Source organism: Paraburkholderia sp. EG287B, assembly GCF_040965595.1.
Lineage (GTDB): Bacteria > Pseudomonadota > Gammaproteobacteria > Burkholderiales > Burkholderiaceae > Paraburkholderia.
Map to the genome: position 1 here is coordinate 1 of NZ_JBFRCG010000019.1, position 56,728 is coordinate 56,728.

At 61.8% G+C, this 56,728-nt stretch carries 50 protein-coding genes and 2 pseudogenes (1 of these 52 cut by a window edge); 30 read left to right on the forward strand and 22 right to left on the reverse strand.

The annotated features are described in order from the left end of the window. Positions 1 to 196: 196 nt before the first annotated feature. Together AB4Y40_RS31355 and AB4Y40_RS31360 are read left to right on the forward strand one after the other, a co-directional pair. Positions 197 to 1,396 carry an amidohydrolase family protein gene (locus tag AB4Y40_RS31355; RefSeq protein ID WP_368691179.1) on the forward strand — a complete coding sequence of 400 codons (1,200 nt, stop codon included), beginning with the start codon at positions 197 to 199 and terminating at the stop codon, positions 1,394 to 1,396. A 377-nt stretch (positions 1,397 to 1,773) separates the two neighbouring features. Beyond that, positions 1,774 to 2,718 carry a cupin gene (locus AB4Y40_RS31360; RefSeq protein WP_368691180.1) on the forward strand — a complete coding sequence of 315 codons (945 nt, stop codon included), beginning with the start codon at positions 1,774 to 1,776 and terminating at the stop codon, positions 2,716 to 2,718. Here the strand turns inward: AB4Y40_RS31360 and AB4Y40_RS31365 are convergent. The 3 genes from AB4Y40_RS31365 to AB4Y40_RS31375 all read right to left on the reverse strand — a co-directional run bounded on the left by AB4Y40_RS31365 (position 2,715) and on the right by AB4Y40_RS31375 (position 6,314). After that, on the reverse strand, positions 2,715 to 3,680 hold the full coding sequence (locus AB4Y40_RS31365; RefSeq protein WP_368691181.1) for a LysR substrate-binding domain-containing protein: 966 nt from the start codon (positions 3,678 to 3,680) through the stop codon (positions 2,715 to 2,717). The two genes, AB4Y40_RS31360 and AB4Y40_RS31365, sit on opposite strands and share 4 nt — an antisense overlap. 216 nt (positions 3,681 to 3,896) lie before the next feature. After that, the gene (locus tag AB4Y40_RS31370; protein WP_368691182.1) at positions 3,897 to 5,321 is read right to left on the reverse strand and encodes a phosphatidylserine/phosphatidylglycerophosphate/cardiolipin synthase family protein; all 1,425 of its coding nucleotides are present in this window, start codon (positions 5,319 to 5,321) and stop codon (positions 3,897 to 3,899) included. Between the two features lie 135 nt (positions 5,322 to 5,456). Beyond that, the gene (locus AB4Y40_RS31375; RefSeq protein ID WP_368691183.1) at positions 5,457 to 6,314 is read right to left on the reverse strand and encodes an MBL fold metallo-hydrolase; all 858 of its coding nucleotides are present in this window, start codon (positions 6,312 to 6,314) and stop codon (positions 5,457 to 5,459) included. 365 nt (positions 6,315 to 6,679) lie between these two features. On the opposite strand from AB4Y40_RS31375, the gene AB4Y40_RS31380 reads away from it, so the two are divergent. Both AB4Y40_RS31380 and AB4Y40_RS31385 read left to right on the forward strand, forming a co-directional pair. After that, positions 6,680 to 6,931, forward strand: coding sequence for a pentapeptide MXKDX repeat protein (locus tag AB4Y40_RS31380; RefSeq protein WP_368691184.1), 252 nt, complete (start codon positions 6,680 to 6,682; stop codon positions 6,929 to 6,931). A 310-nt stretch (positions 6,932 to 7,241) separates the two neighbouring features. Beyond that, positions 7,242 to 7,523, forward strand: coding sequence for a hypothetical protein (locus AB4Y40_RS31385; protein ID WP_368691185.1), 282 nt, complete (start codon positions 7,242 to 7,244; stop codon positions 7,521 to 7,523). A gap of 130 nt (positions 7,524 to 7,653) precedes the next feature. Here the strand turns inward: AB4Y40_RS31385 and AB4Y40_RS31390 are convergent, their stop codons facing one another. The 4 genes from AB4Y40_RS31390 to AB4Y40_RS31405 all read right to left on the reverse strand — a co-directional run bounded on the left by AB4Y40_RS31390 (position 7,654) and on the right by AB4Y40_RS31405 (position 10,644). Next, the gene (locus tag AB4Y40_RS31390) at positions 7,654 to 8,064 is read right to left on the reverse strand and encodes a hypothetical protein (RefSeq protein ID WP_368691186.1); all 411 of its coding nucleotides are present in this window, start codon (positions 8,062 to 8,064) and stop codon (positions 7,654 to 7,656) included. 155 nt (positions 8,065 to 8,219) lie between these two features. Continuing rightward, positions 8,220 to 8,993 (reverse strand): MBL fold metallo-hydrolase, encoded by a 774-nt coding sequence (locus AB4Y40_RS31395; protein ID WP_321931940.1) that lies wholly within the window; start codon positions 8,991 to 8,993, stop codon positions 8,220 to 8,222. Between the two features lie 172 nt (positions 8,994 to 9,165). Then, positions 9,166 to 9,792 carry a tyrosine-type recombinase/integrase gene (locus AB4Y40_RS31400; protein WP_368691187.1) on the reverse strand — a complete coding sequence of 209 codons (627 nt, stop codon included), beginning with the start codon at positions 9,790 to 9,792 and terminating at the stop codon, positions 9,166 to 9,168. A 165-nt stretch (positions 9,793 to 9,957) separates the two neighbouring features. Then, complete coding sequence (locus AB4Y40_RS31405; protein WP_368691188.1) at positions 9,958 to 10,644, reverse strand: hypothetical protein; 687 nt, start codon at positions 10,642 to 10,644, stop codon at positions 9,958 to 9,960. Positions 10,645 to 10,951: 307 nt separating this feature from the next. On the opposite strand from AB4Y40_RS31405, the gene AB4Y40_RS31410 reads away from it, so the two are divergent. Continuing rightward, positions 10,952 to 11,578, forward strand: a complete 627-nt coding sequence (locus AB4Y40_RS31410) for a LysE family translocator (RefSeq protein ID WP_368691189.1) — start codon at positions 10,952 to 10,954, stop codon at positions 11,576 to 11,578. Between the two features lie 139 nt (positions 11,579 to 11,717). Continuing rightward, entirely contained in the window at positions 11,718 to 12,113 is a 396-nt protein-coding gene (locus tag AB4Y40_RS31415; RefSeq protein WP_368691297.1) for a GFA family protein, read from the forward strand. A gap of 41 nt (positions 12,114 to 12,154) precedes the next feature. Here AB4Y40_RS31415 and AB4Y40_RS31420 read toward each other — a convergent pair whose 3' ends face one another. The 6 genes from AB4Y40_RS31420 to AB4Y40_RS31445 form a co-directional block, all read right to left on the reverse strand. Continuing rightward, the gene (locus tag AB4Y40_RS31420) at positions 12,155 to 12,844 is read right to left on the reverse strand and encodes an alpha/beta fold hydrolase (protein WP_368691190.1); all 690 of its coding nucleotides are present in this window, start codon (positions 12,842 to 12,844) and stop codon (positions 12,155 to 12,157) included. Between the two features lie 363 nt (positions 12,845 to 13,207). After that, positions 13,208 to 13,678, reverse strand: coding sequence for a cupin domain-containing protein (locus AB4Y40_RS31425; RefSeq protein WP_368691191.1), 471 nt, complete (start codon positions 13,676 to 13,678; stop codon positions 13,208 to 13,210). 78 nt (positions 13,679 to 13,756) lie between these two features. Continuing rightward, entirely contained in the window at positions 13,757 to 14,338 is a 582-nt protein-coding gene (locus AB4Y40_RS31430) for an SRPBCC family protein (RefSeq protein ID WP_368691192.1), read from the reverse strand. 200 nt (positions 14,339 to 14,538) lie between these two features. Next, on the reverse strand, positions 14,539 to 15,258 hold the full coding sequence (locus tag AB4Y40_RS31435) for an Imm49 family immunity protein (protein ID WP_368691193.1): 720 nt from the start codon (positions 15,256 to 15,258) through the stop codon (positions 14,539 to 14,541). Positions 15,259 to 15,613: 355 nt separating this feature from the next. After that, positions 15,614 to 16,015 carry a hypothetical protein gene (locus AB4Y40_RS31440; protein ID WP_368691194.1) on the reverse strand — a complete coding sequence of 134 codons (402 nt, stop codon included), beginning with the start codon at positions 16,013 to 16,015 and terminating at the stop codon, positions 15,614 to 15,616. A gap of 1,167 nt (positions 16,016 to 17,182) precedes the next feature. After that, positions 17,183 to 17,875 carry an alpha/beta family hydrolase gene (locus AB4Y40_RS31445; protein WP_368691195.1) on the reverse strand — a complete coding sequence of 231 codons (693 nt, stop codon included), beginning with the start codon at positions 17,873 to 17,875 and terminating at the stop codon, positions 17,183 to 17,185. Between the two features lie 1,044 nt (positions 17,876 to 18,919). Here AB4Y40_RS31445 and AB4Y40_RS31450 point away from each other — a divergent pair. Beyond that, the gene (locus AB4Y40_RS31450) at positions 18,920 to 20,515 is read left to right on the forward strand and encodes an APC family permease (protein WP_368691196.1); all 1,596 of its coding nucleotides are present in this window, start codon (positions 18,920 to 18,922) and stop codon (positions 20,513 to 20,515) included. A gap of 441 nt (positions 20,516 to 20,956) precedes the next feature. On the opposite strand, the gene AB4Y40_RS31455 is transcribed toward AB4Y40_RS31450, so the two are convergent. From AB4Y40_RS31455 to AB4Y40_RS31470, 4 genes are read right to left on the reverse strand one after another with little or no spacing between them, the layout of a single operon-like run. Beyond that, positions 20,957 to 21,676 (reverse strand): amino acid ABC transporter ATP-binding protein, encoded by a 720-nt coding sequence (locus AB4Y40_RS31455; protein ID WP_368691197.1) that lies wholly within the window; start codon positions 21,674 to 21,676, stop codon positions 20,957 to 20,959. Further along, positions 21,663 to 22,313: an amino acid ABC transporter permease gene (locus AB4Y40_RS31460; RefSeq protein WP_069267338.1), complete on the reverse strand. Its 651-nt coding sequence runs from the start codon at positions 22,311 to 22,313 to the stop codon at positions 21,663 to 21,665. The genes AB4Y40_RS31455 and AB4Y40_RS31460 overlap by 14 nt, the downstream gene beginning before the upstream one ends. Continuing rightward, a complete protein-coding gene (locus AB4Y40_RS31465) occupies positions 22,310 to 22,987 on the reverse strand; it encodes an amino acid ABC transporter permease (protein WP_368691198.1) in 678 nt (225 codons plus the stop codon). The genes AB4Y40_RS31460 and AB4Y40_RS31465 overlap by 4 nt, the downstream gene beginning before the upstream one ends. Positions 22,988 to 23,045: 58 nt before the next feature. Beyond that, positions 23,046 to 23,852 (reverse strand): transporter substrate-binding domain-containing protein, encoded by an 807-nt coding sequence (locus AB4Y40_RS31470; protein ID WP_368691298.1) that lies wholly within the window; start codon positions 23,850 to 23,852, stop codon positions 23,046 to 23,048. Between the two features lie 395 nt (positions 23,853 to 24,247). Between AB4Y40_RS31470 and AB4Y40_RS31475 the strand changes: the two genes are divergently transcribed. From AB4Y40_RS31475 to AB4Y40_RS31490, 4 genes are all read left to right on the forward strand, one after another. Next, positions 24,248 to 25,858 carry a methyl-accepting chemotaxis protein gene (locus tag AB4Y40_RS31475; RefSeq protein WP_368691199.1) on the forward strand — a complete coding sequence of 537 codons (1,611 nt, stop codon included), beginning with the start codon at positions 24,248 to 24,250 and terminating at the stop codon, positions 25,856 to 25,858. 284 nt (positions 25,859 to 26,142) lie between these two features. Next, complete coding sequence (locus AB4Y40_RS31480) at positions 26,143 to 26,490, forward strand: hypothetical protein (protein WP_368691200.1); 348 nt, start codon at positions 26,143 to 26,145, stop codon at positions 26,488 to 26,490. Positions 26,491 to 26,523: 33 nt separating this feature from the next. Then, a complete protein-coding gene (locus tag AB4Y40_RS31485) occupies positions 26,524 to 26,982 on the forward strand; it encodes a hypothetical protein (RefSeq protein WP_368691201.1) in 459 nt (152 codons plus the stop codon). Positions 26,983 to 27,051: 69 nt separating this feature from the next. After that, entirely contained in the window at positions 27,052 to 27,381 is a 330-nt protein-coding gene (locus AB4Y40_RS31490; protein ID WP_368691202.1) for a hypothetical protein, read from the forward strand. A 348-nt stretch (positions 27,382 to 27,729) separates the two neighbouring features. Here AB4Y40_RS31490 and AB4Y40_RS31495 read toward each other — a convergent pair whose 3' ends face one another. Then, complete coding sequence (locus AB4Y40_RS31495) at positions 27,730 to 28,857, reverse strand: ATP-binding protein (protein WP_368691203.1); 1,128 nt, start codon at positions 28,855 to 28,857, stop codon at positions 27,730 to 27,732. A gap of 202 nt (positions 28,858 to 29,059) precedes the next feature. Between AB4Y40_RS31495 and AB4Y40_RS31500 the strand changes: the two genes are divergently transcribed. The 5 genes and pseudogenes from AB4Y40_RS31500 to AB4Y40_RS31520 all read left to right on the forward strand — a co-directional run bounded on the left by AB4Y40_RS31500 (position 29,060) and on the right by AB4Y40_RS31520 (position 34,923). Continuing rightward, on the forward strand, positions 29,060 to 29,404 hold the full coding sequence (locus tag AB4Y40_RS31500) for a response regulator (protein ID WP_368691204.1): 345 nt from the start codon (positions 29,060 to 29,062) through the stop codon (positions 29,402 to 29,404). Positions 29,405 to 29,859: 455 nt separating this feature from the next. Then, entirely contained in the window at positions 29,860 to 29,997 is a 138-nt protein-coding gene (locus AB4Y40_RS31505) for a hypothetical protein (protein WP_368691205.1), read from the forward strand. Between the two features lie 110 nt (positions 29,998 to 30,107). Further along, complete coding sequence (locus AB4Y40_RS31510) at positions 30,108 to 30,425, forward strand: hypothetical protein (RefSeq protein ID WP_069262045.1); 318 nt, start codon at positions 30,108 to 30,110, stop codon at positions 30,423 to 30,425. 675 nt (positions 30,426 to 31,100) lie between these two features. After that, positions 31,101 to 32,243, forward strand: a pseudogene (locus tag AB4Y40_RS31515) (nitrogen regulation protein NR(II)); the annotation flags it as partial. Positions 32,244 to 33,237: 994 nt separating this feature from the next. Next, positions 33,238 to 34,923: a sialidase family protein gene (locus AB4Y40_RS31520; RefSeq protein WP_368691206.1), complete on the forward strand. Its 1,686-nt coding sequence runs from the start codon at positions 33,238 to 33,240 to the stop codon at positions 34,921 to 34,923. A 284-nt stretch (positions 34,924 to 35,207) separates the two neighbouring features. Here AB4Y40_RS31520 and AB4Y40_RS31525 read toward each other — a convergent pair whose 3' ends face one another. After that, positions 35,208 to 36,032, reverse strand: coding sequence for an NAD-dependent epimerase/dehydratase family protein (locus AB4Y40_RS31525; protein ID WP_368691207.1), 825 nt, complete (start codon positions 36,030 to 36,032; stop codon positions 35,208 to 35,210). 69 nt (positions 36,033 to 36,101) lie between these two features. Continuing rightward, complete coding sequence (locus AB4Y40_RS31530; protein WP_368691299.1) at positions 36,102 to 37,358, reverse strand: MFS transporter; 1,257 nt, start codon at positions 37,356 to 37,358, stop codon at positions 36,102 to 36,104. A 565-nt stretch (positions 37,359 to 37,923) separates the two neighbouring features. On the opposite strand from AB4Y40_RS31530, the gene AB4Y40_RS31535 reads away from it, so the two are divergent. The 4 genes and pseudogenes from AB4Y40_RS31535 to AB4Y40_RS31550 all read left to right on the forward strand — a co-directional run bounded on the left by AB4Y40_RS31535 (position 37,924) and on the right by AB4Y40_RS31550 (position 40,941). Beyond that, the gene (locus AB4Y40_RS31535; protein WP_254355052.1) at positions 37,924 to 38,658 is read left to right on the forward strand and encodes a ribonuclease activity regulator RraA; all 735 of its coding nucleotides are present in this window, start codon (positions 37,924 to 37,926) and stop codon (positions 38,656 to 38,658) included. A 29-nt stretch (positions 38,659 to 38,687) separates the two neighbouring features. Continuing rightward, entirely contained in the window at positions 38,688 to 39,617 is a 930-nt protein-coding gene (locus AB4Y40_RS31540) for an SMP-30/gluconolactonase/LRE family protein (protein ID WP_368691300.1), read from the forward strand. Between the two features lie 21 nt (positions 39,618 to 39,638). Then, positions 39,639 to 40,073 (forward strand): annotated as a pseudogene (locus AB4Y40_RS31545) (aldose epimerase); the annotation flags it as partial. Between the two features lie 178 nt (positions 40,074 to 40,251). Next, positions 40,252 to 40,941, forward strand: coding sequence for a FadR/GntR family transcriptional regulator (locus AB4Y40_RS31550; RefSeq protein ID WP_368691208.1), 690 nt, complete (start codon positions 40,252 to 40,254; stop codon positions 40,939 to 40,941). Between the two features lie 214 nt (positions 40,942 to 41,155). On the opposite strand, the gene phaP is transcribed toward AB4Y40_RS31550, so the two are convergent. Next, positions 41,156 to 41,719: a TIGR01841 family phasin gene (gene phaP, locus AB4Y40_RS31555; RefSeq protein ID WP_368691209.1), complete on the reverse strand. Its 564-nt coding sequence runs from the start codon at positions 41,717 to 41,719 to the stop codon at positions 41,156 to 41,158. A 444-nt stretch (positions 41,720 to 42,163) separates the two neighbouring features. Between phaP and AB4Y40_RS31560 the strand changes: the two genes are divergently transcribed. The 3 genes from AB4Y40_RS31560 to AB4Y40_RS31570 all read left to right on the forward strand — a co-directional run bounded on the left by AB4Y40_RS31560 (position 42,164) and on the right by AB4Y40_RS31570 (position 46,009). Further along, positions 42,164 to 43,627 carry a catalase gene (locus AB4Y40_RS31560; RefSeq protein ID WP_368691210.1) on the forward strand — a complete coding sequence of 488 codons (1,464 nt, stop codon included), beginning with the start codon at positions 42,164 to 42,166 and terminating at the stop codon, positions 43,625 to 43,627. Positions 43,628 to 43,903: 276 nt separating this feature from the next. Next, positions 43,904 to 44,521 carry a cytochrome b gene (locus AB4Y40_RS31565; RefSeq protein WP_324160187.1) on the forward strand — a complete coding sequence of 206 codons (618 nt, stop codon included), beginning with the start codon at positions 43,904 to 43,906 and terminating at the stop codon, positions 44,519 to 44,521. A 21-nt stretch (positions 44,522 to 44,542) separates the two neighbouring features. After that, positions 44,543 to 46,009: a glycosyltransferase family 2 protein gene (locus AB4Y40_RS31570; protein WP_368691211.1), complete on the forward strand. Its 1,467-nt coding sequence runs from the start codon at positions 44,543 to 44,545 to the stop codon at positions 46,007 to 46,009. Positions 46,010 to 46,279: 270 nt separating this feature from the next. On the opposite strand, the gene AB4Y40_RS31575 is transcribed toward AB4Y40_RS31570, so the two are convergent. Continuing rightward, on the reverse strand, positions 46,280 to 47,014 hold the full coding sequence (locus tag AB4Y40_RS31575) for a DUF2459 domain-containing protein (protein ID WP_368691212.1): 735 nt from the start codon (positions 47,012 to 47,014) through the stop codon (positions 46,280 to 46,282). Between the two features lie 285 nt (positions 47,015 to 47,299). Here AB4Y40_RS31575 and AB4Y40_RS31580 point away from each other — a divergent pair, with 285 nt between their 5' ends. The 7 genes from AB4Y40_RS31580 to AB4Y40_RS31610 all read left to right on the forward strand — a co-directional run. After that, positions 47,300 to 48,706 (forward strand): circularly permuted type 2 ATP-grasp protein, encoded by a 1,407-nt coding sequence (locus tag AB4Y40_RS31580; protein ID WP_324160190.1) that lies wholly within the window; start codon positions 47,300 to 47,302, stop codon positions 48,704 to 48,706. 34 nt (positions 48,707 to 48,740) lie between these two features. Continuing rightward, on the forward strand, positions 48,741 to 49,694 hold the full coding sequence (locus AB4Y40_RS31585; protein WP_368691213.1) for an alpha-E domain-containing protein: 954 nt from the start codon (positions 48,741 to 48,743) through the stop codon (positions 49,692 to 49,694). Between the two features lie 52 nt (positions 49,695 to 49,746). Beyond that, the gene (locus AB4Y40_RS31590) at positions 49,747 to 50,547 is read left to right on the forward strand and encodes a transglutaminase domain-containing protein (protein ID WP_368691214.1); all 801 of its coding nucleotides are present in this window, start codon (positions 49,747 to 49,749) and stop codon (positions 50,545 to 50,547) included. Positions 50,548 to 50,600: 53 nt separating this feature from the next. Beyond that, the gene (locus AB4Y40_RS31595) at positions 50,601 to 51,482 is read left to right on the forward strand and encodes a peptidase (RefSeq protein WP_368691215.1); all 882 of its coding nucleotides are present in this window, start codon (positions 50,601 to 50,603) and stop codon (positions 51,480 to 51,482) included. A gap of 130 nt (positions 51,483 to 51,612) precedes the next feature. Next, complete coding sequence (locus tag AB4Y40_RS31600) at positions 51,613 to 53,310, forward strand: acid phosphatase (RefSeq protein ID WP_368691216.1); 1,698 nt, start codon at positions 51,613 to 51,615, stop codon at positions 53,308 to 53,310. Positions 53,311 to 53,897: 587 nt separating this feature from the next. Next, positions 53,898 to 56,108, forward strand: a complete 2,211-nt coding sequence (locus AB4Y40_RS31605) for a type VI secretion system Vgr family protein (protein WP_368691217.1) — start codon at positions 53,898 to 53,900, stop codon at positions 56,106 to 56,108. Beyond that, a protein-coding gene (locus AB4Y40_RS31610; protein WP_368691218.1) for a hypothetical protein crosses the window boundary here: on the forward strand, positions 56,105 to 56,728 show its 5' portion. Its footprint extends 12 nt past the window's final position; only the first 624 of its 636 coding nucleotides appear in the window; its start codon is at positions 56,105 to 56,107; its stop codon lies off the right edge, out of view. Before AB4Y40_RS31605 ends, AB4Y40_RS31610 begins: the two co-directional genes overlap by 4 nt.

Here is a 56,728-nt window from a genome sequence, read left to right on the forward strand (position 1 = left end):
GGCAAGGCCGGCCCTCCTGCCTCCACCTCCTGATTGCCGGGTAGGCCCAGACAGAACCTGCCCACGCTCGCCGAGCATGCCTCATTTACGCACGTGACGTCGAGAGCGGCCCACGCGAGCCGCTTACGTAGAACATCTAATCTTTGAATATCCGGCCGAATCGATAAGATCCTGCGATGCTTCAAGGAGAATCGGCATGACATTCACGACTTCCGCGCTTCATCTCTCCAACGTCAGGCTGGCCGACGGCCAGCGCGTTGGCGTCGCGCTCGCCGATGGCCGCATCGAGGCAATCGGACCCCACGTCGCGGCACAGCCGGGCGTACCGGTCGTCGACGGCGGCGCCGGGCTGCTGCTGCCCGGTTTCGTCGAGGGCCACACGCACCTCGACAAGAGCAACTGGGGCCGCCCGTGGTATCGCAACGAGGTTGGGCCGCTGCTTACCGACCGCATCGCCAACGAGCGCGAATGGCGCAGGACCTCGGGTCACGATGCCGGCGCCCAGTCGCTCGCGCTGGCGCGCGCATTCGTGCAGGCCGGTACGACGCGCCTGCGGACCCATGTCGACATCGATACCGACGCGCGACTGCGTTACCTCGAAGGCGTGCTGGCCACGCGGCAGACGCTGCGCGATGTCCTCGACCTGCAGATCGTCGCGTTTCCGCAGTCGGGCATGCTGATCCGGCCGGGGACGGTCGAACTGCTCGACAGCGCGCTGGCGGCCGGCGCCGACGTGCTCGGTGCGCTCGACCCGGCGCTGATCGACGGCGATCCCGTGGCCTCGCTCGATGCCACGTTCGCACTGGCGGAGCGCCATCGCAAGCCGATCGATATTCATCTGCACGAACCCGGCGAGGTCGGGGCGTTCACGCTGAAACTGCTGCTCGATCGCGTGCAGGCGCTCGGCATGCAAGGTCAGGTTGTCGTGAGTCACGCGTTTTGTCTGGGCGCGTTGCCGGAGCGGGCGCGCGACGCGTTGATCGACCGGATTGCGCAACTGCGCGTGGCGCTGCTGACGAGCGCACCGCCTTCGTGCCCGGTTCCGCCGCTCAAGGTCTGCCGCGACAGGGGCGTGACGGTGTTTGGCGGCAACGACGGCATTCGCGACACGTGGTCGCCGTATGGCGTGCCCGACATGCTCGAGCGTGCCATGCTGATCGGCTTGCGCTACGACTTGCGGCGCGACGACGATATCGCAATCGCATTCGACTGCGTGAGCGATGCCGCCGCGCGAGGCTGCGGGTTCACCGACTATGGTCTGCAGGTTGGGGCGCGGGCGGAGCTTGTCGTCGTGGACGCGGAGAGCGTCGCGCAGGCCGTCGTCGCGCGGCCGAAGCGCAAGCTGGTTGTTGCGAACGGACGCGTTGTTGTGCGTGATGGGGAGTGGATCGTGTGAGCGATCGGCGGGACATGCAGCACGCCGGCGCGTTCGGTCCGCCAAAAAGCTTGACTGAGTGACTCAGGGCGTGAAGCGGTCGATCAACATACGCAACCAAATGTCCGCCGTCGCATCGACTTCGGCTCTTCAACGCGATGTCGTTGAACGCCGCTTCATAGCCACGCTGCCGATATTGACGGGCATGCAGGCCGGTCGGGGCAATCCGCCTGGCCGCGACCGGACGCATCATGTACCTTTTTGCGCAAAAGTGATTTCGACGTTCGGTGCTTCTGGCGCCAAGGCTCCACCCCTACAGTCAGGTCAGCCTTCGGACGCGGCGCTCTCCACCAGAATGGACCCCGCACGAAGCTTCTTGGCACTCGAAAGGAGCAAACATGCTGACCAGAACATCTCCCGCACTTCTCGCCGAACCCGACGTGGCGACCGAGGACGCGCAGTACTTCGAATACACGTCGTCCGCCAATCCGATCGGCGCAAAACTCATCTCGCGCGTGCCGTTCCGCAACTTCCCGCCTTCGCTCTATGCCGACGGCGCAACCCGGGTCGTGCCGCTCGACCTGTCCGCCGAACTGGAGTGTCCCGGTCCTGCGACCGGCCCGGGTTTGAGCGCAAGCTTCCTGCGTATCGAGGCGGGCGAAGTGTTGACGCTCGATCCGAACGCGACCTCGCAGGTCTGCTACGTGATCAGCGGAACGGGCAGCGTGAAGCAGGGCACAACGCGCTTTCCGTTTGCGCAAGGCGACTTCTTTACGCTTCCGGGCGGCGTCGCCGCTGTGCTCTCCTCGGATGCGACCGCCACGCTGTACTACGTCAATGATGCGCCGCTGCTGACCTATCTTGGCACAACCCAGGTACAGGCGCGCTTTGCGCCCACACGCTATCCGGCCGCCGACGCGCAGGCAGCGTTGCGCGAAGTCGCGGAACAAAGCAACGCGGGCCGCCGCAACCGCATCAGCGTGCTAATGGGCAACGTCAACTTTCCGCAGACGCGCACGGTCACGCACGTGCTGTGGGCAATGTTCGGCATCGTGCCGCCGCATTCGGTGCAGAAGCCGCATCGACACCAGTCGATTGCTCTCGACTTTATCGCCGGCGGCGGGCCTGGCGTCTATACGCTGGTCGGCACCGAACTCGACGCGGAGGGCAATATCGCGAATCCGACTCGCGTCGATTGGGAAGCGGGTATGGCGTTCGTTACGCCCCCAGGATACTGGCACGCGCATTTCAATGAAACGACCGACAACGCGTATGTGATTCCGATCCAGGACGCGGGCTTGCAGACGTATCTGCGCACGCTGGACATCCGCTTCGCGCGTTAAGGCGTACGTATCGGCGCGAGTCCGTCGTCCCAGTACGGCGGCTCGCCGAACGCTTCGGCGTAGAAGTCCACGAAGACGCGCACTTTCGACGAAACGACCTTCTTGGGCGGATAAGCCGCCCAGACCGCGGGGTCGGCTCGTCCGGTACGCGCCTCCCATTCCGGCAGCACCTGCTGCAAGCGTCTGGCGCGCAGGTCCGCGGCAGCGAGCCAGGTCGGCAGGAGCGCCACGCCGCAACCGGCCACGGCGAGCGCGAGCACGGCTTCCTGGTCGCTAGCACGCAGGCGTCCCTTCAGTTCGACCACCGTCAATTGCGGTGCCTCCTGCGCCGACTGCAAGTTCGCGGGGCTTCGTACGAAGGACCATTTGTCATCCGGTATAAGCGACAGGCGAAGTGCGTCGTGCGCGGACAGATCGTCAGGCGTGCGCGGTATACCACTACGCTCAAGATAGGCGGGGCTGCCGCAGACAATACGACGATGCGGCGCGAGGCGTCTCGCCATCAATGATGAATCGGGCATTACGCCGGTACGGATAGCCACGTCAATGCCTGCGTCGATCATGTTGAGCGTTTCGTCCGTCGAGACGATGTCGAGGTCGATGTCGGGATAGCGCGACATGAAGGCCGGCAGATGCGGAACTATGTGTAGCCGTCCGAATGCAGGCGGTATCGTCACGCGCAGCACGCCTTGCGGCGTGCGATTCAGCGATGAGGTGACTTCCCGTGCGTCGTCGAGGGCTCGCAACGCAAACGCGGCGTGTTCGCGAAAGAGGCGGCCGCCTTCTGTCAGGACTAGTCCGCGTGTCGATCGGTTGAATAGCGCGATGCCGAGGTCTTTTTCCAGCTCGCTTATGTAGCGCGAGACAGTCGAGGTTTTTACGGACAGTTCGTTGGCGGTCTTGCTAAAACTCTGTAGTTCCGCTGCGCGAACGAAAGCCCGTACTGCGGCGAAGTAGTCCATGGGGGCGAGTTTGATGGTCGGGCTTTTGGCTTCCCTGAGAGTGTACCGGGTCGGTGCAGTCGGCGTGGAGATGGGGTGATGGTAAGGTCGAACGTGGCCCGTTAGCAGCCGCTCAAATTTTATCTTTCAATGACGAATCATGGCCGACTACTGCGCGACACAGTGCGGACGGCGACCCGAACTGGCCACGTAGTTTAGCGACAGGGCACGCCGCGCTCAGAGGAAGTTCCTGATTAGCATCGTCACCCACCACCAGGCACCGCCGCAGCCGGCGGCCCGGCAGCGCGCATCGGGATCCGCCAGAAGGCGGCCATTGGCGTCGCTCACCGAACTTGAGTTGGTCAGGAAGTACGCCACGCTGTCTTGCAAGGGATCGAGCCCGTCCTCAGGGATCTCTATCCACAGGCCGTTTTCGGTATTCAAGCGGGCCGACAGCGAATCGAAATTGAAACTGCCAAGATAATATCGATGGCCGTCGATGAGGACCAGCTTGGCGTGCATCATGCGGTTCTCTCGGTCGGAGTATTCGCGCACCTCGATCCCGGCATTCACCAAGCCGGGCAGATCGTCGGCATAGGCGCGTCCGACTGCGGGGAATTCCTGCGTGATGCTCGCCAGCGAGGCGCTCACCAGGATCACGTGGACACCTTCGCGCCGCTTGCGCTCAAGCGCCTCGCGCAGCTCCGGCACCAGGATCAGGTAGGGGTTGATGATCAGGATTTCGTGCTGCGCCGTATCGAATGCTTCTAGCATGTCCTGCAACGTGCCTGGCGAGCGCTTGTCGGGCCAGTCGTGGACATAGTGCAGGCGCTCGCAGGCGATCGGCATCCAGGCGGGATCAAAAGACGCCCCGGGAGCGGGCGGAGTGGCGGGATCATTGGGCGTATCGGAGGCAGTGGGCGTATCGGTAGCGGCCGGGTCTGTCGCCTGGGTAGCGGCATCGAGCGGAGCCTGCAGCCATTCGCGCCAGTAGTGGATGCGCGCCGGGTCCAGCGTCGGATAACCCTGCGAGTCTCGATAAGGACTTTCGACTTTGAGGAATCTTTCCGGCTCGGGGCGAACCACTTCCGGGCTATTCCAGAACAAGGCGAAATGCTGGTACATGGCGTGCAGGGAGGAAGCCTCCTGGCCGGCGTCGCCCGACACCATCAGATCGCGCTCGCTGAGCCAGTTGCGGAAGCTTTCATCCCAGATCGAGGTGCTGCCGATCACGGCCGTGTCGCCAACCAGGAACAGTTTGTCGTGCATGCGATGCGAAATCTCGACGAGATCGGATCGTGGATGGAAGATTCGGAGTTCAATGCCGGGCGCCACCTCGTGCAGGGCGACGATGAGCTCGTCCTCGAACGGGTAGTGCGGCTCGGGGCCGATGCCGTCGATCAGCAGCTTGACCGGCACGCCTCGGCGCGCAGCCTCGACCAGATGACGCAAAAGCAGGCCGCCGGTCTGATCGATTTCGAAGATGTAGGCGAGGATGCGGATCTGTTCGGTAGGCGTGGCACGGTCGACCAGCGCAATCCGCGACTGCATCAACTGACCGTCGTCAAGACTGGCGACCAGGTCGACACATTGCGCGTGACCTTGCTGAGAAGAGGCAAACACGCATGCCAGAACGAGCGCCAGGCTTCTTGTTGCGGTCATGATGTGGCGAACGGGTTCGATGTGTCTCCGGCCCTATGTCTTTGAAGGTCTGGAAGCTTTGTCGCGTAAGCGCGGTCAAGTCGCTCGCTGTTACTTCGGGAAGGTGAACAGAACGGCGAGCCCGATCCGGCGACTTCAACCATTTCGCATGCGTGCAACTAATGCGACCAAGCGAGCACTCATTTCCTTGGCCGGCAAGTGCGCGAGCCAGCCGTGACCAGGAAGCAGCCATTCGAAACGATACACGGCCAGCTTGCTGAGCGATTCGGTGAGCTCGGTCCATGAGTACCAGCACGCGTCCCTGAATGCCACGAGGTCCTGCTCGCGTGGGCTCCAGGCAAGCGAATCACCCGAGCAGAGAATGCGATCGTCGAGGAGATACACGACGCTACCCCGAGTGTGACCGGGCACGGGGACTGCCTGTAAGCCGGCCGCAATGGTCGGCGCCGACACGTCGTCGAGAAGATCCGTTGCATAGGGGGCAGCCGAGCGGTCCTCCCGGTGAATCCAGACGCGCGCGCCGAATCGACGCGCGTATTTGTCGGCGTCTGCGACGTCGTCACGATGCGACAAAAGAATGTGTGCGATGCCACCGGCGTCGTCGAACCATTTGACGAGCTCTGCCACATAGCGCGGTGAGTCGATCAGCAGATTGCCGTCCGCACGCGAGGCAAAATAAGAATGTGCGCCAAACGATGAGCGTGAGTTGAATCCGCAGCGCCACACGCCCGATGTGATCTGCTGTGGAAAGATCACCGCGTTCGGACGAAGCTGCTTCGTTTCGCTGCGTACCGATGCTGTCGGGCATACGAACACCGCACGCCAGGCAGCAAGCTGCTCTTCCGGCGTGCCGGGCTGCCGAACGAAGATGCTTTTGTCGTTTCGCTCGACGATCAGCCCGGGCGCGACATGACGCGATGCACCGCAATTGATGCACGCTGTGTCGATATACCACTCTCCAGGCGCGGAGTCGGTATTGCGTGGTGGCTTCATTCGATGCTCGGGTCCTGACAACGCATGGCAACCTCACAGTCCCATCATAGACCTTTCAACCACGAAGAGACGACCGGAGCAACGGGAGGAAGTCGGAGCCACCAGCTTCGTAGCGCTTCACCTCTTGACTAACCGTCATTGCACGGAATTTGGGCCGCCACATATCGGGTCTTTACCCATGCCCTTTGGAGTGGTTGCCGACTTCCTGTCGTATCCATTCGCGCAAGAATGACATGACCGTCGCCGACGGGGATACCGGGAAGTGCCATGCCCATCACTGATTCACGGCAAGACCGGGCCCCCACCATCGGGCTACTGTCCTATCGATATTCCGACTCACTGTCCGTTCGCTGAGGGATCACATCATGAACAAGCTCACTGCCACCATTCTCGCCAGCTGCTTCTCGTTCGCGACCGCGGGCGCCTTCGCTGATGATAGTGTACCAACCGACGCGACTGCCAACGACGCGCCGAGTCAGGAGATAACCGCAAAGAGCGCAACAGAATCAGACGCGATGAGCGCCGACAGCGCGGCCAAAGACGGGATGAAAGAAGATGCGATGAACCACGACGGCATGGCCGGAGATGAAACAAAGAGTGCCGAGGTGAAGGAGTAGTGTCGATGCGAAGTGATCCGCTGATGCCAGACCAGAAGACGCTCCCCGGAAGCGCTCCACGGATCACCCTCACCAAGCACCCGCGCAGTAGTCAGGCCCTTTAAAGCCTTGACGGTTTCGGAACGTCCGTTGCCTGCTGGAGAGCCGACGTATGAATGTCAGGGTGAGAACGGTGGCCAGCGTCGGCAATTGTCCGACTGCTAGCTGATGCGGGTGACAGTAGTCGACCCGTTGCCGACCTTCGAGCTTGCCGAAAGCAGTCATCGGGCGTGGTATTGTTGGTTCTCCACACTTCGAGACCACCTGCACCATGGCCAAGTCTGACCTCATAGGGGCTGCGATTGAGTTCGTGGATTGGGAAAAGCCATGGACGTTCTATTCGGCTGTGTTGAACCACCTCTCACTAGAATCCGATAACAGGGCCGCTTTAGAGCATGTCTGGGCCGAAGCGTGCCGCCCCGAATACTGGCGGGACGCCGACATTTCCAAGTGCTGCGATGCGTGCGATCACGGACTTAGGAACGGATTTTCATGGTTGCCTGACGATGCGCGCGCGCAGTTCGTGCGAGCAGCATCCTTCCAGTGGAAATGACGCCGGCGACAGCCGGGTAGCTCGACCTCCTTGTTGGCAATTCCAGTCTCGGGCTCGAATGCCCGTAGCAGGTCGTCCGACGGGTAAGCCGGACCGGGCCAACGAGAACCTTCGCCGAGAAGGCAAATCGTCAAAGGATCCCCCAAGCTTCCATCCCGTCGAACGCATACCCTTCCCGTTCGTTCGTCGCGTCTAGAATTGAGGGCCATTCGATGCGGGGATGATAGATGTATCGCGGCAAAACCAAGTATCTCGAATGTCTCACGTCGATAACTGTCGTCAGCCTTTCGAATTTCTTTTCCATCCAACTGAAGGCAATGAAGTTCGAGCATTCTGACATTGCAAACATGCAGCCCCATGCATACCCGGGAAACCGGTGCCCGGCAATATCAACGACGTGATATGAATCGCCGTGCGGAGGTTCACCTTCATATCGCAGTGTCATCTCATAGCTGCGATCGGGCGGAATCAGCACATAGTCGCCCATGCCCGCCCAATGGCAAAGGTTATCCACCGTAAATTGGATCTCGCAAGGTTCCATCCGGCTGCTTTCCGTCGCTAATGAAGGTTTTCACCGGATTGTCGACGATTGGCGCCGGTATGTCGAACAACCGGTTGTGGCCGGCGTACGTCGACCGTTTTCCTGGTACCCGAAGTCCAGCCGGCAAATCTTCGAACCGCCGACCCGGTGAGTGATCAGGTACGTTTAGCTAGATAGGCATCGACCAATTCGACTAGTCGTTCTCGCCCGAAGCTCCCATCATGTCCGGCGTGGACCACTTGCACGGGCAGTTCACGCAAACGTTTCATCGTTCGCACATAGGCCGGAATATCAGCGCCGTCTATCTCATCCAGTAGCGGGCCGTCGTAGATCGCATCGCCGGAGAACAGAGTGCCGGAAGCTGCTTCCCACAGGCCAATGCTGCCCGGTGAGTGGCCGGGAAGATGGAGGACTTCAAAATGCCGGTTACCGAGATCTACGACGTTCCCTTCTTTGACGATTTCCGTGACCGTCGCGGCCCGCACGCGATAGTCAGACATCGAGTAATCAGCGTCAGGAAGGGCCGTGATCAGATCACCGTCGAACGCATACCCTGCTTCGCGATACCGGCGAATTGCTTTGTCGCCCAATACCGACGCCAGAAGGGTGCCTGGCTTACGCGGAGAGCGCAGGTTCTCTGCCTCTAATTCGTGAACCAGTGTGTGTTCGAACTCATGATGTCCGCCGACATGATCCGAATGCGTATGCGTCGCCACGGCGGTTACGTCGTTCTGCAGCAGGTGCCTGGCCGCATCGCGCAGGCTGGCGATACCCATTCCGGTGTCGATCATCAGGTCTCGGTCGCGGCCGCGCACATGCCAGATATTGCAGCGCATTAGCGGCACGACATGGGGTTCCCAAAGCAGGGTGATGTCATCGCTGACGCGTTTGAGTTCAAACCATCGCTGGGCAATTGGTAACGTGATCATGTAGGGGCACTCACGAGTATGAGTTGTTACTTTGACACACTTCGAATCCCACCTCGAAATCGTTGTCATTGAAGCGCCGTAGGAGGTCGCAAAGTGTCGACGATTTAGGCATGCAGGTCGAGTGACCGGTTGTGGCCGGACAGCGCCCGAGTGCCGTCCGGCCGCCTGTCGTTCAAACCTCTGTCTGTTCCGCCATCTCGAGAGCGTCGTCGACCTCAATGCCAAGGTATCGAACGGTACTCTCGAGCTTTGCGTGACCGAGCAGCAACTGTATCGCGCGCAGGTTCTTTGTGCGCCGATAAATCAGCGACGCTTTCGTTCGACGCATTGAATGCGTTCCGTAAGCTGTGTCGTCAAGCCCGATCGACCGTATCCAGCGATGGACAAGGCGGGCGTACTGGCGCGTCGAAAGATGGGCGGAGCCGTGAATGCGGCTTGGGAAGAGATAGTCGCTCGACGACAGTCCCGCCTCTCGAATCCACGCAGCGGCGCTCTCCCGGGTCGGTTCAGTGATTTCAAACTGGACCGGCCGCTGGGTCTTCTGCTGCATTACAGTCGCCCTCGGTGCCACACGCGAGCCAAGACAGATATCCCTCACTCGCAATTTCGTTAGATCGCACGCTCTCAACTTGCTGTCGATCGCGAGGTTGAACAGCGCGAGCTCGCGCGCTCTTCCAGCAAGCTGCAGGCGGATACGGATTCCCCAAATCTCCCTCAGCTTCAGCGGCGGCTTCTGCCCCGTCAGCTTGTCCTTGTTCCACGGTACACGGCCGACGCCCGGGTTGATGGTGGCTTCCATGACGATTCTCCTTTCGAAGGACGGGAGAATCAGTTTGCACCCGGCGCCGCCGGGCAATACCCGACCCTAAGGGACAGTCGCTCCACCCGTAAGCGGACATTCAAAGCGTGTTCATCGGCGCAGTCGATCCCCGTTGCGCGGGAAACATTTCTATCACGCCCGCGATCATGCTTCGGAGGCGGCTTTAATCAGCAATTCGCCGAGGCGTATTGAAACAGGGTCTTCTGGCGAACGCCGTACTAGAAAGCGGTCCAGTTCTCGACGTGCGCCAACTGCGTCGCCTGTCCTCGCGAGCACAAACGCGAGCGCGATCGGATGCTGAACATAGTTGTAGAAACCCAGGCCTCCACTCGATAGATAGCCTCGCAGCCATTCGAACGCCGCGACGACGTCCTCTACCGAATTGACCCGTCGCCAAAATTCGTCTGCTCGCACGAGCGCGGCTTTCACAACCGGTGCCGATTTTTGAGCGACCATCTGCTCACCGCGAAGAAGGCTTAGATCTAAGTCCCTGTCGCGTGCATCGACAGTGAGATCAAACTTTGCAGATTTATTGGTTCGGTGCCATCGAACAGAACTGCCCGATACGTGCGGAACAAAGTCAAAGGACAGCCCCCAGCTAGGCGCTATTACACCGCCTTTCCATGCCGGAAATGCAAATATTTGCCGAATGGGCGACCCATCGAATCGTACCCACTTTAGCGGCGCTACTGTCTCGAATCCTCGCTCCTCCAATTCGGCATCGACATCAGGAGAGATAATGCGATGCGCAGCCTCCAAGGTCACCATGTCGAACGCTTCGTCCTTTTGAGTATGTTTCCGGATGTGCGTGATCCACTTACTGATGCTCATCTTCACAACACTATGTCAGGAGAGGAAAACCATCGCCATCGGCCTGAGTTGACAGGGCGTGGCCGTCGTTTGGTGGTTACAATTGTCGACGATCCAGACCGCGCTGTCGAACGGTCGCTTGTGGCCGACCAGAGCCCGACCACCGACCGCGGCGATCATCTCGAGCACGCTCGTTATGCAAAAGGCATCAATCTAGCCTTCTATGACGTTCTTTGCTCCGGACTGCGAGTGTTTATGGCGACTAGCTTCTGAACGCGTTTATGGCAAGCTATGTGCCAAACTTAACCGGGATTGAACCAGAAAGACCATGAGCTTACACACATATATGCTGTTCGTCGGCGCCAGTCTCCTTTTGTGCCTCGTTCCTGGTCCCGATATGCTGTTCTTGCTTGGGCGAACAATTGCACAGGGACGTGCGGCAGGTCTATGCGCCGCCTTCGGAATTAACCTCGGCGCTTACGTGCACTTGCTCGCTGCAGTAACCGGTCTTTCTGCACTTGTCCTGGCTTCGGCGACGGCGTTCACTGCGGTGAAGTGGGTAGGTGCAGCTTACCTGCTCTATCTCGGGTGGGGAGCATTGCGCTCGAAGGGAAGCGTTGCGTTTCCGGTCGGCGACGTCAGGACGAAAGCTTTGCGGCTCATCTTTTGGCAGGGTTTTCTCAGCGACGTGTTAAACCCAAAGGTCGCGCTGTTTTACCTCGCACTGCTGCCCCAGTTCATGAGCGCACACGACCCAAGTCCTGTGAAGCATCTCATCGCATTGGGCGTGTTGGGCAACATGGTTGGAATCGCAACGAGCATTACCTACGTGTTTCTCGCAGCGCGAATGACAATTGCGCTTCGACGCAACCATGCCATCTCCACCTTGTTGATCAAGGCGATGGGTGTTCTGTTTGTTGGACTAGGCCTGAAGTTGGCAACAGAGAAAATCTGATATGGCTCTCGCTGAGATTGACGACGACCTACGTCCGCCCGGCTTCGGTGCAATCAGGTTGCGCTACATTTGATGAATGCTCTGACGTGTAATCTCAATTCTAGTTGACTTCAGGGGGAAGGTGATGCAAAGACAGGTGATGACGGGCGGTTGCTTTTGCGGAAGGATTCGCTATGAGGTCACTGGCCAGCCATTTAACTCGACCATCTGTCACTGTGAAGATTGCCGACGGGCGGCTGCTGCGCCGCTTGTCGCGTGCTTCTCGGTGAGCAGGCGAGAATTTCGGCTCACGCGCGGCACGCCTAAAGGCTTTGCATCGAGCGCTTGGGGAACACGGAGTTTCTGTCCAGACTGCGGCACGCACCTCACATTCGTCCACTCCGAATTGCCTGACGAGATCGACGTGACTACCTGTAGCCTGGATAGTCCAGAATTGGTTCCTCCTACGGACCATGTGCGCACGGCGAAAAGTTTGCCGTGGATTCATATGGCCGATGACTTACCTAAGCACCCCGGCCGACGCCAACCGGTCTAAGTGATCTAGTCCACGGAGTCTTCTCGCGCTGACGAGGAGATTCAGATGAGGACTGACTCGATCAGCCACTGTCGTGCGAGTTCAGTGCAAAGCGCTGGCCGCTCCAAGGTTGGGAAATGGCCGCATCCTTCCAGTAACTCGAATCGAGCATGTGGCATGAGCGCGGCGATGCGAAGACCGACCTCGGCAGGAACGAAGCGATCTGCGTTGCCCCAAATGAGAAGCGTCGGAATCCTGCTCGTTGCAAGCGTCGACCAGCGATCCGAGCGGGTCAACGTCGCGTCGGATTGTCGTGCAAACACGTCAGCTCCGGTATCACGTGCCATTTGAACGAATGCCGCTCTCGAGTCGGCATCTTCAGCGGGAATAGCATTCTCGGCGAATTCCGCGATAACTCGCTCATGCTCGCCCGTCCGAATTCTCCGGCTGGTGGTGCGCACAGCATCCGGATAAGGGTGCGCACCCGGCTGACAATTCATCAACCAGAGTCCGCGGACACGTTCAGGGGCGCGCGCCAGCACCTCCATCGCAAGACAACCTCCGTAGGCTGTGCCTGCAAGGAGGAAGGCGCCGTCTACGGAGGCGAGCAGGTTCTCGGCACTTTCAGCGAAAGTTGCATGGGCTAGCACCCGAGAAGACGTTGCGACTAGATCATTTAACCCTTCAAGCTGGTCCGTATACATACGTCCGTCACACGGCATAGCGGGCAGAAAGATGAGCGGAAGCGGCATGGCGGCAAAGCGAGTGAAGGTTACATGACGACGGAAACGGGTTCGCGGTCGCGAGTGGCGATGCAGCAACCGAAGATTGTCGACGATTTAAAACGGATCGTCGACTGACCGTTTGTGGCCGCACTGCGTCCCACGACCGGGCACGCCGCTCGCCCCCGGCCCACGTCTCATGGAACAGGCATAACCGACCCGTTACGGACGCTCGGACTTGCTGGAAGCGGCCGTTCGGCCGCGCCCCGGGGGCCGCAAATCGTCGGCGATCTTCGAGCCAGGTCGAATCAGACAATTGGCGGGAGTCGCTCGTCTTGCACGAATGGTGCTGTAAACAGTGCAGAACGTCGGCGCGACTTCGATGGACGATATTTATTCTGTGCCGTCGTGGCCAAAGCCAACGAGTACCTCATTGGGGCCGGCCACGTATAGCCTCTTGCGTTTGCGCGGGTAATCGCAAACGTCGTGCTCCAACCTCTGACCGGCGATGATTAATACCAGAGGGATGCCGCCAGTGTTCGAAAGATTGTGGGCGGCGCCTTCCCGTGCGAACCCCAAGAAATCTCCCGCTCCGATTTCATACACCTGGCCGTCGATGGCTGCCTCCCCGGCCCCTGAAAGGACGTAGACACATTCCTCTTCATAGAGATGCCGATGATATTCGGCGGATTCGCGCCCGGGCATGAGTGTCACCAAATGAAAGCCGAATTGCGTGATCCCCGTGATGTCTCCGAGCGACTTCTTGAGGCGTACGGCCTTTTCGTTTAATGGATGGACAGAACGCTGCGGCGTCATCGCCTCGATATCGGCAGCCTTAAGCAACTCGCACGGTTGTTTCGACATAATTGCCTCAACTTTTACAGGTAAATCGGTGGGAGTAAGGATTTTGTGCGGAGTCGCACGAGAAGCGGGCGCGGGCGCTCACGGCGTTTTAGATTCCGCGCGCTGCTTGACCGCGGCATTCATTGCCTGAAAGTTTCGCCGAGTTTCCTCGATCACGTCCTTTGTCAACCATCCAACAAGCAATCCAGAGAAAGACTCCGTTTGCTCAAGATGGGTCCCATCGGCTACGGCTGTCAGGTGAATGCAATGTGTACCGTCGAAGACACCGCGAATCCATACACTGCCACGCCAGCAAAGGTCTTGTTCCGGACGAACGCGCACGACAGTCGGTTTGAATACCATCGAATCCGGTCCAGTGCCTAGCACAATGCGGATTGTTGCTCCTTCCCTGAACTCGCCGTCAACCCGAGTAATGAAGGGATTCCAATCGGGATACGCGGCGCTGTTTGATACGACTTTCCAGACATCGGCAGGCGGCCGATCGATAAGAACGTCAGCACGTGCGCGACTATCTTCGTGCAGGATGCAAAGGGCTCCAATTACGCCGACAACACTAACGACGATGCCTTTCAGCAGCAATCTCCGAAAGCCCATATGCGCCCCGTAATCCGTTTTAGTGCTCTGCTGCAGCCTTGAATTTACAGATTGTCGATGATCCAAACACCGATGTCGACCGGCCGAAAATGGCCGACCAGCGCCTCACGGCCCAACTCAATAACGTCTCGGCTGCGCACACGACCCTGCTCCGACCTTCGGCGTTCTAAAGAGCGACCGTTACATGGGCCGGTATGTGGGGGGCGACTGGGATGGGGATACCAGCGCTGGAGTGATGAGCTCAGTCACAGAACGTTCACCGTCGGCTACGCCAAGAAATCGTAGTGATTGCGGTAGGAATCCAAGGGCGCAATTGGCAGCCATTGTTGTGGCAGAAAAGGCGAGTCGATCATGACGTGATATCCGTGTCGCCATGCAATCTTTGCGTAAATCACCGCGGGAGTTGAAATCAGATCCTCAGTAAATCCGCTTTCATCTTTCGCACGAGCTAAGCGCGCCCTTGGCGTAATAATCTGCCGAATAGCATCCTCCATGGCAGGAGTATCTCCCTCTGCGAGCGCAAGATAGAATTGGTGATCAAGAAGATACTTCTTCTCACCACTTGCTGTTGGCGGATCTGCAAGAACACGCACACACCGACTCTTCAACCGCTGCCAGTCACCCTGAATTGCAATGATCGCCTGATAAGCCCAGAAGTCGTGAGTCTTGTGATTCTCAACTCGGCGGAGATCATAGGCCGATTTGCGATCGACAAACCAATTCACCAGCACATCGTTATCGGACAACAAAGGTGGGAGGAGCGCCAGCATTTTCCCACCGGGTGAAAACGTGTCGTTGACCATTCGATAGACCGCCCTAGTCAGGTTACCGCCTAAATAAAACCATTGTTTCATCGCAATCAGGTCCTGATGGACAAACCACGCGACCATTGCTTTGGCAGTTGCATGAGAGCTGAGCGACGTCATACACGCCCGAGAGTCACCGGTGCCGGTCTCGATGAAGTGAATCGTCTTGGGTAGATTCATGGCCATATCGTCTATGTGCCGCCCGATGTGCGTCAACCTTTTAGACCTTGCATCGAAATCACTTGCTGCCACTCCGCCCTCCATTTCAATGACACATGTTCCGCTACGATGAATTGTCGGCAATCCAGATACTGTTGTCGAACGGCCGCTGCTGGCCCGCACTGCGTCCCACGACTGGGCGCGCGGCTCGCCCCCGGCCCGCATGTCATGCAACTGGCATAACCGACCCTGAGCGGACGGACAGGTTTCCCTAAAGCGGTCCTACAAGCCGACAACTGCGCCACCACGCCGCAACTGCTCGAGCTTCCCCTTTTCATCCGCGCGCAACTGGTGTTATACGGATCTTGTTCATCTTCTACCGAATGCCGTGACGACGTCGATACGCTTCAACGTCCGCCTCGTCCTTCAGACTAAGGAGATTCATCAAGATAGACATGCCAGACACCAGCTTTGGAAAATTGGTCCACAAGTCCCACGGCCCCTCTGGCGAGAAATAATGCCAATAGCCGACAAGTGCATCACTTGGCGCGGTGATTCTCCTCATCTTTATTGCGGCGATAATGGGCATGAGATGATCCTCATACAGGTGGCGTAGGTCTTCGTTGCGACCGCTGGCTTCGTCGAAAAGAGTCTCGACATTTTCAGCACTCTCAACCAGTGCTTTCGCAAATTCGCTCATAGTTACTTTGCCGATGATGCCGCCGAATATCGGCGTGGGCGGTGTGAAACTTCCCACATCAGGAACGATGCACTTCACGAGCCCCCGCCAACGCTATATTGACCTTATGTTATCGGTGCAATCGTCCTCTGGTGTTGAACTGCTTCGCGGCATCCATATATGCACCACGACCTACGATTGTCGCCAATCGACACTGCCACGTCGAACATCTCTTTGTGGCCGCAGTGACCCGAACAGGAGATTGGTGGTCGCTACTTCGCCGGGTCTATCCATCCCGGGCGAAGTCCGCGAACGTGTTCTTCCTGGACCTGCTCGATAGATTCCGCATTGCCTAGATCGGCCTCAATCTCGCCGACGCAACCCCAGCAGTCACCGCCGCAGTTCATCGACAAGGGGTCGTCGGGTTGATCGAGTGCTCGCCTACATATCCGGCATTTCAATCGCTCGGCTTCCAGGGGTGTGAATTCGCCAAATTGTCAGCGATTTACGCCGGTATGTCGAACGGCCGGTTGTGGCCGCACTGCGCCCCACTACAAGGCACGCTGTTCGCCCACGGCCCACGCCCTCATGCAACAGGCATAACTGACCCGACGAGTCGTTTGGAGTTCTCGAAAGCGGTCATTTCAGTTAGGCCGACGACACGAGCGCCAGCAGGACGTGTTAACGAGTCAATTCCCTTGACTGGAATTGGTGAGTTTCCCACGCTTCATCTCCCTGTGACATCGGAACGATGCGCGGAATCTGCCCTGGAGATATCCGAACAGACTGAAATCTAACGGGATAGGCGCATGCCGCACGTACTGAGTTTGAGTCCGTGCGGCTGCTTTTGGACGCTCCTCCGTCCGCGCGAAACCGGCCAGGACGCGACGTTAGAGCCAAAAACATAGTCGGCTGCTTCTCAAGCCTTAACGGACGTTCACGCACTCCCACAATCGCGCTTTACTCGATCTTCGGTTCAGTTGAAGTCTTTGTAGATTTATCGACTCGCGCCTGATTTCCTGGACTCATCCACCGACACAGTTCGATGCCACGAATTGCGTGAGATACGACTTAGGGTCTCTCCACCAACGAGCGCCAACTACAGCGCGAAGTTGCCGACACCATCCCTCTGACGCGACAGGCGTCGCTTATCGTGGCTATGCGACAGACCATCTGCGGATAGCGAAGGGATTGAGCGGGCGAGTGCAGCACGGCGAGTTCGCCGGCTCGCCGTCCCGACTCTGCTACCAGCATTCCTGCGCTTGCTCAGGTAACTGGCACGAACTCTCCTTCGGCGAAGAACCACGCCGACATCGTCCGTGCCAGTTCGAGCACGACCTCCGCGTCGGTCCGGCCGGAGGACGCGCGCACGTGGAACGAATGATCTGCGTCGTCCACCACGTGCAGCGTGGCGCGTGGCCCCAGCGTCTCGACGACCGACCTCAGCAGGTGAAGCTCGGCCAGCTTGTCGCGCGTGCCCTGCAGGAAGAGAATCGGCACCGTGACGTCCGCCAGGTGCCGTGCCCGCTCCACGCCGGGCGCGCCCGCCGGGTGCAGCGGGAATGCGACGAAAGCGAGGCCACGCACGCCGTCGAGCGGGGAGATGGCTTGGGCCTGGGACGTCATGCGGCCGCCGAACGACCTGCCGCCCGCGAAGAGCGGCAGGGCTGGCAGCCGCCGGCGGGCCTCTGCGACTGCTGCCTGCACGGCAGCATGTGCCACGGCCGGCGAGTCCACCCGCCTGGAGCCCCGCTCCATGTACGGAAACTGGTAGCGCAATGTGGCGACATCAGCCGCCGCAAGCGCGTCGGCCAATGACGACATGCCGGCATGCTGCATGCCGGCCCCGGCACCGTGCGCGAAGACATACAGGGCTCGCGCGTCCTCCGGCACCTGGAGGAGCGCAGAGACCTTAGTGCCGTCGGGCAGTGCCAGGGAAAGCGATTCTGGGTCGTCCATCGCATTCAGGTCGTGTCGTTGTGGCCATTGCGCCGATTCTGCATCAATGAGGCATCGGGGAGCGTTTGTGGCGGCGTCCGGCAAGGCATTGCGCAGGCGGAGTTTGCCGGCCGATCCATGGAGCGTGCGCCCGTCGTGAACGGCGCCGCAGTCGCGATATGTCTGTTGACGACCGCAAGCCCGACGGCGTAATTGCACGCCTGCATCATTGTCAGCGAACTGTTACGACACTGCAATCAGCGTCAAAGGAAGTTCTCGAAGGGCAGTTCATTTAGCTGACTCTCTGGAAGACCATGTCCGGCTGCAGAAAGTTCTGAGTCGGCCATAAGCGGTCGGTCGCCGTAGTAATGGATATGGACAAGGCTGGCGTGACAAAGACTTCGCTGACGCACGGGAGCCGCCTCTCGGCGCGGTGTCGTATCACTGCCTAACAACAATCGGGGATGCCATGAACTTACGGCAAGTTGGATGCAGCGTTGTGCTGTGTCTATCAGCAGCCCTCGCATCTGGCCCATGCGTGGCAGCCGTAACGGAATTCCAGGCGCACATTGAGGCCCCGCAAAACAGGTTCATTGACAAGCCCGAAATCAACCCTTCTCCTCAGCACGTTCTCGTCATTCGCGGCCGAAAACCTGCCGACCTGGAGATAGGGTTTGGAGTCGCGTACGGGACGACAAATCGGAAGTGCGAGTCTCAAACAATGGTCGGTCGCATCTTTGGCGCACCAGAAGTCGCGCAGGACATTGTTGACTGGGTGCGAGTGCCGATGGAGGATCGAGCCTTTTCAGTCCGCTTCTAGCCCCCTCCTTATGCAAAGTTTGCATATGTCCATGCCGACACAGCATTAGACGAGCACGTCGGGCCACTTCATCATCGCGTCTCCGCAGCAATTGCGGTTGCCTCTACATCCCAGTGGTCACAAGGCATTACAACAAGGACATGCGTTTTCAGGGCCGGCCAGCCGTGTAGACAGGCTCGGTACGGTACATGGATGCCGTACTCCCGGTATGGCTCGCTCGCGCTGTCCATCACGTAGGAGACAATGTGAAGCAATCGATACAACGGAACATCGGCCCGTTCGCGCTGATGTTCACCGGCCTCGGGTCGATCATCGGTTCGGGCTGGCTGTTCGGCGCGTGGAAGGCGGCGAAAATTGCAGGTCCGGCGGCGGTTTGCGCCTGGATCATCGGCGCCGTGGTCATTCTGGCCATCGCGCTCACCTACGCCGAGCTCGGTGCGATGTTCCCGGAGTCGGGCGGTATGGTCCGCTACGCCCGCTACTCGCACGGCGCACTGGTGGGTTTCATCAGCGCGTGGGCAAACTGGATCGCCATTGTCTCGGTGATCCCGATCGAAGCCGAAGCCTCGATCCAGTACATGAGCACCTGGCCCTATGAGTGGGCGCACGCGCTCTTCGTCGACGGGTCATTGACGCATTCAGGGCTCGGACTCTCCGCGATTCTCGTGATCATCTACTTCATGCTCAACTATTGGGGCGTGAAGCTGTTCGCGCGTGCCAACAGCGCGATCACGATCTTCAAGTTCATCATCCCGGGTCTGACGATCATCGGCCTGATGGCGGGTAGCTTCCACCAGGAAAACTTCGGCCAGACGACCTCGTTCGCGCCCTATGGCTGGTCGGCGGTGTTCACGGCGGTTGCCACGAGCGGCATCGTGTTCGCGTTCAACGGCTTCCAGAGCCCGATCAACCTCGCGGGTGAAGCGCGCAATCCGGCCAAGAGCGTGCCGTTCGCAGTCATCGGCTCGATCCTCTGCGCACTCGTGATCTACGTGCTGCTGCAGGTCGCCTATATCGGCGCGGTCAATCCGGCCGACGTCGCGAAGGGCTGGAACACGTTCAACTTCAAGTCGCCGTTTGCGGAACTCGCGATCGCGCTGAACCTGAACTGGCTCGCGATCCTGCTGTACGTCGACGCATTCGTGAGCCCGAGCGGCACCGGTACGACCTACATGGCGACGACCTCGCGCATGATCTACGCGATGGAGCGCAACAACACGATGCCGAAGATGTTCGGCAACGTGCACCCGTTCTACGGCGTGCCGCGCAACGCGATGTGGTTCAACCTGCTCGTCTCGTTCATCTTCATGTTCTTCTTCCGCGGCTGGAGTTCGCTCGCGGCGGTGATCTCGGTGGCGACGGTGATTTCGTACCTCACGGGTCCGATCAGCCTGATGGCGCTCAAGCGCGCCGCCACGGACATCGAGCGCCCGCTTTCCGTGCCGTTCATGAAGGTGATCGCGCCGTTCGCATTCGTCTGCGCATCGATGATCCTGTACTGGGCGAAGTGGCCGCTGACCGGCGAAATCATTCTGCTGATGGTCGTCGCGCTGCCGGTGTACTTCTACTTCCAGAGCAAGCAGGGTTTTGAAGGCTGGGGCCAGGATCTGAAGGCCGCATGGTGGCTGTGCGCGTACCTGCCGATCATGGCGCTCCTCTCGCTCGTCGGCAGCAAGCAGTTCGGCGGCGCCGGTCTGCTTCCGTACGGCTGGGACATGCTGGTCGTCGCGCTGGTCTCGCTGGTGTTCTATTACTGGGGCGTGAATTCGGGCTATCGCTCGCCGTACCTCGCGGAACGCCAGGAGCACGACGAAGTCCTCGAAGGCATCGCAGTCCATTGAACGTCGATCGCCTGTCATGCGCGCCGTGGTCATCGCCAGCAGAGATATCTCTGCTGGCGCTCGGAAATGCATGACAGGTTGCGAAGACGCGGGAGCATTGCAGGGGGCGGCGTCCATTGCATGGTCGAACGCTTTGAGGGCACAGTTCGAAGGTCGGAGGAGGAAAAGGCGCGTCACGCCGGTGGGCATGACGCGCGAAGAACTTCCCTGGGGCGTGTGTCAAGCGCGAGGAAATACCGATCTCGACCAGGCACGTAAGTCCGCATTCCAGACCTGACGAGCACTCTCGCGGCGTCGCTCGGTAGTCTCTCAAGCAAGCGAAGGACGGTTTGAATGAGAACCATCGCGGAAGGTAGTCGTGGCGATGGGTGCTCTGATCGTTGGATCAGGCCTGAAGTTGGCAACAGAAAAGATGTCGCGAAGTACGGCGGCGCCTGGGCATCACTGGATGAAACGTCGTAGCTCTACCGTGGACGGGCGGCCGAAGATGTCCTCGGGCGGTCCGCTTTCCCATACGCGGCCTTCGTGCATGAACACCACGTTGTCACTGACCGCGCGCGCGAAGCGCATTTCGTGGGTAACCATGATGAGAGTCATGTTCTCGCGCGCGAGGCTTTCCACGACGCCCAACACCTCGCCCACCAGTTCGGGGTCGAGCGCGGATGTGATTTCGTCGCAGAGGAGTACGCTCGGCTTCATGGCGAGTGCGCGCGCAATGGCGACGCGCTGCTGCTGTCCACCCGAGAGTTGATTGGGATATGCGTCGAATTTGTCGCCCAGACCAACGCGCTCCAGCATTTGATGCGCGATGGCGCGCGCTTCCTTGCGCGGCGCCTTCTTGACAACCGTCTGTGCAAGCATCACGTTTTCGCTGGCCGTGAGATGCGGAAACAGGTTGTATTGCTGGAAGACCATGCCGACCTTCAGCCGCAGTGCCCGCAGGTCCGCGTGCCGTGCATCGACGTGTTCGCCGTCGATTTCGATCGATCCCGCGTCGATACTTTCGAGCCCGTTCAGCGCCCGCAGCAATGTGCTCTTGCCGGAGCCGCTACGCCCGATGATGCTGACGACCTGGCCGCGTTCGACCGTAAGGTCGATTCCCTTCAGTACATGATGGGCGCCGAACTGCTTTTCGACGCCCTCGGTCTTAACAAGCGGCATGCCATTTCCTTTGCAGGGCCCGCGCATACCGCGTAAGCGGGTAGCACAGGGCGAAATAGACCAGCGCAACGAGTCCGTAGACGAGAAACGGGCGAAACGTCGCGTTCGAAATTTGGGTGCCAGCCTTCGTGAGTTCGGCAAAGCCGATAATCGACACGAGCGCCGTATCCTTGATGGCCTGCACACCGAAACCCACGGTGGGACCGATGGCGATACGCGCGGCTTGCGGCAGGATCACGTGACGTAACTGCTCGAAATAGTTCATGGCGAGACTGGCGGATGCTTCCCATTGACCTTTGGGCACCGCCTCCACGCAGCCGCGCCAGATTTCTGCCAGATAAGCACTGGTGAAGAAGGTAAGGCCAAGCGTGGCCGCCATCCAGGCTGAGACGTCGACACCTAGCAGCGGCAGGCCGAAGTACACGATAAACAGTTGCAGCAGCAACGGCGTGCCCTGGAACACTTCGATATAGACACGCACGAGAGCGCGCAGCACGCGCGAGCTCGATACGCGCATCACGAGCAGCAGCAAACCGACCATGCCACCGGTAACGAACGAAACGAGTGAGAGCAGGACAGTCCATCGCGCGGCCAGGAGCAGTCCTGCGACGATCTGCGCGAATGTGAACTCGATCATCGCGCACCTCGCATGTTGCGCGTGAACAGTCGTCGGCCGGCGGCGGTGAGCGCGGCGCGCAGGAGTAGCGCCATCGCAAGATAGATCCCGGCGATGAGGAAATACGTTTCGAAAGCACGGAAATTGCGCGACTGCACGTAGCTAGCCGCATACGTGAGATCCGCGACCGAGATCTGCGAGACGACGGCCGAGCCAAGCATCGTGATGACGATCTGGCTCGCCAGCGCCGGGAACACCTTCGCGAATGCTTGTGGAAGCAGCACGTGCACAAACGTTTCGCGGCGCGACATCGCGAGTGCCGCAGCGGCCTCGTGATGTCCGCGCGGCACCGCTTCAATGCCTGCGCGCAGGATTTCCACGGCGTACGCACCGAGGTTCAGCGTCATGGCGAGCACGGCCGCGGTGTATTCGCCGATGTGCACGCCAAGGGCGGGCAGACCGAAGAACACGAAGAAAAGCTGGACGAGAAATGGCGTGTTGCGAATCGCCTCCACGTAGGCGTGAATGACTGCGCGCGGCGTCGCGCGGGGGCTCTGATAGGCGGCGGCGCCCGCAACGCCGAGGCTGATGCCCAGCAGCGTTGAACTCGCCGTGAGCGCAAGCGTGACTGCGGCGCCGCTCGCGAACATAGTGGCATAGGCGGCGAGGTCGCCGAACTGAAGCTGATAGCTCATGAGGAAATGAGGGTTGCGTAGCGGAAATTGCCAGCCGCGCGTGGCGGCAACGCGTGCGTCACAGATTGGCGGGCAACGGTTGACCGAACCACTTTTTCGACATCGCCTGAAGTGAACCGTCTTTCTTCGCTTGCTCGATGGTTGTGTTGACCCTGGTGAGCAGTTGCGGCTCGTTCTTGTTGAGGCCCACGAAACACGGCGAGTCCTTGATGACGAACTTCATCTGCGGTTCGCGCGGCGGGTGTTTTGCGAGGATCGCCGCGGCGACGATGTTGCCCGCCGCGATCAACTGCACCTGGCCCGAGAGAAAGGCCTGGATGGTCGCGTTGTTGTCGTCGAAGCGTCGGATGGTGGCGTTGGGCGCCATGTTGGTGAGCGCGACTTCTTCGAGTGCACCGCGCGTAGCGCCAACCGTTTTGCCAGTGAGGTCCGCCGCTGTGTTGACCTTGATGTCGGCTGGCCCGAAAACGCCCTGGAAGTACGGAGCATAGGCCTGCGAAAAATCGATGACCTTCTCGCGCTCCGGCGTTCTGCCGAGCGAGGAGATCACGAGGTCGACCTTGTCGGTCTGCAGGTAGGGAATCCGGTTCGCGCTGTTGACGGGCACGAGTTGAAGCTTGACCTTCATCGATTTTGCGAGCAGTGCCGCCATGTCGATGTCATAGCCTTGCGGCTGCATGTCGGGACCGATAGCGCCAAACGGAGGATAGTCCTCCGGGACGGCTACGCGCAGCGTGCCGCGCTTGGCGATGGCGTCGAGCGCATCGGCGTTGGCGGCCTGTACCGTAACGAGGGCCAAGGCTGGCACTGCCAGCAGCGCAGCGAGCCAGCAGCGACGGTGAAATGATTTGGACTTGTGTTCCATGCTGGATTTCCGAGGAGATTTGCCGCTCGCCATGGGTATCAAGCGCGAGCCTGCCATGCTCCAAGCAAGGACCGCGCCAATGCCGGCGCGCCAAGCCCGTGATCCTCCAGGCAGATGAAATGACTGCGCCAGTTTTGGCTCGATGTCGGGGATTTTCACCAGATCGGTGCGTGCTGGCTTCTGCGGGGAATGCATCACGAGCACGCAGGTGCGTTTCGCGCGACGCCGCGCGGGTAGTCCCGATTTTCCTACCTCTAATTCAGGAAAACCTGACAGCTGCCCCGTTTCAGTCATTGCGGCGAAACACCGTAAACATGGTGGTACCACCGGCTACGAAACGAGTCGCAACGGCGAACCACGTGAGCGCCGGCCGCGCAAACTATCAGGAAGTCAGCATGCACAGCTTCACACAAAGCATCAAATTCAAGATCGTTCTTGCATTCAGTGTATGTCTGGTACTCATCGCCGCAATGGGTGTCTTTGGTCAGTTTGGGCTTTCGCGGCTGAATTCGAATGTAAGCGATTCCTATGAGGGGAACCTGCTTCCGATTCTTGATCTCGAGGACATGCGAGCCGCACTGCTCGAAATGCGCCTTCAGGTTCGTCGCGCCCAGTCTCTTCACGATGTAGCACAGACGAAAGCCAGCATCGGCAGGATTCGCGCGGCTCAGGATCGCCTCAGCAAGGGCTGGAGCGACTACTACCCAAACCGCGTCTCCAGTGACAAGGAGCGCGAAATCGCCGACACCATCAAGAATTTGTTGCCGCAGTTCGAGGCAGGCATAGATGCGGAGGTCTCGGCGCTGGAAGCTGGCAACTACGACGCCGTATCGACACTCGTTGACAAGTATGGCGAAGTGGCCAATGCGGCCAGCAAATCGCTCGACGACGACGTTGCCGAAAATCGGCGCCAGGCAAAGCAGTCTGTCGACGACAGCGAAGGCACTTTTGGCACGATTCGCTGGGTATCCATTGCGCTGATTGGCCTCGGTCTCGTAGGTGCCACGGGAGCCATGTTCTATCTTTCCCGGGCTGTTACGAAGCCGCTCGGCGAAGCGGTGGGCATCGCGAACCGGATCGCCATCGGCGAACTCGAAAACCGCATCACGGTGCGCACACGCGACGAATTTGGCCAACTGCTCGAAGCGTTGAATAAAATGGACCAGCAGTTGAGCGACACCGTGCGGGGCATCAAGTCGGGCGCCGAGTCGGTCACCGTGGCAGCGCAGGAAATTGCCGCCGGCAACACCGACCTGTCGGCCCGCACCGAAGAGCAGGCGGCGTCGCTCGAAGAAACAGCATCAAGCATGACTGAGTTGACCGAAACCGTGAAGCAGAACGCCGAGAACGCCCGGCAAGCCAATGCGCTTGCAACCCGAGCCACCGATATGGCCGATTCAGGCAACGAAGCCGTACAGGGTATGGTCGGCACGATCGAGCGGATCAGCGGCAGTTCGACGAAGATTTCGGAGATCACCGGCGTGATCGAGGGCATCGCGTTTCAGACCAACATTCTCGCGCTCAATGCCGCAGTGGAGGCAGCGCGGGCGGGTGAACAGGGTCGGGGATTCGCGGTGGTCGCCAGTGAGGTTCGCAGCCTGGCACAGCGCTCCGCGGCGGCTGCAAAGGAGATCAAGGAACTGATCGGTTCGTCTGTGGCGATGATTCGGGACGGGGCACAGCAGGCGGGCGACGTGGGTGCGACGATGGGTGAGGTCAAGCAGGCGATCAAGCAGGTGTCCGACATCGTGGGGGAAATTGCGGCGGCATCTGAAGAGCAGAGCCGCGGCATCGAGCAAGTCAATCAGGCCGTCATGCAGATGGACGACGTGACCCAGCAAAACGCCGCGCTCGTTGAAGAGGCCGCGGCAGCGGCGCATTCGCTCGAAGAGCAGGCAATGAGTCTTACGGGTACGGTTGCGGTGTTCAGGCTTGCCGACGCAGGTGCACCGAATTCGCGCGTACGTATGCCACAGGGTCAGAGCCCTGCAACTGGAACGTGTTGACGACGTCGCGCAGCATCTGCGCCTGTTCCTGCATAGACTGCGCGGCAGCGGCCGCCTGTTCGACCAGCGAGAGCTACATGAAGCCATCGCCGCGCTCAACCTGCCCTGGTGAATGCGTTTGGAATAAATTTGGCCGGGTTCGCCGTTTGGCTCTACAGACTCGTGCGCAGATGCCGATAAGGAAGGGTCGGGTGAGAGCGGGCAACGGATTTCGGAGATTTGCCAGTGGTACTTTTTGTATCGACCAACCGCGGAAAGAGGAAGAAAGCAAGGAGAAGACAGGAATGGATCGGGCGATTTTATCGCGGCTGCGTCAAACTATTGACGACCTGGAACGCTTATCAGTGACTCTTCCCCAAAAGAATGAGGGAGCCATATTCCTCGCTCGGATCATTCATCAGTTGCAGATCCTTCAGGACACGGTCATCGCGGGGGATGCCCGCGAAACCGTATTTGTGTGCTCAGAGCAGATTGCGTCGATCGGGCGCTCGCGTGAGACGTTCGTGCGTGTTGCTGGCCTCGTCCTGTATGCCCAGGCCGTTGAGATTTTGACGGCGCTACAGAAGGAGGCGCACGTCTTCGCCGCCATTCAGCCGCAACATCACGGACCTGGCAGGATGATTCACGGGTAATGAACGCGCTTTCAACGGACAACGAGAAGAAAGATGAAGGCATCGGTTGTTGGTGCGGTTGTGCTCGCCTCAGTCTTGGCTGCAGTTCCCGCGCTGGCTGAGCAACCGGTAGAGTCAGGGCAGAAACGATCGCACGAGGCAGCTTGGTGGTCTCGTGACGTGGTCCTCGAACGAAGGGCGACTGACGGCAGTTGGTCTGTTCGATGGTTTGACGATCTTACAGTGCGCGGGGCATCGAAGGCCTACGCGGGAAATGAGAAGGATGAGCCGCTCGTCGAGATTGCTGCGTTTCGCTCCGAGGATGACGCTATTGCCTCGCGTTCGATCACCATCAGCTGCTTGGGCAATTACGAAAAGCGGGTCATCGTAGCAGCCGATGTGGTTGATGGGGACGAGCTAAAGCAGGTCTGGACGCAGCAGTTCAGATGCGGCGATAGTGAATGGCGAGTGAGAACCGCCAATGCGACGAGATTGCCGTCGACAGACCACTGATAACGGAAAACAACGCAGGAAAGCGGCAGTGCCATCGAGCGGCCGCGTTCGAAGAACGTGAGAAATGGATTGAAGAGCATCGCCGTAGTGGCACTCCTAATCATCAGCATATCGTCGCTTTTGGTTGCCTGCGGAAAAAGGACTGGGGACGAGTTCGTCGGATCGTGGAAAGTTAAGGACGATATCGACTCGACAATTATCGCTCGCAGCGGCTACGATTTTGTTGTTACGAACACCGGCGATACGTCGAGCAGGATGTTTTTTCGCTACGAGCACGGAATTCTCGTAATGAAGGGTTCTGCCGGAATGCTGGAGATACGCTACGACAGGATCCACGACGCGATCGTCGCATTCACCCCCGGTTTTCCGGTGGAAATCGTATTGCCCCGGGTCAAATAGGCGGGTGAGCGTCGTCATTGCGTGCGCGAAACAAGGGAAAAGGGAGAGGGCATGAGGACGCTGCTCGCAGTGGGTTGCAAAGAAACACAGTCCGCGCAGCAGTTCAAATTCCGGACATTCGACCTGTAATGTCAATAAAGTAGCGAGACTACATCGCTGGAGGTGTGCGGAATGCCTGCAGCGTCGTAGACCAACGAGCGCGCGGATGGGAGTTCCTCCGTTCGATGCAAAAGCGAATGGGTCAAAGCGTCCCACAACCGCCGTCCGAACTCGTGTCACAACGATGGCTGCTTTCGCATGAGGAGCGGTCACCACCGAGCTGTTCCCGAGCGGCCAGCGATAAACAGGTCAACCGGAAACCGCTGGCGACCTCGGGATACAGACGGTGAAGCTTGTCCCGTGCTCGGTCGATTCAACACCGATAGTTCCGTTATGCGCTGTGGCAATGCGCCTGCAGATGTAGAGGCCAAGGCCCATGCCTGCAGCAGTCCCCTCCCGATTGTGAAGGCTCGCCCTTGTCATCGGATCAAACAGCGTAGGCAGGGCGCTTTCCGGTATCGGATTGCCTTCGTTCGAGACAACGACAGTCACGTGTCCATCGTGACCGGCAGCTTCGACGGCCACGTCGCCCGATCCATAGCGCACGCCGTTCACCAGCAGGTTGACGACCAGTTGCCCGATACGGGTTCCATCCCACGTGCCTCGCAGGTCGCCCGCGAAACGCGGCCGAATGACTGCGTTGGGGTAGGAGGCGCGCACCTCATCCACCGCATCGCTGCAGATGCGCCCCATATCCTGTGGAGAGAAACTGACCGGCAACATGCCACCCAGCCTGCCGCGTGTGAAAACGAGAAGGTCGTCAATCATCTCTTTCATGCGCATTGAGCTGCGTTGTACGTTCGCCGCAGCTCTCAGACTGGTTGGAGACAATTCGTTGTCATGCAGCAGAAGTTGCGCTGAGTTCAGGATCGCGCCAAGGGGTGAGCGCAGGTCGTGTGCAAGCACGCCGGCAAAAAGGTCCCCAATGCGCCTCGTCTGTTGCGCGTACCGCCGTACCGATTCGCTGAGCATCTGATCAATGGCCTCATTGAACCGGATCATTTCCTGAAAAGCCTCGGCGCCGCCGGGCGAATTTATCTGCCAGCGGCGCAGCACTGTGGCGCGCAGCGCACGGAACTCCGCCACCACGTCGTTGATCCCGAATCCGTGTGCAAGGCGCTCTTCCGCGTGCAGATAAGCCACCTGATCGAACCCGGATTCCGAGCCGCCTTCACTCCGACGCGACTTGGCTTTCTGCTGTGCAGCACTTTGCGTGCTGCGCATGTCGGCCGCAATGCCTGCAAGGATTTGGGCGGCTGAATCACGCAACTGGGTCTCGGACAGCTGAGCGCCCTCACGGCTAATCGCACGGGCGTATTGGACCCAGTCGTCTATTAACCCCTGCAGATCGGTTTCAATGAAGTCCGCCAGGCTCATTTGATCTCCCTTGGGTACGCACGTTGCTCGTTCTCTTTGTGGCATTACAGGTGACGCGGCCAGCTCAATGGTCACGTTGTCGGCCCTATTGAGATCAATGCATCAACCATGCCCGCTTTGAATGCCGTCGCAACTTGAAACCGCGCGCTGGACAGTGCGTAACCTCCCCCCCCCCGACGACTGCGTGCGTCGCGTTCTGGTCGTGGATGATTACGGTCCCGGTGCCGAGGCCGTTTCCGCCTCACTCACGGAGGCAGGATACGAGGTTCGATTTGTGCTTGATGGTCTGGCCGCACTGGAAACCGTCAGGTCGTGGATCCCCCAAATCGCGTTGTTGGACATCAACATGCCTGAGATGGACGGGTACGCGGTTGCGCGACGCCTGCGCGCGGAAGATTTGACGCAGCAAACGGTCATTGTAGCTTTTACTGCCTTGGACGAACCTACCGCGCGTCGGTCGGGCGTCGGTGCGGGCTTCGATGCATACTGCCAGAAAGGCGCCGCGCCAGGCCCTCTGTTGCGCCTGCTTGAGACGCTCGCTCACTAGACCGGTGTCGTGCTCGACCTCGTAATCGTCGGCCCCCGGCTATGTCAGGGAGAACTTCTGACACCTTTGTATAAAACCACGTTGACACCCTGTCAGCGACGTCCCGGCTGCCGTATGCTTAGCCGCGAACAGGAGAGGGCCATGACTCAAAAGGCGCGGGAGCTTTATCGGAGCGCGAACGGTGACCGTTGGTCGCTCGTCCACGAATACGATTCTGGCCGGGTTTTCGTCCGACATGAGCCCAACCTCTCGTCAGGTGGCCGGCCGTCAGACATCTCAATTGGCGACTTCCTTGTTCGAGATGGCGAAGGGCCGGAGCATAGCGAACTTCTGCGCCTGATCGGGACACTGGTTGCGTAGCGACACTCCACATCAGTTGATTTTCACGCCGGGACCAAGCTAGGCGCGTATGCTGGGAATGCCAACTTGTCATGTAACGCACCAGGAGCAATACCATGGCCAAGAGTCAATTACGCAGCACTCGCGAAGCGAAAGAGCCCAAGCAGCCCAAGAAGCCGTCAGTGCCGGCACAGCCGTTCAGCACGGTTCATTCGTGGGCTGCGAACGAAGTTGTCGCCAAGAAAAGGACGTAAATCGCTGGGCCGCGGACGGGTGGCACAGCGGACACACGCGACTTGTAACGTTCAGCGCAGGGAATTGACATCAGCGCGTTGAAAGCGCAAACCGCTTCAGGAGGCGCATCATGATCCATCACAACGCAGACCCCACTTTTCGCGGGCTTCCGCTCACGGCCGAGCAAGATTCGGAAATCCGTCACTACGTGAACAGGAAGGCCAAGCTGGGCAAGCCATGGAATACTCCCGAACTGCGCGGGATGCTTGAGGACATGCTGCTGCCGCCAAGTACCGACGACGACAGCCAGAGCGATATCTCGGGCGACGCGTCGACCGCCGCAGAGCGCGCAGCCGCGTTCGTCGATCAGGACATGGAACCGATCGAGGCGTATGAGGAATTGCATGCCGCGATGGAAGCCGAAAGCATGAAAGGCGATCGGCACTAGAGGGAGCGCTCCGCGCAGGTTGAGCGGTTCAATCGGTCCATCAAAGGCGTTGAGCGAAGGACGACACATGGCACTCAGCTTTTCCAACCGTAGCCGCAGCAATGATGGGGGCCGGCATGGCGTGTGGTTCTCGGGATACGAGGATGTGCAACGGCAGATCTTGCGGCTGTGGCGGCCAGGACCTTTTCAATTGTTTCCATAACGCGCCCCGTTGAGCAGATCGGTTACGGGACTCAGAAGCTGTCCCGGCCCTCGCCATTGCCTGCCGTTCGTGTCCCGCCGAAGCAAGCTTTCATCCTCGCGGTCAATGGCAGTTGTCGGACGCGAAGCTGACATCCACATGTCCGCCTAACAATGGTTGCGCATGACGCCTACTGGCCGGCTAGCCCCCGACGACCGAGCGCGCGATCGTCGGGGGCGGGCGCGAGATGCAAAAGGCATAACCCCCCTTACGGCCGTTCTACCTGACCTTGAGTCAACGGCAGCTTTGTGGGGCGAAACGGCGGTTAGCCGAACCTCCAAGAGACTAGCCCAACCGGGTTCCATCGCAAACCTTACTCGCCAGCAAGTCTCGTCCAGCTGCCGAGGGCATGGATTTCCCTCTCTTTGACCGCCGGGCGGCAAGCGTAAAATTTACTCTTCCCCTACATACGCGCTTGCAGAGGGTTATGAATAATGGACGAGAACTTGGAAGCGCACGATTCGGCACGCGAAACGGAGGAGCAGTTCCGCATCCTCGTTCAGGGCGTGACCGACTATGCGATCTTCATGTTGTCGCCGACAGGAGTGGTGACCAGCTGGAACGTTGGTGCGGAGCGGATCAAAGGGTATCGGCGCTCTGAAATCGTCGGCGAACATTTCTCTCGCTTCTACACGGACGAGGAAAAGGCTGCCGACTTGCCGGCGCGGATACTGAGGATAGCCGCTAAAGAAGGCCGGGCCGAACACGAAGGATGGCGAGTGCGCAAAGACGGCAGCCGGTTCTGGGCGCACATCGTAGTCGATGCCATCCGGGACGAGGCGGGCGTGCTCGTCGGATTCGCAAAAATCACGCGCGACATCACAGAGCGCAAGCAGGCGGCGGCCGCTCTCGAGAAAGCCAACGCGGCGCTCTTTCAATACCAGAAGTTGGAGGCGATCGGGCGCCTGACCGGCGGTGTTGCGCACGACTTCAACAACCTGCTGGCAGTGCTGTCCAACGGTCTGGAAGTGCTGGCAACCCAGTCGCGCACGGAAATCGACAGGAGGATGATCGAAAGCATGCGACGGGCGATCGACCGCGGCGCCTCGCTTACGCAGCAACTGCTCTCGTTCGCGCGACAGCAGCCGTTGCAGCCGCAGGTTCACGAGCTTAACGGACTTATCCGCGAGTTCGCGCCGATGCTTTCGCGCGCGGGCAACCGTAGCACGCATGTGGAGTTTGCCCTGTGCCCGTCGGATGCATTTGCCTTGATCGACGCCCCGCGTCTTGAGGCCGCGCTGCTTAACCTCGTTGTCAACGGAGTCGACGCCATGCCGACGGGTGGCACCGTCACGATCGCCACGGATACGGTTCAGTTGGACGCGGATACGATGCTGGCTGTCCCGGCAGGCCGCTACGTGCGCATTTCGGTGTCGGATACCGGTGTGGGTATGACCGACGCGGTGCTAGCGCAGGCATTCGAGCCGTTTTTCACCACCAAGCAGCCGGGCAAGGGAACGGGGCTGGGGTTGAGCCAGGTCTATGGGTTCATCACCCAGTCGGGCGGCGACGTACGCCTATCCAGCCAGTTGGGCCAGGGTACAACGGTGAACATTTATCTGCCCGCCGCGGAACCCGCATCGTGTGCCGGCGCTCCTCCTGCCCCGACGATATAGATAGTCCCTCCCGTGGAGGGCGACTTCGACCTGGTGGGTGTGGCGTCGCCATTCCGACTTCCGAACCCGCTTAGACTGCCGACGCACTGGTCTGAAATTGACACTCCTCAATATCCTGCCTTCTGCGTCGTTCGGTGTTGTGGGGTGTCGTTACGCCGCCGCCAGTCTGTGCTCGGAAACTCCTCACTGAAGCGCGAAAAGGGACGACCGAAATCGGCTTTCGAGGACGAGGAAAGCTGCAAGGAATCCGATGACTGCTTGCCAGAGTCAAGCGGCCGCATGGTCGGCCGTGCGGCAGTCCGGGCCAATGTCCCTTCATGGCCAAACCCAAAAACTTTCTGCAGCCGGACATGCTCTTCCAGATCGCCAGCTAAATGAACGGCCCTTCGAGAACTTCCTTTGACGCTGAGCGTGAACCAGAGGAGATCTGGCGACGTTGACGCAGTTTGCGAGGATGCAGGATCGACGACGCTTGTATGCGGGATTCATGGCCGACTACTGCCTGGAGCGGTTGGCAGCAGCCGACCTGGAAGCGCGATCATTCTCATTCACAGTAAATAAGCATTCCGAATAAAACGACGACGCTTGAAAGGACTGAGGCGTCGAACAAGCGATCCTCTATGGCTCCCCTGGAGCTCAGTCATCATGCTTCTGCAAGCGCGTACATTATTTGACCGTGGTTCTGCAATCCTCGTACCAAGCCAATATTAGTGAGGGTGCCGCGTGATGAACTGGCATCCGTAATGTTTTTTTCACACAAATGCGACTACGGCGACCTAGTGTGTTTTGGTAGTTGCATCTTCGCTGCATGTCCAGGCGGACGGTAGCAAGCGTTGGTTTTGCGGTGGGGCAAGTCGTTTTCACATGTACCGGAAGATCACGGTGTGGAAGTCATGGCGCCGGTGATGGACAGCCGGCAGTGCACAGGCGTTTTCCCTTTTTCGCGAGGCTCAGAATGAAAATCAATATCAGGCGCTTATCCCGGTTTGCTTTCCAGGGCATGGCAGGTGGCGGTGTCATTGCGCTCGCGTGCTCGATCGGCCCAGGCGCGCACGCGCAAACGCTCGGATCGCTCGTCCAGGTAGCCGCGGGTGACCCGTTCAGCGGATGCACCGCCGACCAGGTGCATGCGCAGGAATCGGCATTCGGCAGCGTCCTGTATTCTTCGACCTCGATCGAACCATGGATTGCAGTCGATCCGACCGACCCGTCTCGCCTCCTCGCCGGCCACCAGCAGGATCGCTGGAACGACGGCGGTTCACGCGGGCTTGTCGGCGTCGCTTCGAGCGATGCGGGTACAACCTGGTCCAATTCGATTCCGACCGGCGTGACTGCGTGCACCGGAGGCAAATTCCGGCGGGCTTCCGATCCCTGGGTAGATTTTGCGCAAGACGGAACGGCCTTCTTCTTCTCTCTGGTACTGGACCCCGCGCAGCCGACGACTCCTTTCGGCGCCCGAAATAGCGGCATGCTAGTCAGCCGCTCCGCTGACCACGGCACGACGTGGCAGCCTCCCGTTACGCTGATCCGTACCAACTCGCCGCACGTGCTCAATGACAAGAACTCGCTCACTGCGGATCCGACAGCGAACAAATACGTCTATGCGGTCTGGGATCAGTTGAGCGTGTTCCCGCCAACGAAGGAGGGCGCCCAACTGCTCGCGCAAAATGACGGTGTTGAGATCGCGCGCCAATTGGCGGGCCTTTCTTCGACATGTGGGACGCCGCCGTGCGCGGGTGGTGCCCCCTTCTCCAAATTTAGTTTTACCGGCCCGAGCTTCTTCTCACGTTCCACCGACAATGGCGTGACGTGGAGCACAGCCGCACCAATCTACCAGCCGGGCACGAACGCGCAGACAATCGACAACATGGTGCGCGTGCTGCCTGATGGAACCCTGCTCGACTTCTTCACCGCGATCAACGTCACGCCATCGCCCCTGAGCATCGGCTATATCAAGTCGACGGACAAAGGCGCGAACTGGTCGGGGCCGACGTTCACCAACGATATTCATACGGTCGACGGCGTGGTCACCGACGTGGTCACACCTGACAGCGGTCAGCCGATACGCGACGCCGCCATTCTTTACAGTGTCGCAGTGAACCCAGTCTCGGGGGCTATCTATCTTGCCTGGCAGGACGATCGCTTTTCGTCCGGGACCTGCACCACCCCCGGCGGATCGATTCCGATTGTCGGGATCGTCTTCAGCGAGTCGGATGACGGCGGGGCGACCTGGTCAGCACCCGTGATGATCAACAAGACGCCGCCGAACGGTACGAACCCCTGCCGTCAGCAGGCTTACATTCCGGCGATAGTGCCGTCGGGCGACGGCAATACGGTCGTGGTGACCTACTACGACTTTCGTAATGATACGAACACACCTGTGGGCTTCGAGGGCAGCGACTATTTCGCGGTGTTCTGCTCGACCGCAACTGCGTGCACGAACTCTGCCAATTGGGGTAACGAACGGAAACTGACTGATGCCTCGTTCAACATCCTCAACGCACCCGTAGCGGGTGGACATTTTCTCGGCGACTACATGGGTCTGGCCGCTAGCGGACCCAAAACTATTTACCCCTTGTTCGGCGTCGCCACGAGTGCCAACGTGACGGCCGAATACACCCGCAAGATCACCTTGCCGTGAGCGCTAGCGGCGGCGACTGGAGGAGGTCGCCGCCCATTAACCGGAAGCATTTGTAGGCGACCGATTCGGCCGACGCGGAAGTTGGGCATGCGCGCTGCACTCCTCGCCAGGACGGCGGGGAGAGTGCCTCATTGAACTGGGTGGAAACTGTCATGAGGCAGACGGTGACAGGCGTATTCGACAGCTACTCGCATTCGTCACAACTGGCACTGGGTGGAGCGGGCGTAGCCAAGACGCGCGCCCCCCGAGGGGCGCTCAAACGCAAACACCGGAAAAGCGGCGAATCAAGACCGCTTGCCGCGCTGCTCCACCGGCGTGAAATCGAAGCTGGCGAAACTACCGCCCTGATACCGCTGCGCCGTCGCGTCGAGCGGGTTCTGCTGCGCCAGAATTTCAGCGGCCCAGTCTTCCGAGTTCTGCTTCGGCTCATAGCCAAGGCGTTTCGCGTCGTCGTGCGCGCCTTCCTGAATCCAGTAGCTGCGTGTGTTGTTCGACACGCCCCACACCACGGCAAAGCCGATCTCATCGACATTGATCACACGATCGACGAGATGGAACAGATCCTCGTGGCCGAACCACGTGCTCAATTGACGGAACTCGGTGGGCCTCGGCAAGCAGCTGCCGATGCGCACGTTCACGGTTTCGATGCCGTGCTTGTCCCAGTACAGGCGCGCGAGCGATTCGCCCCATGCCTTCGAAAGCCCGTAGAAGCCGTCCGGGCGGAACGCGCAGTCGAGCGTGAGCTTCTCTTCCACGGGGTACATGCCGATCGCGTGATTCGAGCTCGCGAACAGCATGCGTTTCGTACCGTGGCGACGCATGCCTTCGTAGACTTCGACGAGACCGCGCAGGTTGTTCTCGATGATCTCGGGCAGGGGGCGCTCGACGCTCGTGCCGGCCATGTGGATCAGCACATCCACGCCGTCGAGCAGGCGGTCGACCACGGCGGGGTCGCGCAGGTCGCCGTGCATCACGTCTTCGCCCGCGACGAGCGGTTCGAGCGGCTTCGAGCCGGCCGCGGAACGCAGGTTCACGCCACGTTCGAGCAGGCCCTTGCGCAACACGGTGCCGAGCTGGCCGCCCGCACCGGTCAATGCAACTTTCTTCACTGTGATTGTCCTCACGTAGAAATGCCGAAAGCCGGCACCCTCGCGGGCGCCGGCCGGTGAACAGGGCGATCAGGCCTTCACTTTGTGCGAGGACTGAAGCGCGAGGTTGTCCGCATTGTCCTTCTGCTCGTTCGAGATCAGTCGCCATGCCACGCAGGCGCCGATGATGTCGAACAGCATGAGGCACACGAACAACGGGTTATAACCGATCGTGCTGGCCACTGCGCCGACGATGAGCGAGAACACCGTCGCGCCGAGGTAGCCGAACATGCCCGAGAGACCCGTGGCCGTGGCGACTTCGTGCTGGCCGAACACGTCCGACGCCAGCGTGAACAGCGCGCCCGAGATCGTCTGGTGTGCGAACGTGCCGACACAGAAGAGGGCGATGGCGGCGTAGGGGCTCGCAACGAGGCCTACGCAGGCCGGACCGACCATCAGCAGCGCGCCGGTCGTGATGACGAGCTTGCGCGAGGTGATGAGCGAGCAGCCGAACCAGCGGATGAAGAGCGGCGCGAGGTAGCCGCCCACGAGGCAGCCGAGGTCGGCGGCGAGGAATGGCATCCACGCGAACAGCGCGATTTCCTTCAGGTTCATGTGACGCACGGTGACCATGTACAGCGGAATCCACGCGCCGAAGGTCTGCCATGCCGGTTCCGCGAGCATGCGCGGAATGCCAATGCCCCAGAAGCGGCGCGTCTTGAGCACTTCCTTGAACGAGGCGCGGCGGCCGCGGGTCGACTTCTGTGCTTCGGTCTGCCCTTCGCGGATGTAGTCGGCCTCTTCCTGCGAGAGCCTTGGGTGTTCCGCGGGCATTTTGAAGAACACGAGCCACAGCGCCACCCAGATCAGCGCGCCGCCGCCGGTGACCACGAACGCGAACTGCCAGTTGAACTTGAGAATGCACCACACGACGAGCGGCGGAGCGAGCATCGCGCCAATCGAGGTGCCGGTGTTGAGCCAGCCGGTCGCGACCGAGCGCTCCTTCGCCGGGAACCATGCGCTGATGGCCTTCATCCCGGCCGGGAAGATCGCGGCTTCGGTCATGCCGAGCATGCCGCGGAAAGCCGCGAGCGCGGGCCAGCTGCCGGCGAGGCCGTGCAGCATGTTGGCGACGGCCCAGCCGAACGCGAAGATCGCGAAGCCGATCTTGATGCCCACGGAGTCGAGCACGAAACCGGCGACCGGTTGCGCGAGGGCATAGCAGGCCTGGAAGGCCGTGACCACGTACGAGTACTGCTGCGTGGTCATGTGAAGCGTTTCAGTCAGCGTGGGTGCGGCCACCGCGAGCGAGCTGCGCGCGAGGTAGTTGAAGATGGTGCCGATCATGATGAGGCCGATGATCCACCACCGCACCCCCTTGATTGTCTTGCGTTGCACTGCGCGTCTCCTGCTGTTGGCGGGCTCCGGCACGAAGCGGTGCCGGAAGGTGAGCCCGAATGGCTGTGTTTCTATGCGTGGCGCCCCGTGCTGGCCTGGGTCGCTTCAGGCGGCAGCGGTGCTGGTCTCCCGCTGGCCGGGATGAAGGGCCGCGCCGATGCGCATCGTCCCCTTCATGTAAGACATCATTCTATTTTGACCAAAGTTGTAAAGCAAATCGTGAGGCGCTGGGGATTTCCCTGGTGCGGGATCGGGGTCGGACGCCCGGCGCGGCCGCTGGACGGGCATTTATTGACTTGAGTCACGTTTTCACCGGCGGCATCGGCCGGATCTTCCGAGCGATTTCACGCCTGTCCGAAGACGAGTCGTCATACATGCTGGGGCGGCCCGCAGCGCAATGGCGGGTTGACAATTTTCGTGTTGTATTACAACAATGCGACCCATCCGCTCGACAGTTTTTCGAGCCGCCGCCCGCGCCACGCGCACCACGACACACGACAACGGACGAGACACGATGACTTCCCCCGCCATCCCCGTGAGCGATGCCGCGCTCGAACAGCTGCGCCACGTTTCCAACGCCACGCTCACCACGCAACTTTTCAAGCGCGGCCTGCGCAACGTCTTCCTGCAGGGCGTGAAGCCGCTCGCCGCACCGGCGCCGGGCGCTCCCAATCTGGTCGGTCCGGCCTTCACGATGCGCAACATCCCGGCGCGCGAGGACCTCGACCAGCTGAGCGCGTTCCAGAACCCCGAGCATCCGCAGCGCAAGGGCGTCGAGACCGTGCCCGCGGGCGCGGTGCTCGTGCAGGACTGCCGCGGCGTGACCGATGCCGCCTCGATGGGCTCGATCCTCGCCACGCGCATGAAGGTGCGCGGCGTGGCCGGCATGGTCTCGGACGGCCCGGTGCGCGACAGCGCGACCATCGCGGCGCTCGGCATTCCGGTGTTCTGCGCGGGCGCCTCGGCGCCGCTCAATCTCTGCAAGCACCATACGGTCGACCTGAACGTGCCGATCGGCTGCGGCGGCGTGGCCGTGTTTCCGGGCGACATCATCGTCGGCGATGCGGACGGCGTGGTCGTGATTCCGCGTCATCTGGCCGAGGAAGTCGCGCGCGACGCCACGGAGCAGGAGACGCTCGAGCGCTTCATCACCGAACGTATCGAGGCGGGCGCGGCGCTGCCGGGCACCTATCCGCCGAACGAGGCGACGCTCGCCGCGTACGAAGCGTGGAAGAAGGAGCAGCGTTGAGCACGCAGCACGACGTGACGCTCGATGCGGTGTCGACGCCGCCGGTGCGTCCACTCGAGGCGCACGACGCGCGGCGCTCGTCGGTAGGCGAGTGCCCCGTGTGGCGCGCCGAGGAAAGCGCGCTCTACTGGGTCGATATTCCCGCGCAAACGCTCGTGCGCTATGCGGTCGACACGGCGCGCCGCACCGAGTGGACGCTGCCGGAGCGCATCGGCTGCTTCGCGTTCGCGCGCGATGGCGGCGTGCTCGCGGCGCTGGAGACGGGCCTTTTCGCCGTGACGCTGCACGAACCGGCCGCGCACGTGCGGGCAGGCGAGGCGAGCGTGCGGCCGCTCGCGGGCGTGGCGCACGAGGCCGCGCGTATGCGTTTCAACGACGGCCGCTGCGATCGTCAGGGCCGTTTCTGGTCCGGCACGATGGTGCAGGACGCGGCGGCGCCCGACCCGGCGGGCAAGCTCTATCGCTACACGGCGCAAGACGGCTTGTCGGCGCCCGTGGTCGAGGGGTTGTGCACGCAGAACGGCCTCGCATGGTCGCCGGACGGCCGCACGATGTATCTGTCCGATTCGCATGCATCGAGCCGCCTGATCTGGGCCTTCGACTACGACATCGACGACGGCGTGCCCACGAATCGCCGCGTGTTCGCCGATCTGCACGACTACGCGGGGCGCCCCGACGGCGCGGCCGTGGACGCCGACGGCTGCTACTGGATCTGCGCGAACGACGCGGGCCGCCTGCTGCGCTTCACGCCCGCAGGGCGGCTCGAGCGCAGCGTGGCGGTGCCGGTGGCGAAGCCTTCGATGTGCGAGTTCGGCGGGGCCAACCTCGACGTGCTTTACGTCACGACGATCTGCCCGCCGCAAACCGGCGAGCTGGACGGCCTGGTATTCGCCATCGACGCCGGGGTGCGCGGCCTGCCCGAGCCCGCTTTCGCGGGTTCGCTGCGCGCGACCGACTGACCTTTGCCCTTTACGCGTTGCGCGGGCCATCACTTCTATTTCGCGCTGCCGCACGCGCAGCGCGGCGAGGCGACGATCGCGCTGCCGCGCAATCTCCAGCGCCGTCAGTTGCCGGACGGCACGACGACCGGGGCCGCGCCGGGCGCGACGCACTATCGCTTCGACGACGCGCAGATCATCGACCGCTTTCATTGCCTCGACGGCGAACCGGATCAGTCCGTGCGCATCGAGATGCCGTCGCAGCAGCGCGCGATCGAAATCGATCTGCGCCGGCCCGGTTCGGCGTCGTGGTATGCGGTCACGACCTGGACGCTCGCGCCCGATTCGGACTTTTACCGCGTCGAGCCGTGGCTCGGCCTGCCCGACGCGATCCACACCGGCCTCGGCCTGCGCTGGCTGGAGCCGGGAGAGACGCAGAAAGCGGCACTGCGCATCCGCGTAAGTGCGCTGCGGTAGGGCGCGGCAGCGCAAAAGTGCAAGCGGCCGTAAATTGGCCGCAAATTGGTAAAGCGGGACGGAAAGGGCGGAAACACCCGCAAAATAGGGGCTGGCCGGGGGCAGGCGGACGCTATCGGCCCGCCATATGACTTACAATTGACGACACTCCTGACAACCCAAAGTGCACCGTCCGATCATGTCTGAGCAGAAAGCGCCGAATATGCCGGCGCGGATTTACAGCGACATCCTCAACCGCATCATCGAGGGCGAATACAAGGAAGGGGAGCGCCTGCCGACCGAGCACATGCTCGCGGAGCGCTTCGCGACCTCGCGCCCCACGGTGCGCGAGGCGCTTGCCCAGCTGCGCGCGGACGGCATCATCGCCACGCGCCACGGCTCGGGCACGACGGTCATGCGGCGTCCCGATCCGGACGTGCGCCGCTTCGCACCGCTCGAAACGCTGTCGGACATTCGCCGCTGCTACGAATACCGCGTGGTGGTCGAAGCCGGGGCGGCCTCGCTCGCCGCGCAAAAGGCCGAAGACGAAGACATCGCCGCGATCCAGCGCGAGTGGAACAACCTGCAGACCATCATCGAGACCTCGGGCATCGGCGCGAAAGACGACTTCGCGTTCCATATGGCCGTGGCGCGCGCCTCGAAGAACCAGTTCTTCATCACGGCGCTCTCGGGCATCCAGGAGCAGATGGTGTTCAGCATGAACCTGTCGCGCAACCTCTCGCTCGTGAAGTCGATCGAGCGGCAGCGCCTCGTGCAGCAGGAACACCTCGAAGTGCTCGAAGCGATCCAGGCGCGCGACCCCGAGCGCGCATCGACTGCCATGCGCGCGCATCTCGAGCGCGCGGTGAACCGCATGTTCGGCTCCTGAGCCCGCCTGCGCGGCGCGTGCCTTCATGGGTTCAAACGCTCTGCGCCGGCTGGCTGTTGCGAGCGGCCGCGTAACGCCGATATCTGCTTTCGCGTTGCGCCGGACCGGCCAATAGCAAACGGGCGTGGAACTCGCATTGCACGAGATCCACGCCCGTCTTCAGTCCGGCTGGCGGCAGCGGTCGCCCCCGCCAGCGGAAAGTCAAGCGTAACGCTTAGGCAGCCTGCTTGGCGGCGCGCGTCGACGCTTGCGCGACGGCCTTCGTCGCGGCCTTGCCGGCGGCGTCGAAGTTGCTTTCTGCGAATTCCACAGCCTGCTTCGCAGCCTTGTTCACCGACGCGTACGCGTTGTTGGCGGCGTTCAGCGCCGACTTGATCGCGGCGACAGCGGCTTCCGAGCCGGCCGGGGCGTTCTTCACGGCGTTGTCGACGAGCGTTTCGAGCGCGCGCTGCTGCGTTTCGTACTGCGACTGGGCGGCGGTGGCGAATTCGGCTTGCGTGGCCGAAACGATGCCGTAGACGCTGCGGCCATAGGCCAGCGCCTTTTCAGCGGCGGGCTGGGCGAAGCCGGCCTGCACGGCGAAGAAGCCTTGCGGGTCCTTGGCCGAGAGTGCGCGCTGGGCTTGTTCCTGACCTTCGGCGAACGCCGAGCGGGCCGTTTCGATGTTGAGTTCGGCGAGCTTGACCGCGCCTTCGAATGCCTTGTTCGTCAGGCCGAAGAGGGCCTCGAGACCGGCTTTCTGGTTGGCGGCGAACTGTTCGGGGGTCGGCAGGTTCATGTCTCTTTCCTTTTGGGGGACGCTACGCGTCGGTTTCGGTTACCAATACAAACTTTCGGTTCGATCACCGGTTCGCGCAGAGAAGGTTTTGTGCGATGCAGCAATCGAGTTTATGGTAACTGATCCATAAAACGTGTCAAGAACTTTTTGTGCGTCGCAACAATTATGTAAACGCCTGATTTTGGGTGGAAATTTCCAACACGGCGACAGATGCCCCGCCGGGCTGCGCGGCGCGTGAACTGCTTGAGCGCAGCGCTTCGCGTCTGCGCGCAAAATGGCCATTCCCTCGGGCGAGCGCGGGTGTCGAAGGTCGGCACCGCGCGCAGCCCGGGTTGGTCCCCCAATCTAGCGGTGGCGGCTCCGACTGCGGCTCGAACGCCCTGCAGCAGTCGAACGGGCGCGGTGCGCGCAGCCGCCATGCGCGAATCCATCAGGAGAGCGGTAATGGGTGCATCGAACGACAAGTCTCGCGGTCATTCCACGACGAGCACGGGCGCGCCGGCTGTCAGCGACCGCAACTCGCTCACGATCGGCCCCGACGGCCCGATCGTGCTGCACGACGTGCATTTCCTCGAGCAGATGGCGCATTTCAACCGCGAGAAGGTGCCCGAGCGCCAGCCGCACGCGAAGGGCGCCGGCGCGTTCGGCGAACTCAAGACTACCGAGGATGTGTCGCGCTACACGAAGGCTGCCTTGTTCCAGAAGGGCGCGAGCACGGAAATGCTGGCGCGCTTTTCGACCGTCGCGGGCGAAATGGGCAGCCCCGACACCTGGCGCGACGTGCGCGGCTTTTCGCTGAAGTTCTACACGACCGAGGGCAACTACGACCTCGTCGGCAACAACACGCCGGTTTTTTTCGTGCGCGACCCGATGAAGTTCCCGCACTTCATCCGCAGCCAGAAACGTCTGCCCGACTCGGGCCTGCGCAATGGCGAGATGCAATGGGACTTCTGGACCAACAATCCCGAGTCGGCGCACCAGGTCGCCTATCTGATGGGCGAGCGCGGCCTGCCGAAAACGTGGCGCCACATGAACGGCTACGGCTCGCACACCTATATGTGGGTGAACGCGAAGGGCGAGAAGTTCTGGGTCAAGTACCACTTCCACACCAACCAGGGCATGCAGTTCTTTACCAACGCCGAAGCCGCGGCGATGGCGGGCGAGGACGCCGACTTCCACCGGCGCGATCTGTTCGATGCGATCAAGCGCGGCGAATATCCGTCGTGGACGCTCTCCGTGCAGGTCATGCCGTACGCGGAGGCGAAGAAGTACCGCTTCAATCCGTTCGATCTCACGAAGACGTGGTCGCACAAGGACTATCCGCTCATCAAGGTCGGCACGATGACGCTCAACCGCAACCCGGAGAACTTCTTCGCGCAGATCGAGCAGGCCGCGTTCTCGCCGGGCAACACGGTGCCGGGCATCGGCCTCTCGCCGGACAAGATGCTGCTGGGCCGCGCGTTCGCCTATAACGACGCGCAGCGCGCGCGGATCGGCACGAACTTCAACCAGCTGCCGGTGAATCGTCCGAAGGTGCCCGTGCAGACCTACATGTTCGACGGCAACATGACCTACGAACATAGCGGCAACGCACCGACTTACGTGCCGAACAGCTTCGGCCGTCCGTGGGCGGATTCGACGGGCGCGGCGGACGACGGCTGGGAAGCCGACGGCGACATGGTGCGCAGCGCCTACTCGCTGCACGCGGAAGACGACGATTTCGGCCAGGCGCACGATCTCGTGCGCAACGTCTACAACGACAAGCAGCGCGAGGCGCTGATCCAGCAGGTGGTGGCGAGCCTGAGCGGTGTGGGCAGCCCTGTGCGCGAGCGCGTGTTCGACTACTGGAAGAAGATCGACGCCGAAGTGGGCTCGCAGATCGAAAAGCAGGCGGCCAACGCGAAATAAGCCGCCGAAGCCGCGAAAGAACCGGAACGGGTTGCATAGCCCGTTCCGGTTTTTCTTTTGTGCGCGGACGTTGCGGGGGCAGCGCATGACGGCCGGCCGCCGCCAAACTGGCAGAACCGTCATCTGGCGGATTCTGCAGCGTCAGGGACGAGGGGGCATAATGCGCGAGTCGCCGTGTGGGCCGCATCGCGCCATCCCGCCGGCGGACCGCGCGCGGCGGGAATAAATTTGCCGCACCGGGCGTTATCCCTACTGATCCGCAACGGCCAAGCCCACGTGAAGACTCCCCTTTCCGCCGAATCCCCGTTTGTAGGTGCCGACGCTGGCGCGCAAAAGTACACGCGCGTTGCCGTGCTATTGCACTGGTTGATCGCGCTACTGATCCTCACGAACGTCGCCCTGGGCCTGACTGCCGCGCTGCTGCCCGACGGCGCGCTTTCGGACACCGCCATCCGCTTCGTGATCGATACGCACAAGTCGATCGGCATTACCGTACTCGGGCTCGCGATCCTGCGCGTGCTGTGGCGTCTCACGCATCGCCCGCCGGCGCTGCCCGCCGAATTCCCGGGCTGGGAGCGCGCGTCGGCCCACGCCGCGCACGTCGCGCTCTACGTGCTGATCTTCGCGATGCCGCTTTCCGGCTGGCTGCACGACTCCGCATGGGTCGCCGCCGCCTCGCATCCCATGTATCTCTTCGGCCTCGTGCAATGGCCGCGCATCGGCTTCATCATGAACCTCGATGCGGCCACGAAGGAGCAGTTGCACAACCAGTTCGGCGCGCTGCATACCGCGTGCAGCTATGCGCTCTATGGCGTGCTCGCGTTGCATATTGCGGGCGCACTCAAGCATCAATGGATCGACCGTCATTCGGTGCTGCGCCGGATGATGCCGTGAGCAACACGAGAAGGGTACGACTTGAAAAACATGCTTGAAGAGGCGCTCGCCCGCACGTCGCCGCGCCTCGTGCCGCCTCCCACGCCATTCGCGAGCATCGCGATCCACCTGGGCGTCATGGCGCTCTGGTTCGTGCTGTTTGCGCGTGCGTTCTTCCTGCAGGGCGTGGTCGCGTGGTCCACGGGCATTGCCTATGTCGTCTACGACACGGTGTTGCTGCTGTTCGTCGCCTGGAAGGCGCGCGTGCTGCTTGCGCCTGCGGCAGCGCCCGCGGCCGCCGGCGCGGCGAAGCTGCCGACGCTCGGCGTGATCGTCGCCGCGCACAACGAAGCGGCCGTGCTGCCGATCACCCTCGACGCGCTGTTCGCGCAGACCCGCGCGCCGCAGCAGATCGTGATTGCCGACGACGGCTCGACCGACGGCACGGCTGCCTTGCTCGCGCAGCGTTATGGTCTGGCCGACCCGGGCGAAGGCCAGTTGAGCGCGCCTTCGCCGCAGTATCCGAATCTGCGCTGGCTGAAGCTCGCGCACGGCGGCAAGGCGCGCGCGCTCAACGCGGCGCTGCTTGCGATCGCAACGGAAACGGTCATGACCGTGGACGCCGATACGCTGCTCGAACCCGACGCATGCGCCGCGATGGCGAGCGCGTTTGGCCGCGAGCCGGCGCTGGTCGCGGCGGCGGGCCTGCTCACGCCGGTTTGCGACCATACGTTGAGCGGGCGCTTTTTCCAGTGGTTCCAGACCTACGAGTACATCCGCAATTTCATCTCGCGCTTCGCGTGGATGCGCGCCGACAGCCTGCTGCTGATCTCGGGCGCGTTTGCGGGCTTTCGCCGCGATGCCGTGATGGCCGTGGGCGGCTTCGATGCGGATTGCCTCGTCGAGGACTACGAACTGATTCACCGCTTGCGCCGTCATTCGGCGCGCAAGGGCCTGGGCTGGGACGTGCGCGTGCTCGGCACCGCCCGCGCGCGCACCGACGCGCCCGGTACGCTCACGACCTTCCTGCGTCAGCGCCGCCGCTGGTTCGCGGGCTTCCTGCAAACCCAGTACTGGTATCGCGACATGACCGGCAACCGCAAGTACGGCAAGCTCGGCCTCATGATGCTGCCCGTGAAGGCATTCGACACCGTGCAGCCCATTTATGGACTGACGGCGTTCGCGCTGTTGATCGGCTTCCTGTTCGACGGCCGCTTCACGATCGTGCTGCCGGTGCTGGGCGTGATCGTCGGCAAGATCGCGATCGACCTCGCGTTTCATCTGTACTCCGTACATCTCTACCGGCGCTGGAGCGGCGACCGCACGCACTCGAGTTTCGGCATGGCGTTTCTCGCCGCCATCTTCGAGCCGTTCTCGTTCCAGTTGATGCGCCACAGCGGCGCGGCGCTCGGCTGGCTGCATTTCCTGCTCGGGCGGCGCAAGTGGGGCGTGCAAAGCCGCACCGGGCTGGCGGCGGCGCGCAGCCGCGAGAGCGCGGCGTCTCAATGATCTGATTTCCGTGGCATTCGACTTGCTCCCAGCTTAAAAGGGCCGCGCAAAGCGCGCGGTGCCGGCCTTTAAACCGGTCAGGGAGAGTCAAATGTATCGATTCAGCGTCCTCGCTTTACTATTGCCGCTCGCACTAGCAGGCTGCCTGTCGTTCAGCAGCAGCGATCCCAACCCGCCGCCGCCGCGGACCGTCGTCGTCCCGCAGCAGCCGGCCACCGAGGCGCCGCCACCCCCGCCGGGTGCGGCTTGTGTTGCGCCGTGCTGATCGATTCACCGACTTGCGGCAGCGTTGGGCATCGCGCCGTCCGGCGCTTTCGTGGCCAGCGCGTGCCGCACTTCGCGCATCAGGCTGCGCGCGAACAGCACGTCCGGTACATCGTCGAGACCCGCCGAGCGCAAGGCTCGCGCGGTCCACGTGTTGCAGGTATGCAAGGCGTCGTAAGTCCCTGACGCCGCGAAATACACGCTGCCCGTGTAGGGTCCGTCGGCGAGGCGGCGCGGTGCGCCATCCGCATCGGTTTCCAGCGAAGTGCGCAGATAGCGCTGAACGCTGGCAAGCCCGGCGTCGTCCACTGGCACCTCCACGACGTTCTGCGAGCCGAAGGCCGCCTCCGGGGCCGCGCGCAGTACCGTCATCAGCACGGTGGCCTGGCTCGGCATGAGCGCGCCGATCATCGTCAGCGGATCGTGGCGGCGTTCCACCACGAACTGTCTCTCCCCAAAGCCGAAACACAGAACGGTTGCGTCGTCGAAGCCGCGCGCAAGTGCATCGACCCAGACGTCGGCGTCGTGCACACGCAGGCAGATGTCGGTGTGCCAGTCGCGCTGCACGACGGCAACGGACGTGCGCGGTGGGCCATCATCGGCCACTGGTTCGATCGCGGCCGGCAAGGGGCCGGCCATGTTCGTGCATGCGCCGAGTGCGAGCGCGAGCACGATCGCGCAAAGCGCTTGCCAGGCAGCAATTCTCGTTGGATGCTCGTTCACGCAGGTCGCTTCGGTCATTGGAACTCAAGGTCCTCCAGTTGCGTGCTGCGCCTGCATATAGCATGCCGCGCGAGCGTTGCACCAGCTTGAAGCGCAAATGCAGCGCTGCATTGGCATGCCCCGTTTCGACACAGCCGATCCCGCCCGCGTTGCACCAATCGAGCGCATGAAACCAGGCTCAGTCGATGGCATACGCCTTGCTTTTTAGCCTGTACTGCAGCGCGCAGCGCATCTCGCCTCATTCATGAGACGAAACGCGGCGGCGCCGCTGACGCAGTTGCACTCACGCGCGAGAACGAACCGATGCAAGTCCATGACGAAATGCGCGACGAGGGCGCGGTGCGCCCGCACTACGAACGCTTCCAGCGGTGGCTCGAGAGGCAGACTGGCGAGACGATGGCGCGCAAGCGCGCCGAGGCGGACCTGTTGTTCAGGCGGGTCGGCATCACGTTCGCGGTGAACGGCGACCTCTCCGGCACCGAACGGCTCATTCCTTTCGACCTCATTCCACGCATCATTCCCGCAGACGAATGGGTTCTGCTCGAGCGCGGACTGCGCCAGCGCGTGCAGGCGCTAAATCTGTTCCTGCACGACGTCTATCACGAGCGCAACATCGTGCGCGCCGGCGTGATACCGGCCGAGCAGGTCTACACCAATGCGCAGTACCGGCCGGAGATGCAGGGCATCGACCTGCCGCTCGGCGTGTATGCGCATATCGCGGGCATCGACATCGTGCGCGATGGGCGCGACGGCGCGTTCTACGTACTCGAAGACAATTTGCGCGTGCCCTCCGGCGTCTCGTACATGCTCGAAAACCGCAAGATGATGATGCGGCTCTTTCCCGAGTTGTTCGTTCAGCACAAGGTGGCGCCGGTCGCGCATTATCCCGATCTGCTGCTCGATACGCTGCGCTCGGTGGCGCCCGAAGGCGTGGACGATCCGACCGTCGTGCTGCTCACGCCCGGCATGTACAACTCCGCGTATTTCGAGCATACGTTCCTCGCTCAGCAAATGGGCGTCGAGCTGGTGGAGGGCAAGGACCTCTTCGTAGAGGATAACTACGTATTCATGCGCACGACGCAGGGGCCGCGTCGCGTGGACGTGATCTACCGGCGCGTGGACGACGATTTTCTCGACCCCCTGGCGTTTCGCCCCGACTCCGCGCTCGGCGTGCCGGGGCTGCTCACCGCGTACCGCGCGGGCCGCGTCGTACTCGCCAATGCGATGGGCACGGGCGTGGCCGACGACAAGTCGATCTATCCGTATGTGCCCGACATGATCGAGTTCTATCTCGGCGAAAAGCCTATTTTGAAGAACGTGCCGACGTGGCAATGCCGCCGGCCCGACGATCTCGCCTGGACGCTCGAACATTTGCCGGACCTCGTCGTGAAAGAAGTGCACGGCGCGGGCGGCTACGGCATGCTGGTCGGTCCCGCATCCACTCGCGAGGAAATCGAGGCGTTTCGCACCCGGCTGCTCGCGCGGCCAGGCAATTACATCGCGCAGCCCACGCTGTCGCTGTCGGCTTGCCCGACCTTCGTCGAGGCGGGCATCGCGCCGCGCCATATCGATCTGCGGCCCTTCGTGCTCTCCGGCAAGACGATCCAGATGGCGGCCGGCGGCCTCACGCGCGTGGCGCTCAAGGAAGGCTCGCTCGTCGTCAATTCGTCGCAGGGCGGCGGGACCAAGGACACGTGGGTGCTCGAATGATTTCACTGGCCATACCACACCAAGAGGTTCGACCATGCTGAGCCGCACTGCCGATCATCTGTTCTGGATGGCCCGCTACATGGAGCGCGCGGAGAATACCGCGCGCATGCTGGACATCAATCTGAAGGCGCTCCTGCTGCCCGGCAGCGCGGACGCCGAGGCGCGCACGCATCGCGCGATGCTGCGGATCTCCGAACTGGAGCCCGCCTTCGATGCGCGCCACGAGGAAACGACCAGCAGCAACGTGCTCCAGTTTCTCGTGGCGGATCCGACGAACCCGTCGAGCATCTACTCGTGTCTGCAGGCGACCCGCGAGAACGCGCGCGCGGTGCGCGGCACGCTCACCACGGAATGGTGGGAAACGATCAACGACACGTGGCTGCAATTCGTCGAGCTGTTGCGCGGCAGCGAGCTGGAAGCGCGTCCCGATGCGCTGTTCGAGTGGGTGAAGTTCCGCTCGCATCTGTCGCGCGGCGTGCGCCTCGGCACGGCGTTGCAGGACGATGCACTGTTCTTCACGCAGCTCGGCACGTTCCTCGAACGCGCGGACAACACGGCGCGCATTCTCGACGTGCGTTTCGTCGACGTGGAAAATGCCGACTCGCGTTCGGCCGCGCGTCAGCTCGAGGACTTCTATTACTGGACCTCGATTCTCAGCTCGGTTTCCGCGCTCGAAATCTATCGCAAGGTTTACCGCGACGTGGTGACGCCCGCGCGCGTGGTGGAGCTGCTCATCCTCAACCAGCAAATGCCGCGCTCGCTGCTGGCGTCGCTGGACGGCGTCTGCACGAATCTCGCGATGCTGCGCACCGATAGCTCGCGCGAAGTCGAGCGCACCGCGGGCAAGTTGCGCGCCGAGCTGCTTTATGCGGACCTGCGGCAGATCTTCTCCTTGGGCGTGCATACGTTTCTCACGCAGTTTCTCGCGCGCGTGTACGAGCTGGGCAATCAGGTGGCGCGCACCTATCTGATGTTGCCGGTCGGTTAGTGCGATCCCGCGCTCATCGAACTCCCAATCGTCTCGATGGAGGATTGACGTCATGCAACTCGCGGTCCGGCACGACACGGTGTACCGCTACGAAGCGCCCGTGCATTATTCGATCCAGCAGTTGCGGCTGTCGCCGCTCACCACGCCCACGCAGATCGTCAAGCAATGGCAGGTCGAGGCGCCGGGCAAGCTCGACGCAAGCCGCGACGCCTACGGCAACGCGCTGATGACGCTGGTGCTCACGCGTCCGCACACGGAAATTCGCCTGCGCGTGCGCGGCGAAGTCGAGACCGTGGCGCTGCCCGACGGCCGGCTGCCCGAAGGCGAGGGCATGGTGCCGACGCACCATTTCACTTCGCCGACGCGCCTCACCGAAGCCGACGAGGCACTCACGGAATTCGCGTTCGGCCTGGCGCCGCTGGACGATACCGCCGCCATACTCGACGCGGCCTCGCGCATCACGGAGCGCGTGCGCTACGAGCCCGGTGTCACGGATGTGACACACACCGCGGCGGACGCGCTGGCGCTAGGCCGTGGCGTGTGTCAGGATCACGCGCATGTGATGCTGGCGGTGTGCCGCGCGCGCGGCGTGCCGGCGCGCTACGTGAGCGGCTATCTCGACCCCGGCGACGTGCCCGAAATGGCGAGCCACGCATGGGTCGACGTGTGGCTCGACAATGGCTGGGTGACGGTGGACGTCACGCACGCGTGTTTCGCGAGCGAAAAGTATTGCCGGATCGCCGTGGGGCGCGACTACGACGCGGCCGCGCCGGTTCGCGGCCGCCGCGTGGGCGGGGCCGGAGAAACGCTCGATGTCAGCGTGCACGTGAGCGCGCAGCAGTCGCAGCAATAGTTTTGCCGCTATAACAAACCGAGCGGCGAAGTCAGGGACGGGCAGGGAGGCGCATGACGTACTGTGTGGCAATGGCAGTGGATGAGGGGCTCGTGTTTCTTGCGGACACGCGCACGAATGCGGGTGTCGATCACATCAGCACGTCGCGCAAGATGGCCGTGTTCGAGGAGCCCGGCGAGCGCGTGCTCGTGCTGCTCGTCGCGGGCAATCTGGCCATCACGCAAGCCACGCTGCAGGTGCTGACCGAGCCGCAGGAAGCGGGGCGCGCCACGCTCTGGAACGCGCCGACCATGGTCGAGGCCGCGCGCGTGGTGGGCGAAGCCGTGCGCGAAGTGCACCGGCGCGACGCGGAAGCGCTCAAGACCTTCAACGTCGACTTCAACTGCAGTTTCATTCTCGGCGGCCAGATCGGCGGCCATGCCATGCGGCTGTTCCAGATCTACGCGGCCGGCAATTTCATCGAGACGTCGAGCGTCAATCCGTATTTCCAGATCGGCGAGTCGAAGTATGGCAAGCCGATCATCGACCGTGTGCTGACGCCGGGCACGCCGCTCGACGAGGCCGCGAAGTGCGCGCTCATCTCCATGGACTCGACGCTGCGCTCGAACCTCTCGGTCGGCCTGCCGCTCGACCTGCTCGTGTACGAGCGCGACGCGCTGCGTGTCACGCGATACGCGTCGCTCGACCAGACGAATGCGTATTTCCAGATGATCCATTCGACGTGGGGCGAGCGGCTGCGCCAGGTCTTCGGTGAGATTCCCGATCCGCTCTGGACCGACGAGGGCGATGTGCCGCGCCGCGAGCGCACGACGTTGCCCAGCGCCCCGCGCGCCGCGCATGAGGGGCACGCGAGCGAACCGCGTCCCGCGCAAACGCTCGCGCAAGCCCAGCCGCACGGCGCCGCAAGCGCGCCGCGTATGCCGCGCGACGGCTAAAAGGGCGGCTTCAGTGCAGCGCTTGTGCGCTGCCTTTTTGCCTCGTCAACTGCGGAACCGGTATCCTGCTGCGTAATATTCGCGGTACGCCGCGCGCAATGCGCGTCCCCTCGACAAAGGAGGCAGGCTGATGAAGCAGAACGACGAACCCAGGAACGGGCGCCCAGACGAACCTTCCATTCCCGCCGGTCCGGACGACCCCGCGCGCCGCCGTGTGCTCGGCGGGCTGGCGGCGGTCGGCGTGGGCCTCGCGCTCGGCGGCTGCGAGACGCCGGCGCAGAGCGCGGCGGGCGCGCCGCGCAGCGCCGCCGACGCGCGCGTCGATGCCGCGTTGCGCGACCAGGTGCGCCAGATCGTGGTGATCTACGCGGAGAATCGCAGCTTCGTCAATCTGTACGGCAACTATCCCGGCGTGCAAACGCCGCTCGCGAATGTGGGCGCCGAGCGCTACGCGCAACTCGATCGCGACGGCAAGACGCCCTTGCCGCAGTTGCCGAAGATCTGGGGCGGCCTCGTGCCCCAGGCGCAGGAGCTGGACGGCACGCGCTACATGATCGCGGAGCACCAGATCACCGGGCTGTCCAACCGTCCTTTCCGTATCGTGGATGCGCACGGCAATCCGCTGCCGAACGGCATCATCACGCGGGACCTGATCCATCGCTTCTATCAGATCCAGATGCAGATCAACGCGGGCCGCAACGACCAGTTCGCCGCGTGGGGCGACTCGGGCGGCCTCGTCATGGGCTTCTACGAGAACTCCGCGCAGACGTTGCGGCTCTGGAATATCGCGCAGCAGTACACGCTCTGCGATAACTTCTTCATGGCCGCGTTTGGCGGCTCGTGGCTCAACCACATCTTCCTGATCTCGGCGCAGGTGCCGCAATACGCCGATATCCAGACGAGCGCCGCGAAACATCTCGCCTCCGTCGTGGAGGGCGACGATCCCACCGGCACGCGCCTGAAGGTCGCGCCGAACTCGCCGGCCTCGGCGCTCGACGGGCCGCCGAAGTTCGTGAACGACGGCCTCTTCACGCCTGATGGCTATGCCGTCAACACGATGGCGCCGCCGTATCAGCCGAGCAACGTGCGCCCTTCGGTAGACGGCAACCCGGCGCTTGCCGATCCGTCCAATCCGCGCGTGCTGCGCCCGCAGACCTATGCGACGATCGGCGACCGGCTCTCGGCGAAGGGCGTCGACTGGGCCTGGTATAGCGGCGCCTGGCAGTTTGCGCTGGACCATCAGGACACCGGCGCGGTGCCCGACTTCCAGTATCACCATCAGCCGTTCAACTACTTTGCCAACTTCGCGCCGGGCACGGCCGCACGCGCGCGTCACCTGCGCGATGCGGGCCTCGGCGACGATCCGTCGACCAATCGTCTGCTCGCGGACATCGACGCAGGGCGCTTGCCTGCCGTGACGTTCTACAAGCCGCAGGGCAACCTGAACATGCACGCAGGCTATGCGGACGTCGAGTCGGGCGACCGCCACATCGCGGCCGTGATCGAGCACATTCAGCGCGGGCCGCAATGGGCGAACACGATGATTGTCGTGACGCACGACGAGAACGGCGGCTGGTGGGACCCGGTCGCGCCGCCCGTGGGCGACCGCTGGGGTCCGGGCTCGCGCATCCCTGCGCTCGTGATCGCGCCGTTCGCGAAGAAGGGCTACGTCGATCACACGTTCTACGACACGGTCTCGATCCTGCGCTTCATCAGCCGCGTGCATGGCCTCGCGCCGCTCGACGGCGTGGCCGCGCGCGATCAGACGTTCCTCTCGCGGGAGCAGACGCCGCCCGGCGATCTCACGGCGGCACTCGATCTGGCTTGAGCGCCGCGCGTCTTGATGCATCGAGGGAGAGCGGGCGGCGGCTGTCGCGAAACGTTTGCGCCGCCGCTCGGGGTTGCCCATCCGGAACGCAATTTGATGCATCCGCGACACAAGCGACGAACTCTCTATCCGATCAAGGAGTTGGCGCGCTCGCCAGGCGGTTATCAACAGGTTTGTCACCAAAAACTGTGGACAACTTTGCTGCGCAAAAAACATGCATTTTTCATGTCGTTTGCGAGCTTCCCGTTTCCATTCAAGGACTTGATGCGGATGTCCAGAAGTTGCTAACAGGGCTCTCAACAGAAACTGTGGGTAACTCTCGCCCGCAATGCACGAGGTCTTCGCTATACCGATCGTGGCTCGTTGATTGAGCCAGAGCGCTTCGGCGATCGGGCCCGAGGGCACCGAAGCATCACATCAGTCATCCCCTGTGATTTTTTCAGACGCGTCCGAGTGCGGGTTTCACCTGTTCAGGTGAAACTTGGCTCGCGACTCGCATTGGCCACCGCGGCTCATGCGTGATGATGCTCCGGCGGTGTGTGCCGATGGTGCGCCATCTGGTCAGGACTACAGAACAGGGAATCCCCATGGCGGAATCGGACAAACCGGTGAGACTGGTCACGGGACGCCAGTCTGCGCATCTGGACATCATCCTCAAGGCTCGCAGGTACGAGCGCGATGAGCGCAACGAGCGGCGCGCGCCCGGGTTGTCGGTGGTCGAGTGGGACGTTCGCGAGGAGAGCTGCCAGCCGTACCGGATCAGGGCGCTGGTCTCGACTGCCGGGCCGGTGGCGCGCCGGGATATCCTGGGCCAGCTGGCCAGGTTCAGGTTTCAGGTTGACGAGGGGGCGGTAGTGCGGAAGTTCGCGGGATTCGTCTCGCGTTTCGAGTCGGTGTCGAACTCGCGTGATGGCTGCACCTATCGTGTCGAAATCCTCCAGCATCTTGCGGTGCTGGACGGCCCCAGCAACTGCGTGACATACCAGGGCAAGACGTCCGCCGACATTATCCAGGAAGTCATCGAGCGCAATGCCGTGCGCCCCTGGATTCGCGTGGTGCAGCGTCTGCGCCGGCGGCATTCCGAACACCCGTTCCGCTTCCAGTACAACATGGGCGACTGGGCGTATTGCCGGCTGGAGATGGAGCAGGCCGGGCTGTTCACGTTTACCGAGGAGGACCGGCACGGCGAGGTGGTGGTCATTGCCGACGACATCGACGGTTACACGCGTCCGGCCCTCTCGCTGAAGGACCGCCCGCCGTCGGGGCTGCATACGTTCGAGGAGTCGATCTATTCGCTGAAGGTGCGCACTCGCACCATTCCCGCGTCGTTCATCGTCGCGGACTATGACGCCGACAACCACGCGATGATCTTCCGCGAGGAGGGGCATGCGCGCGACGAGTTCGGCACGGAACAGCATGACGACACGACCATGGGCACGCCCCTGGTGTGGGGCACGCATCACGGCGACGAGGCAGGGGCGAAGCGCGAGGCGACGCTGCGGCACGAGGCGGCGCGTGCGCAGCAGGTCACCTGCAGGGGGAAGTCCACGATGCCCTCGATCCGGCCGGGCTGCATCGTGCAGCCCGATACGCTGGCCGGTGCCGCGGACGGCACGCTTGACGCGAAGGAGGGCCTGTTCGTCTCGAAGGTCGTGCATCGAGGGGCGCGCAACGAGAATTACCGCAATACCTTCCAGGCGATTCCTGCCAGCCGGCCCTACCGGCTGCCGATAGACGAATCGAAGTGGCCGCGCGTGCATACGCTGGGGTTCACGGTGACGTCACCGAATCACTACAGGTACCCCTACCTGGACGCGGAAGGACGCATTGTCGTGCGCTTTCACTGTGACTTCGGCAACTGGCCGAAGGGCGGCGAAAGTATCCCGCTGCGCATGGCCAGGCCCTTTGCGAGCCGCGACCACTCGGGCATGAACCTGCCGCCGGTGGATGGCGACTTCGGTATCGCGGGATTTCTTGAAGGCAATCCCAACAAGCCGGTCGCCGTGGCCTTCATTCCGAATGCCCAAAACCCGGACCTCATCAACAGCTCACGCCGACGCATGTCGCGCAGCGAGATACGCACGCGCTCGGGCAACAAGCTTTGGCTTGACGACTGGGAGCAGCAGCAGGGCATCGAGTTGAGTACGGAGCATTCGGGCCGCTCGCAGCTCAACCTGGGCTTCATTCCCGACCGCGACCTGAACGAGCGGGGCACCGAGGCGGAGCTTCGCACGGGCGCGCATCTGGTCAATCGTGGTGGCGCTGGCGTGATGGTGACGGCGTACAACCAGCCAGGCGGTGGCGGCAAGGTGCTCGCCATGGATGAGACCAACGCGCTGTTCAAGGACCACCAGGCATTCGCCGGCACGCTCGCGCAGTCCGCTGAAGCGTCGAAGGCCACGCCCGCTGACCTCGACGCACAGAAGGGCATCAACGCAGGTCTGCATGAACTGAAGAAACCCGGTGTGCTCATGACAGGGCCTGGTCCGGTCGCCGTGGCGTCGGGCGATGGCGTGCAGTTCGCCGCCGATGGCTCGATCATCGGCACGGCGAAGAAGGGGATTCACTTCAGCACGCTCAGGCGGTTCACGGTGGCGGCAGGTGACTTGCTGTCGTTGTTCACGCAGAAGGGCCTGAGCCTCATCACGGCGACGGGTGACTTGGTGGCGCAGGCCCAGCGTGGCAGGATGCAGCTCGCCTCGCAGGAAGGCCTGACGATCGAGTCAGTCAACGGCGCGGTTCACATGAAGGCGGCGAAGGAGATCATCCTGAACGTGAACGGCACCTACGTGAAGTGACCGGCGAAGGTGTCGAGATCGGCTCGCGCGGCGGGGTGCTGTTCCGGACAACCAGCATGAAGGGCACCGGTCCCGCGCAGATGGACCTGGGTGGCACGGCGTTCGCGCCGAAGTTCGTGCCGTACACGACCGACTGCGAGGTGTGGCGGACCCATCCGAAGTTCGTGGTGCCACCGCCGGCTCCTGCGCCACTCCCGGCGCAGTGGGAGGCGCTGGCGAATACGGGAGCGGTGGCGCCTGCGCCTGAGTCCCGGCTAAACGACTTCTCGCCCTTCGATGGCAAACCGTCGAACGTGGACTCAGGAGTGCGTAAGGCAAAGGTCACCTTGAACCGCCCTGACGATCAGCAGCAGTCGTTTGTTGCGCCTGATCCCATCAAGTTGGTGAGCGCAGTTCCATGCGACTGGAAAATCTCGGACCTGAAGGCTGACGTAACGCAGCATGTTGAAGCGAGGTCGTATTGGGGTAGGTTGAATAACCGGACACCCTGGAAAAGTACGGACGGCACAGTGTGGTATCGGGGCGGTGGTTCGAGGAATTCGCATTTTGAATTTTCGTACAGCGAGAAAGACAAGGCGATTACCTGCACGGTTCGCGTGATGCTGGTTCCGATGGTGGGG

What these genes read in the sequence shown, in the direction of transcription:
- AB4Y40_RS31550 (WP_368691208.1), top strand. Translation starts at nt 40,252, where the DNA reads ATGTCTGAGCAGAAAGCGCCGAATATGCCGGCGCGGATTTACAGCGAC.
- AB4Y40_RS31505 (WP_368691205.1), top strand. Translation starts at nt 29,860, where the DNA reads ATGGCCAAGAGTCAATTACGCAGCACTCGCGAAGCGAAAGAGCCCAAG.
- AB4Y40_RS31480 (WP_368691200.1), top strand. Translation starts at nt 26,143, where the DNA reads ATGGATCGGGCGATTTTATCGCGGCTGCGTCAAACTATTGACGACCTG.
- AB4Y40_RS31560 (WP_368691210.1), top strand. Translation starts at nt 42,164, where the DNA reads ATGGGTGCATCGAACGACAAGTCTCGCGGTCATTCCACGACGAGCACG.
- AB4Y40_RS31455 (WP_368691197.1), bottom strand. Translation starts at nt 21,676, where the DNA reads ATGCCGCTTGTTAAGACCGAGGGCGTCGAAAAGCAGTTCGGCGCCCAT.
- AB4Y40_RS31590 (WP_368691214.1), top strand. Translation starts at nt 49,747, where the DNA reads ATGCAACTCGCGGTCCGGCACGACACGGTGTACCGCTACGAAGCGCCC.
- AB4Y40_RS31605 (WP_368691217.1), top strand. Translation starts at nt 53,898, where the DNA reads ATGGCGGAATCGGACAAACCGGTGAGACTGGTCACGGGACGCCAGTCT.
- AB4Y40_RS31365 (WP_368691181.1), bottom strand. Translation starts at nt 3,680, where the DNA reads ATGGACTACTTCGCCGCAGTACGGGCTTTCGTTCGCGCAGCGGAACTA.
- AB4Y40_RS31595 (WP_368691215.1), top strand. Translation starts at nt 50,601, where the DNA reads ATGACGTACTGTGTGGCAATGGCAGTGGATGAGGGGCTCGTGTTTCTT.
- AB4Y40_RS31575 (WP_368691212.1), bottom strand. Translation starts at nt 47,014, where the DNA reads ATGACCGAAGCGACCTGCGTGAACGAGCATCCAACGAGAATTGCTGCC.
- AB4Y40_RS31470 (WP_368691298.1), bottom strand. Translation starts at nt 23,852, where the DNA reads ATGGAACACAAGTCCAAATCATTTCACCGTCGCTGCTGGCTCGCTGCG.
- AB4Y40_RS31360 (WP_368691180.1), top strand. Translation starts at nt 1,774, where the DNA reads ATGCTGACCAGAACATCTCCCGCACTTCTCGCCGAACCCGACGTGGCG.
- AB4Y40_RS31415 (WP_368691297.1), top strand. Translation starts at nt 11,718, where the DNA reads ATGACGGGCGGTTGCTTTTGCGGAAGGATTCGCTATGAGGTCACTGGC.
- AB4Y40_RS31370 (WP_368691182.1), bottom strand. Translation starts at nt 5,321, where the DNA reads ATGACCGCAACAAGAAGCCTGGCGCTCGTTCTGGCATGCGTGTTTGCC.
- AB4Y40_RS31375 (WP_368691183.1), bottom strand. Translation starts at nt 6,314, where the DNA reads ATGAAGCCACCACGCAATACCGACTCCGCGCCTGGAGAGTGGTATATC.
- AB4Y40_RS31495 (WP_368691203.1), bottom strand. Translation starts at nt 28,857, where the DNA reads ATGAGCCTGGCGGACTTCATTGAAACCGATCTGCAGGGGTTAATAGAC.
- AB4Y40_RS31355 (WP_368691179.1), top strand. Translation starts at nt 197, where the DNA reads ATGACATTCACGACTTCCGCGCTTCATCTCTCCAACGTCAGGCTGGCC.
- AB4Y40_RS31535 (WP_254355052.1), top strand. Translation starts at nt 37,924, where the DNA reads ATGACTTCCCCCGCCATCCCCGTGAGCGATGCCGCGCTCGAACAGCTG.
- AB4Y40_RS31510 (WP_069262045.1), top strand. Translation starts at nt 30,108, where the DNA reads ATGATCCATCACAACGCAGACCCCACTTTTCGCGGGCTTCCGCTCACG.
- AB4Y40_RS31460 (WP_069267338.1), bottom strand. Translation starts at nt 22,313, where the DNA reads ATGATCGAGTTCACATTCGCGCAGATCGTCGCAGGACTGCTCCTGGCC.
- AB4Y40_RS31600 (WP_368691216.1), top strand. Translation starts at nt 51,613, where the DNA reads ATGAAGCAGAACGACGAACCCAGGAACGGGCGCCCAGACGAACCTTCC.
- AB4Y40_RS31445 (WP_368691195.1), bottom strand. Translation starts at nt 17,875, where the DNA reads ATGGACGACCCAGAATCGCTTTCCCTGGCACTGCCCGACGGCACTAAG.
- AB4Y40_RS31395 (WP_321931940.1), bottom strand. Translation starts at nt 8,993, where the DNA reads ATGATCACGTTACCAATTGCCCAGCGATGGTTTGAACTCAAACGCGTC.
- AB4Y40_RS31530 (WP_368691299.1), bottom strand. Translation starts at nt 37,358, where the DNA reads ATGATCGGCACCATCTTCAACTACCTCGCGCGCAGCTCGCTCGCGGTG.
- AB4Y40_RS31400 (WP_368691187.1), bottom strand. Translation starts at nt 9,792, where the DNA reads ATGGAAGCCACCATCAACCCGGGCGTCGGCCGTGTACCGTGGAACAAG.
- AB4Y40_RS31425 (WP_368691191.1), bottom strand. Translation starts at nt 13,678, where the DNA reads ATGTCGAAACAACCGTGCGAGTTGCTTAAGGCTGCCGATATCGAGGCG.
- AB4Y40_RS31405 (WP_368691188.1), bottom strand. Translation starts at nt 10,644, where the DNA reads ATGAGCATCAGTAAGTGGATCACGCACATCCGGAAACATACTCAAAAG.
- AB4Y40_RS31475 (WP_368691199.1), top strand. Translation starts at nt 24,248, where the DNA reads ATGCACAGCTTCACACAAAGCATCAAATTCAAGATCGTTCTTGCATTC.
- AB4Y40_RS31385 (WP_368691185.1), top strand. Translation starts at nt 7,242, where the DNA reads ATGGCCAAGTCTGACCTCATAGGGGCTGCGATTGAGTTCGTGGATTGG.
- phaP (WP_368691209.1), bottom strand. Translation starts at nt 41,719, where the DNA reads ATGAACCTGCCGACCCCCGAACAGTTCGCCGCCAACCAGAAAGCCGGT.
- AB4Y40_RS31410 (WP_368691189.1), top strand. Translation starts at nt 10,952, where the DNA reads ATGAGCTTACACACATATATGCTGTTCGTCGGCGCCAGTCTCCTTTTG.
- AB4Y40_RS31520 (WP_368691206.1), top strand. Translation starts at nt 33,238, where the DNA reads ATGAAAATCAATATCAGGCGCTTATCCCGGTTTGCTTTCCAGGGCATG.
- AB4Y40_RS31435 (WP_368691193.1), bottom strand. Translation starts at nt 15,258, where the DNA reads ATGAATCTACCCAAGACGATTCACTTCATCGAGACCGGCACCGGTGAC.
- AB4Y40_RS31465 (WP_368691198.1), bottom strand. Translation starts at nt 22,987, where the DNA reads ATGAGCTATCAGCTTCAGTTCGGCGACCTCGCCGCCTATGCCACTATG.
- AB4Y40_RS31380 (WP_368691184.1), top strand. Translation starts at nt 6,680, where the DNA reads ATGAACAAGCTCACTGCCACCATTCTCGCCAGCTGCTTCTCGTTCGCG.
- AB4Y40_RS31585 (WP_368691213.1), top strand. Translation starts at nt 48,741, where the DNA reads ATGCTGAGCCGCACTGCCGATCATCTGTTCTGGATGGCCCGCTACATG.
- AB4Y40_RS31420 (WP_368691190.1), bottom strand. Translation starts at nt 12,844, where the DNA reads ATGCCGCTTCCGCTCATCTTTCTGCCCGCTATGCCGTGTGACGGACGT.
- AB4Y40_RS31390 (WP_368691186.1), bottom strand. Translation starts at nt 8,064, where the DNA reads ATGGAACCTTGCGAGATCCAATTTACGGTGGATAACCTTTGCCATTGG.
- AB4Y40_RS31580 (WP_324160190.1), top strand. Translation starts at nt 47,300, where the DNA reads ATGCAAGTCCATGACGAAATGCGCGACGAGGGCGCGGTGCGCCCGCAC.
- AB4Y40_RS31485 (WP_368691201.1), top strand. Translation starts at nt 26,524, where the DNA reads ATGAAGGCATCGGTTGTTGGTGCGGTTGTGCTCGCCTCAGTCTTGGCT.